This window comes from Shimia abyssi (genome assembly GCF_003014475.1).
Lineage (GTDB): Bacteria > Pseudomonadota > Alphaproteobacteria > Rhodobacterales > Rhodobacteraceae > Shimia > Shimia abyssi.
This window is the reverse complement of the sequence record NZ_PYGJ01000013.1, coordinates 1-56870: the sequence shown is the minus strand read 5'-3', so window position 1 is coordinate 56870 and position 56870 is coordinate 1. Positions and strand designations below refer to the sequence as shown.

Sequence of the window (56870 nt, the reverse complement as noted above, 5' to 3'; positions counted from 1 at the left end):
CCCTCCGCCACCACGCCGAGTTGACGAAAGAACGACGTAAGCGCCCACATGATCCACCCGGTCATCGCATTTAGGCGCAGACTGAGCGCCGTGGCCGCAGCAACGACGCCAACTGAGGCGCTGCCCTGCATCCAAAGCCAAACAGCCCAACCCACCACAGCCACAATCAGCACGCCATTCAAAAGCACCAATGTGACATCCATTATCGTGAAAATGCGCATTTCGGCCTGAAAGGTTTCACGAGCCTTTTCAATAGCATCCTTGGCGTAATCGAGTTCGCGATTGTTATGCGCAAAGAGCTTTACCGAGTGGATGTTGGTGTAGGCATCAACGACGCGGCCCGTCACCTGGGAACGCGCATCCGATGCAGCCTTGGAAGCTGGACCGACGCGTTTGACAGTCCATCCGACAAGGCAGCCGTAAAGAGCTACCCAGATAAGCAGAGGCAACAGCAAACGCGGATCTGCGTCCATCAGAAGAATGCCCGCACCAATGAAGTAAGCAAGCGAGAATGTGATGGCGTCAAACACCTGAAAAACCGCTTCTCCGGCGGCAGGTGGGGTCTGCATGATACGATTGGCGATACGTCCGGCGAAGTCATTTTCAAACCAGCCAACCGATTGACGTAAAACATGTTTATGGGCACGCCACCGGATCAACGTCCCGAAATTTGGCAGCACTGTGTTGTTCAAAAGCAAAACATCCAAAGCCTGCAATGCTGGCCGCACAAGCAATACGAAAGCAGCCACACATATGAATTCAACGCTGTGAATTGCCCAAACTGTTGTTGGGTCTGTGGACAGCAAATCGACGATGCGACCCATATAACCAATCAGGCCAACTTCGACCGTTGCGACCACGATCGACATAATGGTCGCTAAGAAAAATACCTTGCGAAAAGGACGCATATATTGAGCCATAAAGGGCCACAGACGCGTCGGAGGCGTATCCGCCTCGGGATAGTCGCAATAGGGGTCAACGAGGTTTTCGAAATATTTGAACATGGAGATACCAGAAGAAAAAGGAACAAAATGGTGTCGGCAAGCCAGCCGGCTCGCCAGCGCGGTCGGATGGGTTTAGGTGAACCAAATCCCGCGATACATTTTGCACCCTCCATGTTGTCGTGCACGGGCAGGTTGCCGCAGACAACGTAGCCTGTCAATCGGTGTGGAATGAAGATTTTGTTAAGTACTCCAAGCATTCTATGTCGGCGCCTATGCCGAATCATTGGTTAACGCCCAATTCTTAGGGATATGCCACGTCGGCAGCGCGTCGGTATTACGTCGGTATTGCGTCGGTGCTGTTTTTCCAAACCCCGACATTAAGAGTTGGAACTGAACAACAATAGATTATCAAATTGTTGATTGATCTGGCGCTGGTTCGGCGTGAGTCGGCGGCCGCCGCGCGGCCAGCGGCGCGCGCCGCCGGGCCCAACAATCCAAGCCACGGCTTGCTGTGGTTGGGATGGACGGGAGCACGCCGGGAGCGGATCAGGTCTTAAGGCTGGCCAAAAGTGCTGCGCGGTCGAGTGAGAAACTGGAAGCGATCCAAATCGCTTCAAGATCTTTGAGCGCCGCGCCGAGTGCAGGGCCCTGCAATGTGGGCATCAGATCGACGGGCTTGATCGGAAAGATGGCGCGCGCTCCGCTTTCTATGTCCTTGCGCAGATCTGGCAGCAAGGACGCTTCCAGTACTGCTGCTTGCAGAGCTGCGATAGACAGAGCGAGGTTTGAGCCATGTCGATAGCCCAGCGCGGCCGGGCTTTGCATAACACCTATTGCGTCACGCATTGTCACAAAAGAATGCGTTTGCTTCCTGGACAACCGTAGCGCTGTTGGCACGTCCTCTCCGCCAATGGCAGCTAGGCGGCGCATTGGGTCGGGTTCTAGCTCAAGAATGCCCTCGATATGTATAAGCGGTGCAAGAGCCCTGTCATCGGTCCCGGTCAATACTGCGCCCAGCGCGCCAACGCTGCGCATCGCGGCCACAGCGGGCGCAGGATCGGGTGCGCCAAGCAATCGGAGGACTTCATAGCCGATACGTTCGCGGGACAAACCGGATAGGCCGTCGATGTTATTCGCAATCGCAGACAATGCATCTGCATCCATGCCGCTTTCTGGATCACCGTAAAAAGCGTGGAACCGAAAATAGCGCAGGATGCGGAGATAGTCTTCGCGGATGCGCTGATTGGCGTCGTCGATAAAACGTACATGGCGCATTTCAAGGTCGGCCATGCCACCCAATGGGTCCAAAACCAGACCGTCTGCATCTGCATAAAGGGCATTCATCGTGAAGTCGCGGCGGCGCGCGTCGTCTTTGACGTTTTTGGAGAATGCAACAACGGCGCGGCGCCCGTCTGTTTCTACGTCTTTGCGAAATGTCGTAATTTCGTGCGGGATGCCGCCAGACACGACAGTGACTGTGCCGTGATCAATTCCAGTAGGAATGGCGTTAAGGCCAGCAGACTTGGCAAGCGAAATCACTTCGGCTGGCAGGGCATCCGTTGAAATGTCGATGTCATTCACCGGTGCACCAAGCAGTGCATTACGCACACAACCGCCGACAAAAAACGCCTGATGACCAGCGAGGGTCAACATCGCGCAGACATGCTGTGTCGCGGGTTTGGTCAACCAGTCCCCGTTAATCTTCATTGGGTGTGCACCCGTTCAGCCAGACCGCGCAAGATGCGCGCGGTGGCACCCCAAATGTAATAAGGGCCGAAGGGCACAGTGTAGTAATATCTACGGCGGCCCTGCCAACGACGGGATTGTATCGAAAAGAATGCCGGATTCGTTACGTGAGACAGCGGTACAGAAAATACCTCTTCGACCTCTCCCGGCTCGGGATTGACGTCAAATACGTCTCTGACCCGGCCCAAAACGGGCGTCATGGAAAAACTGGTGACGGTTTCATGTGTCGGGAGTGTACCGATTACGTCGACAAGTTCGGTCGGCAGGCCAATTTCCTCGCGCGCCTCGCGCAGCGCGGCGGCAATCACATCCGCATCGTCTTTGTCCTGTTTGCCACCCGGAAACGCGATTTGGCCGGGATGGTGTTTTAAGTGAGAGCTTCGCTTAGTCAGGATGACATGCGGCACGTCACCGAGCATTTGGATTGGCACCAGCACACCAGCGGGGCGCAACTTGCGCCCCTCGGGCATTACGACATCCGGGTTTAGGTCGAAATCAGAGGACGTTCCCGTTTGCCGCGTCAAGGCGCGCTCGAGTGCTAAAAATGGATCAGCCACTCGTCGCTCCGGGGGCGTCCTTGCCCACGGTGGCTGGATCAAGGTCATAGTGTGAGCCGCAGAACTGACAGTCTGCGGTGACGCGCCCTTCGTCTGTAGTCATGTGCTCGATGTCCTTGGCCGAGTAGATCGACAAGCTTTGACGAACACGCTCTTCAGAGCAAGTGCAGCCGAATTTAACCGGCTGCGCGTCATAGACGCGTGGCTGTTCTTCGTGGAACAGGCGCACCAGCAGATCTGTTGGCGCGACATTGGGGCCGATCATTTCCAGATATTCGACCGAGTCGAGCAATATGTTCACGCGGTTCCAGTTTTCGGAATCATCTTCGCTTAACACGTCCTCGGCCAACAAGATGCCGCCTTCGCCGCTACCGCCCTCGCCCGTCACGTGGGGTGAAGCTTTGGGCATGTGCTGCAACATCACGCCGCCCGCACGCCAATGCTCAGGCACCCCCGGTTCAGTGGATTTTCCAAAGCGGAGTGAGAACCGTGTCGCGAGCTGTTCGGATTGAGCGAAATATGCTTCTGCTGATGCCTGGAGCGAGCCGCCCGTGAGGCCGGAAATACCCTGATAGGGTTTTGTTCCATTGCCCTGATCAATCAACACCGCGAAATACCCTTTTCCGAGTTGTTCGAAAGGTGCGTCATCCGTCAAACGATCGGGATCAAAGCTAGCATAGGCACGAATACGCGCGGGCTCGCCCTCTTCTGTCGGGCCGTAATAATCGGTTGCGATCATGCGTACAGGGCCGTTGGTTTGCACTTGCAGCGAGAGCTTCCAGCGCAATTTGATCGTTTGCCCGATCAATGCGGTCAGCAACGCCATTTCGGCAACAAGCGCTTCGACCTGCTCGGGGTAGTCGTGCTGTTTCAGCACACCTGAGAGCGCGCCATCAAGACGGGCGACCCGCCCGCGCATATCTGAATTGTCCAACTGGAACGGCAGCACTGTGTCGTCCCAGGCGATTTGAGTTCCAAGTGTCATGGGGTTTCCTTATCGGCCTTACCTTGCCATACCGCGACAATAAATGAGCGGCAAGGCCATCAAATAGGGGGCAAACGTATGATTGCAAGGTTCGGAGAGCCACCAAGGCAGGATCAAACGTACAAATTGCGGCCCGGGGCATATGCGGTGCTGTTGCAGACAGGATTGCGCGGTGATCGTATGTTGATCACCTATCAAGCTGCGCCGGATGATGAATTTCAATTGCCAGGGGGCGGCATTGATCCGGGCGAGTCGCCGGTATCCGCCTTGCATAGAGAGGTTCTGGAAGAGACCGGCTGGACCATGGGACGCGCGCGGCGTGTTGGGGCATATCGGCGTTTCACGTTTATGCCGGAGTATGACATGTGGGCGGAAAAGCTGTGCTCTATCTATGTTGCACGCCCAGCGCATAGGGTTGGCCCACCAACCGAAAACGGACACACAGCACATTGGGTTTCAGTTGATGCGGCATTGGGGTTATTGGCCAATTCCGGGGATCGATTTTTTGCCGAACAGTTCCTGCGCTAAGCACCGCGGAATTCGAACAGTATACCGGAGATATCATCTGGGAACCCGGCGCCACCACTGAATTCATCCAGTTGCCAGACAAGCGATTGCAGAGTGCTTTCCACGTCGTGACCAACAAAATCGGCAATCAGGTTTTCAAGCCCCTCCTCGCCAAGCATTCCACTTTTGTCGTCAGGGCATTCGGTCACACCATCAGACAGCATGAACAACCGATCGCCGGGAGCCAGTGTAAACTCAAATTGGGAAAACTCGGCCCCTTCAATCAAACCGACAGGCAAGCCACCGGGGCCGTCTTGCTCTAACGTACCATCAGACCGTTGGATCACCGGGTGCGGGTGACCGGCTTGGGACATTACGACGTGACCTGTTTCGAGGTCTACATCCGCGAGGAGCATAGTGAAATAGTGCTCAGTCTCCATCTCGCCTAGGGTAATTTCGTTCAGTCGAGCGATTACCTCGCGTGGTTGCAAATGGATATGTGAACCATCGGCAAGCACCTGCATCGCGACATTTTGTTCAGGAGAGGACGAAGACAGATAACCCGCAAGGCGCGCTGTTATGAGTGCGGAGCTGATGCCGTGACCGGACACGTCGATGGAGAACAGCCCAATGCGCGTGTCGCTGATTTTGTAATGCCCGACAAGATCACCACCAACGTGACCGGAAGATTGCAATAGAAGCGAAACGGCAGCAGAACCAAAATCGCGGAACCGATCGGGAACAAGGGATTGCTGGAGCTTTTTTGCCTCAATCAGATCCATATCAAGGGAGTCATAGACTCTTTGAAGTTCATCAAGTGTATCGGAGATGACACGGTTCTTCTCAGTCAGCTCTCTTTGCATACGAAGGATGCGTTCCCCCGCGCTGATGCGCGATCGCAATTCATATGCATTGACCGGCTTGGTTAGAAAATCATCGGCACCGGCATCGTACCCTTGGGCAACATCCGCCTTTTCGCTCTTGGATGTAAGAAGGATGAAATAGCCATATTTGTCATCCGGGAGTTTTCGGAACTCGCGACAAAACTCCAAACCATCCATTTCCGGCATCACCCAATCAGACAGGATCAAGTCGGGCAATTCCGATTGGCAAATCTCCAACGCCTCCTGGCCGGAAGACGCCTCAATCACCTCATACCCATCACGTTTCAACGACACGCTTAGAATTCGGCGCTGGACGCGCGAATCGTCAACCAGCAACACGCGCTGAACCGCGCCTGTTTTTGCACCCTGTTCCGGGGTCGGAGTGGTGACCGGAGCTGGAGACGGTTGCAAGAGTAGTACCTTTTTTAACTTTCAATGAGTGTCCCATTCGTGTGTATCGCCCAGCCTGTTAACGGTGTGTCAAACGTAAAATTGAGATTATTCAAATCCAAGACATCCAGACTTTGTTAACGAAAACCCGCCAGTCTCGCGCAGAGGCGAAGGAGAATACTGTGATAAGCTGGGTTCGTGTTCAGGAGCTTAAGGACGAAATCGGGGAAGAAGATTTCGACGAGGTGGTCGAGCTGTTTCTCGAAGAGGTGGAAGAGGTCATCGATAAGCTAAAGAACGCACCCGATTTGGGCGCGCTGGAAGCGGATCTGCACTTCTTGAAGGGAAGCGCGCTGAACCTTGGGTTTCAGGCGTTTTCGACGCTGTGTCAGGCAGGAGAAGTGGCCTCTGCCAGCGGCAAGGCAGAGACGGTGGATCTGCCGAAAATATTGCAGTCATTTGCGGAGTCAAAAACTGAGTTTCAGCTAAAAACAGCGGCGCGGTAACATGATCCGCGCCGCCGGATTGTGGAAGGTTCAGTCGATTGTACGTCCCTCAATCGCAACGCCATAAAGCGTTGTCAGGAAGCTGATGCCGAGGAGGATGTAGAACCAGTTTGCAAACAGCAACAAAACGCCCCCCAAAATTGGAATGAACCCGCCAATAAGAGCACCTACGAACATTAGAACAAAGATTGCAACGACATAGATCACCATAGCACCGAGGATTGCGCCGGACAGCGGCTTGGTTGCCTCCCAAGCTTCCTTGAGTTTCATGCTGTTGCCGATGGCCGCCGATGGCAAGACAGGCGACAAGCGATAAAATGCCCAGCTTGCGCCGATGGCAACAACAGCCAGACCCGCAATCATGAGAATGGGTGCCCAGACAAGGGCAAATCCTACAATGGCTCCGATCACTCCCGCCGTAAGTGCAATTATGAGAGCGAGAAGTAGGCCATATCCGAAGTAGGCAAGGATGCGACCGCCATGAAAGGCGGGTACGACACCACTGGGGTATTCCTCTAAGAGGACAAAGCGATGCCAGGCGACGGCGACCCACAAAGTGGCAATTGCTACCAACAAGTTCAGCAGAACAGACTGTCCTGAAACCTGAGTTGCCGCTTCTGGAGATGTTTCTTGGACGAAATAGGAAGGGCCCACGACAATAAGCGCGATCAAAAGCAGTGCCGCCAACGGAGAAGACAGGCGTAGCGACTGGGGCAAGTTGCCTAAGATAAGGCCCAGTGAATGATTGAGGAGCTTGAAGCCCATAACAGATCCCTTTTTAGAAATATTCTTGAACTGAAGCGATTTTGACAGCCATTTGCAAGTCGATACCCTGTCTCCCTTGCCCTAATGGGTAAAACCCGCTATCGCGCCTGCGATACACGTATAGGGGAACAAGACATGTCCGCGCCCAAAAAAGTAGTGCTGGCCTATTCCGGGGGCCTTGATACCTCGATCATTCTAAAATGGCTTCAGACCGAGTATGGTTGCGAAGTCGTGACTTTTACGGCCGATCTGGGGCAAGGCGAAGAGCTGGAGCCAGCACGTCAAAAGGCCGAATTGCTGGGGATCAAACCCGAGAACATTTATATCGAGGACGTGCGCGAAGAGTTTGTTCGTGATTTCGTATTCCCGATGTTTCGCGCCAATGCGCAATACGAGGGGCTGTACCTCTTGGGGACGTCGATCGCGCGCCCGCTGATCTCAAAAAGACTGATCGAAATCGCAGAGGAAACCGGCGCGGATGCCGTGGCGCATGGCGCAACGGGCAAGGGTAACGACCAAGTGCGGTTTGAGCTGGCTGCATACGCGCTGAACCCTGACATCAAGGTTATTGCGCCTTGGCGTGAGTGGGATCTGACGTCGCGTACGCGCTTGATCGATTTTGCTGAACAAAACCAGATTCCGATCGCCAAGGATAAGCGCGGCGAAGCGCCATTTTCGGTTGATGCGAACCTACTGCACACCTCATCCGAAGGCAAAGTTCTGGAAGATCCGGCCGTTCAGGCACCTGATTATGTGTTCCAGCGCACGGTGCATCCAGAAGATGCGCCCGACACGCCGGAATATATTGAAATCGGTTATGAAAAGGGCGATCCCGTCAGCATCAATGGCGAGGCGATGAGCCCGGCGACGATCCTGACAGCGCTGAACGAATATGGTCGTAAGCATGGCATTGGTCGCCTTGATTTGGTGGAGGGTCGCTTTGTCGGCATGAAGTCGCGCGGGATTTACGAAACACCCGGCGGCACGATTATGCTGGAAGCGCATCGCGGGATCGAGTCGATCACAATGGACCGCGGCGCTATGCATCTGAAAGATGAACTGATGCCGAAATATGCCGAAGCCATTTACAATGGCTTTTGGTATTCGCCAGAGCGCGAAATGTTGCAGGCTGCGATTGATTTGAGCCAAGAGCATGTGACCGGCACAGTGCGTGTGAAACTGTACAAAGGTATGGTTTCGACCGTTGGTCGCTGGTCAGATCACTCGCTGTATTCAGAAGAGCACGTAACCTTTGAAGAGGACGCAGGTGCCTATGATCAAAAGGACGCGGCGGGCTTTATCCAATTGCAGGCGCTGCGGTTAAAGTTGATCGCGATGCGCAACAAACGCGTGAAGTAAGCGGAAGCAACGTCACCGTTGAGAATTTGGAGCGACCCGCCTAGCAACAGGCGGGTCGTTTTTTTTGTTTGGGGGCAGGCGCATGTTGGAAAAGATTATCGAGCGGATGCAAGTTGAGTTGGCGCGGAAGAGTTTTGACGGGTCTTTGAAGTTTGATTGCGGAGATGAGGGTGTGGTTGTGCTGGCCGATGGGACAGCGAGCGGCGTGGATCAGGAGACAGATTGCACGATCCGAATCACTACAGAGAATTTGGTGAAATTGCTGGCTGGCAAGTTGAACCCCATGACTGGCGTTATGTTGGGCAAGCTTAAGGTGTCTGGCGATATGGCCGTGGCCATGAAGCTGGGCAAGCTTTTGGGGTGACCCGCATTCGCTCATGCAACTGCCTTTGATAGGTGATCGCGCTGGCTTTTAGCGATTCGAAAAAGGGCAAGGCATCATCAAGCACGGGTTGCAGGTGATTTGGAATCTTGGGCAGGGGCCCTTCGGCCGAGGCGAAACCGGTGGATTTCCAAACAGCGCCATACCAGTGCCTTGCCCAAATGCCGTCTGATGGATGACCACCAGCGGGCCAGTGCAGCATCGCGTCATCGAAGGGCAGCCCGATTGCGGCGCAAAGGGCGTTAAGCGCGTGATGTGGATTTGCGCGGATGTCGTGGCTGTCGATCACGATGGGCTTTTGCCCCCAACTGGCGACGAGATCAAAAAGTTCAGCCTGTTGTCGGAAACCGATGTCGGCGAGCGTGGGGTTTTCCCGTTTCGCAGCATAGCTGGCGATCACACGTGCCGGGTGGCGAATTAGGAAAACATTAACAACGTCGCGCATCCAGTCTCGAGGCACACCTGCGATCATGTGCTGTGTCATATGTTTTTGGTAAAAGTGTTTATGGCCGTGGGGGTTAGGACCGACCAACATTTTGGAAACACGCTCTGGATCATTGGGTTGGCTGGCCAAAATCTCCTCTCGCATCGGATGGTTGAGGCCTGTTTGCGCGAGATAGCTGGCATAGAATGGCTCATCCAATACGGCACAATCAGGTCGGTTGGCAAAGCTATACATCAATGCCGTAGATAGATTGCGAGGGCCGCTCCACATCGCGATCTTCATTGTCTTTGTCCTGCTCGTAGTCGCATTCGTCAGGGCGAAGCTAGGCAATGGGTGAGGACGTGCCAAGCGGTAAAACGTATTCACCAAGGCGTGACAATTGATTTCTTACGATTGCGGTTTGGTGAAGAAGCAACCAGCCTTGGTTAGATACAGGAGGTCGTTCAATGTCTATGATCCAAAATCTGAAGTCTGTTGTGCTTTTTTCTCTTATTCTTGTTGGTGCTGCTGTCCAAGGGCACGACGCGCGGGCCGCTGAAAGCGAATCCCTGATTGTCGCGGGTGGCTGTTTTTGGTGTGTGGAGAGCGACTTTGAAAGCGTTGCCGGGGTTAGCGAAGCCGTGTCAGGGTACACTGGAGGCACAACAAAGAACCCCACATACAAGGATGTAACACAGGGCGGATCCGGACACTATGAGGCGGTGAAGATCACGTATAACCCGAACAAGGTCAGCCGGGATCAGTTGCTGCACATGTTTTTTCGCTCAGTCGACCCGACAGATGCTGGTGGCCAGTTTTGCGATCGTGGCGACAGCTATCGCACCGCGATCTTTTATTCGGATCCGGCGCAAAAACAATCAGCGGAAAATGCAAAACGCGAGGCGCAAGTGGCGTTAGGCACCAAAGTTGTCACGCCAATTTTGCCTGCTGCAACCTTTTATGACGCCGAAGCCTATCATCAGGATTACTACAAAGGCAGCAAACTGGTGCTCACTAGGTTTGGCCCAAAAAAACAGTCCTCGGCATACAAGCGATATCGCAAAGCATGTGGTCGAGATCAGCGGGTTGAGGAACTTTGGGGAAATGCCGCGCCGTTTGTCGGCCACTGATATCCGTTCGTTTGAAAATCCAGTCCGAACGCCTTAGATAGGGGCGTTTTCAGCTTTTCGTGAGACCCCCATATTTGCTAGAGCTTGAGGCCAGTCACCTTGGGGGTTGATCAGTTGAGTGCAGGCAAAAGCGGCGTCACGCCGATGATGGCGCAATATCTGGAGATCAAGGCGCAGTATAAAGATGCGCTGTTGTTTTATCGGATGGGTGACTTTTACGAGATGTTTTTTGATGACGCGGTAGCGGCAGCCGAAGCGTTGGATATTGCTTTGACGAAACGCGGCAAGCATGAGGGTAGTGATATCCCCATGTGTGGTGTGCCGGTTCATGCAGCGGAAGGGTATTTGCTCACCCTGATCCGCAAAGGGTTTCGCGTGGCTGTAGGTGAACAGCTGGAAAGCCCAGCGGAGGCCAAAAAGCGCGGGTACAAAGCGGTCGTGAAACGCGATGTCGTGCGGCTGGTGACACCAGGAACGCTGACCGAGGACTCGCTGTTGGACGCGCGGCGGCACAATTTTCTGGCCGCCTATAGCGTTGTTCGGAACGAAGCTGCGCTTGCGTGGGCGGATATTTCAACCGGCGCGTTGTCAGTGATGCCGTTAGCACCGGTTCGGTTGGGTGCGGAATTGGCACGACTGGCCCCATCAGAGGTATTGGTCGCGGAGGGGATTGAGACAGATGTCCAAGCGATTGCGGATGACATGGGAGTCTCTCTGACTTCTGTAACTCGCGGTAGTTTCGACTCTGTTTCTGCTGAAAAACGCGTTTCGGCGTTGTTTGGAGCATCTTCTCTTGAGTCCTATGGGACCTTTTCCAGACCCGAAATCGGCGCGTTGGGGGCGATTGTTGATTATCTAGAGATGACCCAAAAAGGTAATCTGCCACTGTTACAGCCACCTGTGCGAGAAGCATCACAAGGGGTGATGCAGATTGATGCGGCAACACGGCGGAATTTGGAGCTGACTCATAGTTTGTCAGGTGGTCGAACTGGATCGCTTTTAGCAACGATTGACCGCACTGTTACAGCGGGTGGAGCACGGCTTTTAGAACAAAGATTGTCGTCACCTTCTTTGCGATTAGAGGTCATTCGAGGTAGGTTAGACTCGGTTTCTTACATGATCGAACAGCGTTCAGACGCGGCCAACGTGCAGGATGCTTTGCGCAAAGTGCCTGATTTGGATCGCGCTTTGTCACGTCTGGCTTTGGATCGAGGTGGACCACGGGACCTGGCGGCTATTCGCAATGGTTTGGGTCAAGCGGCGGACCTGGCGGTGGCTGACTACGGCGCGGAACTTTCGAACGATCTTCAATCAGCATTGCGTGCGCTGTCAGGTCATGAAGCGTTGCTGGAGTTGCTGGATGCAGCGCTGGTTGCTGAACCGCCGTTGATGATGCGCGATGGCGGGTTTATCGCGCCGGGATATGAAGAGGAGCTGGATGAGAGCCGGCAGTTGCGCGACGAAGGTCGGGGCGTAATTGCGAGGATGCAGGCCGATTATGTAAACCAAACCGGGATATCGGCGCTCAAGATCAAGCACAATAATGTATTGGGCTATTTCATTGAGACAACGGCAAAACATGCGGACGCGATGATGTCAGCGCCATTGTCCGAAACGTTTATTCATCGTCAGACGACGGCCAATCAGGTACGGTTTACAACCGTTGAGCTGAGCGAGATGGAGACAAAGATACTGAACGCCGGAAACCGGGCGTTGGAAATCGAAAAGAGGCTCTATTCTGGCCTGAGAGACGCTATTCTTCAACAATCTGCGCGTATTACGCAAGCATCTCGGGGGCTGGCTGAGTTTGATGTAAGCTGCGCGCTGGCTCGATTGGCGGTGGATGAGAATTGGTGTCGACCAGACGTCAATGAAAGCCGCGATTTCGCTATTGAGGGCGGACGGCATCCCGTGGTTGAAGCCGCTTTGCGCAAGACTGGTGAGCCGTTTGTGTCCAATGACTGCGGGTTGTCGGGTGGTGATCAGGCAAGCATCTGGTTGCTAACCGGTCCGAATATGGCGGGCAAATCAACTTTCTTGCGGCAAAACGCTCTGATCGCGTTGCTTGCGCAAATGGGCAGCTTTGTTCCAGCAAGCGCCGCTCGTATCGGGTTGGTCAGTCAATTGTTTAGCCGGGTTGGCGCGTCTGACGATCTGGCGCGTGGTCGTTCAACTTTTATGGTTGAGATGGTCGAAACGGCAGCTATCCTGAACCAGGCGGACGATCGGGCACTGGTCATTTTGGATGAAATTGGGCGCGGAACGGCGACATATGACGGTTTGTCAATTGCTTGGGCCACTTTGGAACATTTGCATGATGTGAACAAATCACGCGCGCTGTTTGCGACGCACTACCATGAGATGACCCAATTGGCAGGTAAGATGGTTGGGGTCGACAACGCGACCGTGACGGTTCGGGAGTGGGAAGGCGAAGTGATCTTTCTGCACGAAGTAAAACGCGGGGCGGCGGATCGGTCTTATGGCGTGCAGGTGGCGCAATTGGCCGGATTACCGTCGCTTGTTGTTGACCGTGCGCGTGTTGTGCTTGAAGCGCTAGAGCAAGGTGAGCGCGAAGGGCCGACGCAAAAGGCATTGATCGATGATTTGCCGTTGTTTGCGGCCAGCCAGGCACCTGCGCCCATCGCCAAGACAAAGCTGAACAAGCTTAATCAGAGACTGGATGAGGTTCATCCAGACAGCCTTAGCCCAAGAGAAGCGCTTGAGTTGTTGTATGAGCTAAAGGCGCTGAGAGAAGGGGCATAAGCCCAGCATCACCAGCTACCCGAGGCCCCTCCGCCGGATGAGGACCCGCCGCCAAAAGACGATGAGGACAACGATGATTTTGTTTTCATTGGGATCGTACGTGTAACGCTCCATGCGTCGCTGCAATGGCGACAGGAGTAGTCTATGCGCTTTTTTCCTGTGGAGCTGGTAGTGGCGGATGTGAGGATTGTAGTATCAGATTCAAGCGTTTTGTAGCCGCAAGATCGGCAGGCACCATATCGCGAAAACAACGATTTGTATGATTCAATGGTTTTGTGATCACATTTTGGACACTCCCAAACGTCGTAATCCACGCTTTTGAGTCTTTCTTCAGTTATTTGTCCTTCTTTTAGGTGATCATCTTCCCATTCCTCGTTCAAACGGACCATTTTGGTGCCATCAACGGGTCAGTTACGCAGTTTGTTTCGTTGCCAGCGCCGGTAAAGTTTCACGGGGATGGCGAGGAATGGAGCGAGGAACAGGAATATCCATTCGCCCATATTGTTAATAACTCGTTTCACTGTGGCAATGGCTTTTTCGAAACCGCTCATTCCGTATTCACCGGGACGAGAACCGGTCAGGTCAAAGATTACCGCAGAAACCCCTTCGGCTATGCCGTCAGCGTAGTTGTCTTCGCGAAAATTGGGCAGGATATCGTTGTCGATGATGGATTTCATGGAGGCATCTTTGGATCTGCCGTAGCCTGAGCCAACCTCAATTCGGATCTTGCGATCGTAACGGGCGACGAGCATCAGCACGCCATTGTTACGCGTCGCGTCGCCAATGCCCCAGGTGTTGAAAAGCCCGGTAGAGAATGGCTCGATTTCACCATAGTGACCGTAGTCAGACATTTGATTGATGGTGACGACAGTGAATTCAATGGCCGTTTCGTTTCGCAGTTCCCGAAGCTTGGCGCGAATGTCGGATTCTTCGGATACCGAGAGTAGGTCGGCAAAGTCATTAACGAAAATTTCAGTGTAATCTGGACAGGGCTGTGCATTGAGTGATTTCGACAAGGCCAAAAACACAGCCTTCAGGTGAGTTAGGAAAATGCGCAAAAGAAAAAGCTCCCGAAAATTCGAGAGCTTTTTATCATCAGAATGTGCGTTTGTTTAGCCGGGGTTGGACGAAACGCCAACTTTGGCAGGACGCAAAAGACGATCATGAAGCATGAATCCTTCGGCGGAGACCTGAATAATCTCGCCGGATTTGGTTCCAGGCACAGGAGCTTCGAACATAGCTTCGTGCATCTTGGGGTCGAACTTGTCGCCAACTTCGGGCGAGACAACTTCGATGCCATGCTTGGAGAACGTGTTCAAAAGCTCGCGCATGGTGAGCTCAATGCCTTCGATCAGAGCGGCAGATGCCTCTTTCTGCTCGTCCGTTATCGATTCAACGGCGCGTTTCATATTGTCGAACACGGGCAACATATCGCGGGCCAGTTTGGAACCGCCGTATTGCTCGGCTTCGCGACGGGCGCGTTCGCCACGTTTGCGGGCGTTTTCGGCATCCGCAAGCGCACGCATCCAGCGATCTTTCAACTCGTCACGTTCGGCGCGCAACTCGTCAAGTTCGACAGCTTCGTCTTCGAGCTCGTCCAAGCTTTGCGCAAATTCTTCGGCCTCGGCCGTCTCGATGTCGTCCAGAAACTCGTTCTCTTTGGGTTCTGCCATCTCTTTACCTCTAACCCCGGTCTGAAATCAGTTTTCCGACCAGCTGTGCCGTGTAGTCAACGATCGGCACAATACGTCCATAGTTCAGGCGCTTGGGTCCGATGACGCCAACAGCACCTACGATCTTTCGATCAGCGTTCATATAAGGGGAAACCACCAAAGAGGAACCCGAAAGTGAAAAAAGTTTGTTCTCTGAGCCAATAAAAATGCGCACACCGTCGCCTTGTTCCGCGAGTTCCAGAAAATCAGCTATGTCGCGCTTGCGTTCAAGGTCATCAAACAGAGTTCGAATGCGGTCCAAGTCCTGCTCTTCTTCTTCGGTGCCCAAAAGATTCGCTCGGCCGCGGACAATCAGGCGCTCGTTCTGGTCGCCTTCCTCCGCCCACAACGCGAACCCGTTTTCTATCAGATCGCGCGCAAGCGTATCAATTTCCTGACGACGGTTTTTTATTTCCTCGCGGACAGCGGATCGGAGTTCGGACAAGGTGCGGCCTTCGGCAACCGCATTTAGGAAATTCGCAGCTTCTCTCAAAGAGCTGGGTGTTTGACCGGGCGGTGGCGTAAACAGGCGGTTTTCGACATGACCATCAGCGAAAACCAATACGACAAGGGCCCGGTCAACTCCGAGGCTGACAAATTCGATGTGTTTTATTGGCGCTTCGTGTTTGGGCGCGAGTACGAGAGAGGCTCCTTGGGTTACTCCGGATAGTGCCGTGCTTACGCGATCGAGCATGGTGCCAACGTCGGTGGAATTATTGCCCATGGTGGCATCAATTTTTTCCTGATCGTCGCGATCAAGATCCCCGACCTCAAGTAAGCCGTCGACAAACATGCGAAGACCTAATTGTGTGGGAATGCGACCGGCAGAAATGTGCGGGCTGTCCAGAAGACCGAGAAACTCCAAGTCTTGCATGACATTACGTACTGTGGCAGCGCTTACTTTTTCATTCAGCGTTCGTGTCAGCGTGCGAGAACCGACAGGATCGCCCGTGTCCAGGTACCCCTCGACGACACGCCGAAACACTTCGCGTGAACGATCATTGAGTTCTTCGAGGATTTTTGAGCTGTCTGTCATTCACGTACGCTTTCTTACTGCCATTAAAGGCCCCCAGCGCCAAAGGTCAATCGGGGTTGCACAGCCCCTACCCGCCCTAGTATGCCCGTTCGTAAATAGTGAAAAGGAAAAGCCCTATGCGCCCGTCCGGAAGACAGTTGAATGAAATGCGCCCCGTATCGATTGAAACGGGTGTTACGAAACATGCCGAAGGGTCCTGCATGATCCGCATTGGCGATACGCATGTTTTGTGTACAGCAACTATCGAAGACCGGGTTCCACCGTTTATTAAGGGCTCTGGTCTTGGTTGGGTCACTGCGGAATACGGTATGTTGCCTCGGTCAACTACATCGCGGATGCGCCGCGAGGCATCGGCGGGCAAACAAGGTGGACGAACAGTTGAAATTCAACGCCTAATCGGACGGTCGCTGCGAGCGGGTGTTGACAGGGTTGCGCTGGGTGAACGTCAGATCACCGTGGATTGCGACGTCATTCAAGCCGACGGCGGAACGCGGTGCGCGTCGATCACCGGCGGTTGGGTAGCGTTGAAGTTGGCTGTGAACAAGTTGATGAAAACGGGTTCTGTCATCTCTGATCCGCTTGTTTCGCCGGTCGCTGCGGTATCTTGCGGGATTTATGCGGGCCAGCCCGTGCTTGATCTGGATTATCCAGAAGATTCAGAGGCCGGCGTTGATGGTAACTTTATCATGCTGGGAAACAAACAAATGATTGAGACACAGATGAGCGCCGAAGGATCGACCTACTCGCGCGCGCAAATGAACGAACTGCTCGATTTGGCGGAAACGGGCGTTGAAGAACTGGTTGCGGCGCAATTGGCAGCAGTCGCGTGACACGCAAGTTCCAAGGGGACCGGTTGTTGGTCGCGACCCACAACAAAGGCAAGCTTGAGGAGATGGCGCATCTCCTTGAGCCCTTTGGCGTTTCGGTTGTGGGTGCGGCGGACATGGATTTGCCGGAACCTGAAGAGACCGAAGACACGTTTGTAGGAAATGCCCGGATCAAGGCGCATGCGGCGGCGAAGGCAACTGGCCTACCTGCCCTGTCGGACGACAGCGGGATAACAATTGACGCACTGAATGGCGCGCCCGGTGTCTATACCGCTGATTGGGCAGAAACCGGGAACGGCCGCGATTTTCTGATGGCAATGACCCGCGCCCACGATGAATTGATAGCGAATAAGGCGGAACGCCCTTGGGTAGCACAGTTCCGCAGCACGTTGGTATTGGCGTGGCCTGACGGTTATGACGAGGTTTTTGAGGGCATCGCACCGGGCAGTTTGACCTGGCCTATCCGGGGGAAAGACGGGTTTGGGTATGATCCGATGTTTGTTCCGGACGGACATGACATAACTTTCGCGGAAATGGATCGCTGGGAGAAGAATAAGATTAGTCATCGCGGTCTCGCCGTGAAAGCCTTTGTCGCAGGCTGTTTTGGTTGAGGATTGGCAACACGGGGGCTTTGGTCTCTATATTCATTGGCCGTTCTGCGAGGCCAAGTGTCCTTATTGCGACTTTAACAGCCACGTTGTGCGGAAAATTGACCAGTCACGGTGGCTTAGAGCCTATTTGGGCGAGCTTGACCGCGTCGCATCTGAAACGTCGGACCGTGTCCTGAACTCTGTCTTCTTTGGCGGGGGCACGCCAAGTTTAATGGATCCTGATGTCGTTGCAGCGATCCTTGTGCGCGTGCGCAAACTCTGGCGCATATCCAATGACTTTGAGGTTACGCTAGAAGCGAATCCCGGTTCTGTAGACGCAGGACGGTTTGTTGCCTATCGTGCCGGAGGCGTAAATCGTGTCTCCATGGGCATACAGGCACTGAATGATCGGGATTTGTCGCGACTTGGTCGGATTCACACGGTTGAAGAAGCACGAAAAGCATTTGAAATTGGTCGAAAGGCATTTGATAGGGTCAGCTTTGATCTGATTTATGCACGACAGGATCAAACTTTGCAGGATTGGACCGCCGAGCTAAACGAAGCGCTGTCGATGGCGATAGATCATTTGTCGCTCTACCAGTTAACCATCGAAACGGGCACTGCCTTCGGCGATCGATATGAGCGTGGAAAACTTCGCGGCCTACCTGAAGATGATCTAGCCGCTGACATGTACGAAGCAACTCAAGAAATCTGTGCGTCTGCGGGAATGGACCCTTATGAAGTGTCCAACTATGCGGAGAAAGGCTCTGAATCGCGACATAATCTCATCTATTGGCGATATGGAGACTATGCGGGGGTCGGCCCCGGTGCCCACGCGCGGTTGACAATGGACGGACAAAGATACGCTATTGAAAATTGGCGCATGCCGGAAAAATGGCTAGAACACGCGGAAGCAGGAAATGGAGAGTCCTTGAGAAACGTAGTTCCTCAAGTGGATCAAGCGACAGAGTTCCTTCTGATGGGCTTGCGACTAACAGAAGGTGTTGACCTTTCGAGGTATCGAGCGCTGTCTGAAGTTGAATTGTCCGAGGATAGGATTACGTACTTGCAGGACATTGGGACTATTTCCATTGATAGACAAAGGCTTAGAGTACTTCCAAAGGGCCGCATGGTGCTGAATTCGGTGCTCGCCGAACTGTTGGTGGACTGAGTGCGCTTTTTGTGGGCCAGTTTTGGGGTATTTTGCGTTGGATTGGCTGTAATTGGCATTGTATTACCATTACTTCCCACAGTCCCGTTTCTGCTTTTGGCTGCGTTTTGTTTTGCTCGGTCGTCTGAACGGCTTCATTATTGGTTGCTTTCGCACAAGACCTTTGGGCCATTGATCCGAGATTGGCAAGATAGTGGTGCAATTCGTCCTGCTGCAAAACGCGCAGCGACGATTTCGATTATCTTTGTGTTTGGATTGTCAACCGCTCTCGGCCTTAAAGCCACCGTGCTGATTATTCAGGCGGTGGTATTGTCACTGGTCATGCTATTTATCTGGACCAGACCTAACGATTAGATGTTAAGATTCGGCAAAGTTCGTCCAGTTCATCGAGTGTTGTATACTGGATCGTCAACTGCCCGCTTTCACCGCCAACCTTATGGTTTACAGCAACCTTCATGCCAATATTTGCGGACAAATCCCCTTCGAGAGCAACAGTGTCGGCATCTTTGTTAGGTTTTTGTGATCTAGGTTTGCTATCCGATTTTGGTACCTGAGTTTTCTTAACCAATGCTTCGGTTTGCCTGACAGAAAGACCGCTGCTGACGATCTTTTTAGCGAGTTCGGAAGCGTTTTCCGTGGTGATCAGTGCCCGAGCATGTCCAGCGGTCAGGTCTCCTGATTTCAACATACTCTGTACATCTTCTGGCAGCTGCAAAAGTCGCATCAAGTTGGCGATATGGCTGCGGCTTTTTCCGAGGGCTTCGGAAACTCTTTCTTGTGTGTGCCCAAATTTGTCCATCAATTGGCGATATCCCATCGCCTCTTCGACTGGATTAAGATCGGCTCGTTGAATGTTTTCAATAATCGCGATCTCAAGCACCTCGGTATCGTCATAATCGCGGACTACAACTGGCAATTCATGCAATTGCGCCATCTGGGATGCCCGCCAGCGGCGTTCACCAGCAACGATTTCATACCTACCGTCCTCTTTGGAGCGGACGATCAAGGGCTGAATGACGCCTTTTTCGCGAATAGAGTTTGCCAAGTCATCCAGTTGTTCTTGAGTGAAGTCGCGCCTTGGCTGATCCGGGTTGGGCACTATTGCTTCGATAGGAACCATGAGACCAGCCCGTCGAGACGCGCCGACATCCTGTGGATTCGCATCCTCAGTTACATCTGCCATCAAGGCGCTCAGGCCTCGGCCAAGTCCGCGGGGTTTCTTTTTGTCAGCCATGATTTGCCTTTCTTAAGCGGCGATTTTCATATGTTTGGTCAAAAGCTCTTTGGCGAGAGCGCGATATGCCTCTGCCCCTTTTGACGCAGTATCATATTCCAACACTGGTTGTGCATATGACGGTGCCTCTGACACGCGAACGTTTCTGGGAATCTTGGTTTCAAAAACAAGCTCGCCAAGGTTGTCGCGCGCATCTTGTTCGACTTGCTGCGACAAGTTATTGCGCGCATCAAACATTGTGAGAACGACTCCTTCGATTCTCAAACCGGAATTAGCGGTTTGACGGACTTCGCGAACTGTCAGCATGAGCTGGGACAGACCTTCGAGTGCAAAAAATTCGCTCTGCAGTGGGATCAGAACAGAATGCGCGGCGATCATAGCGTTGACTGTCAACAAATTTAGTGACGGTGGGCAATCTATGAGAATGTAATCAAACTCGTATTTGTCCATCGCGAGTTGACGTAGCGAATCATGAAGCAGAAAGCTGCGCTTCTCATTAGAAATCAATTCAATATCTGCCGAGCTTAGATCAACGGTTGCTGGGATAATGCACATTCCCTCGATTTCAGTCGGCAGAATGACGTCTTCCAGTGGCATATCTTCAAGCATCAGATCGTAAGTTGTGTATTTTCGGTCAGCCGTATTGATTCCTAGTCCAGTGGAAGCATTGCCTTGGGGATCTAGGTCTACAAGAAGTACACGACACCCCTGTTCTGCGAGCGCCGATGCGAGGTTAATTGTGGTCGTCGTTTTGCCGACTCCACCTTTCTGGTTAGCAACTGCAATGATTTTTGGGCCCATTGGGCGAATTGGATCAGACACGCCTGATATCTCCGACCTTCAATATTACTGCTTCCGGCTCGGTCACACTTTGCACCACTTCGACGTTGAATGACCACGTTTTACGCGCTTCATCTGCTTCTTTTTTCCAGTTAACTCCCTTTGGAAACAATCCAACACCATTTTCGCCTAAATGACGTTCACCAAATTCGAGCAATGTGGTCAGTTCTGACAGTGCCCTAGCCGAGATAACATCTGCGCCTTCCGGTTCAGTTTGCTCGATGCGTTTGTTCTTCACTTTAGCAGATATGCCTGTCTCTCTGATGACGGTACGAAGGAATGCACACTTGCGTTGGTCACTCTCAATCAACGTTGTTGTTTGTCCTGTACGCATTTCCGCCGCCAATATTGCGACCACGAGACCTGGAAAGCCACCGCCGCTACCAATATCAACCCAATGTGTGCAATCACTTCTCGAAAGATTGAAAATTTGAGCTGAGTCAAGGATGTGTCTGGACCACAAGTTTGCCAGAGTTGTTTTAGATACCAGGTTTATTCTGGAATTCCACTTTTCCAGTAAGTTGGCCAGGATATGTAGTCGATCAGTTGTTTCACGTGAAACATTCAGAGCGTTGAGTACAAGTTCAGATTCGCTTTTCATGCAGTTTTCTTGCGCCCATTACTGCGCAATCTCGCCAAAATTAGTGTAATTGCAGCGGGAGTCATACCATCCAACCGCCCTGCCTGCCCCAAATTATCTGGCTTTGCCGTTGCCAATTTGTGCTTCAATTCGTTGGACAGCCCGTCAATGGACCGATAGTCGAAATCAGATGGGATTTTTAGCAATTCATCTTTCTTTAGCGCCTCTACATCCCTCTTCTGGCGCTCGATGTAGTTCGCATATAACGCATCACGAGAGAGTTGTTCTCGAGTTTCGAGATCGACGCTTTCATACTCCTTGCACAATGGCAGAAGATCGACGAATTCTACGTTAGGAAACGCAAGAACTTCAAAAGACGTACGCTTAGTGCCGTCTTGATTGACGGCAATTCCAGATTCTTTCAACTGCTTCGGTGAAAATGCAGTCTCGGTTAACAATGAATGAGCGTTTTCCAAGCGCTCTTGTTTCTCCAGAAAGTGTTTTCTTCGGTGTACCCCGACTAAGCCCAGTTCAATACCCATGGGAGTAAGCCGCTGATCAGCATTGTCTGCGCGTAGAGATAGCCGGAATTCCGCTCTTGACGTAAACATCCGATATGGTTCCGTCACTCCGCGAGTAATCAGGTCATCAACCATGACGCCTATGTAGCTGTCCGTACGGCTGAAATACTGAGGTTCCCGCCCTCTCGACAAAAGCGCGGCGTTCAATCCGGCGACCAGCCCTTGGGCGGCTGCCTCTTCATAGCCTGTAGTACCGTTGATTTGACCCGCTAGGTATAACCCCGGAACTGTCTTAACAGCGAGCGATGCGTCCAACGCGCGCGGGTCGACATAATCATACTCGATCGCATAGCCGGGTTGAATTATTTTGACTTTTTCAAGACCGTAGATCGAATGAAGGTATTCATCCTGAACATCGACCGGTAGCGACGTTGATATACCATTCGGATAAACAGTAGGATCATCAAGCCCTTCTGGTTCAAGGAAAATTTGATGAGAAGTCTTGTCAGCAAACCGAACAATCTTGTCTTCAATCGAAGGACAGTATCGAGGCCCTACACCGTCTATGTGGCCTCCATACATAGCCGATCTGGAGAGATTTTCTCGGATGATGTCGTGCGTTTTCTCATTTGTATGCGTAATCCCGCAAGAAATTTGTCGTGTTGCAGGCGCCTTGTTCATGAAGGAAAACATCGTTGGGGTTTCATCACCTGGTTGTGATTCCAACGCATCCCATTCGATTGTTCGACCATCTAAACGGGGTGGCGTACCAGTTTTCAAACGACCCAATCGTACATCAAAACTATCAATCCGCTCTGCAAGCTTGACCGACGGATTATCACCCAAACGACCACCGGGTCGCGCAACATCGCCAATATGAATTATGCCGCGTAAGAAAGTGCCTGTTGTGAGCACGACGGATTGTGAGGATACCTCATTTCCGTCGGCAAGGATAACGCCACGTACGGCGTCACCTTCAATGCGGAAATCAATTGCCTCGCCTTCGATGATCGAGAGGTTAGGTGTCCGCTCAATCTCAGACAACATGGTTTCACGATAGATTTTGCGGTCTGCTTGAGCTCTGGGACCTTGGACCGCCGGACCTTTGCGTCGGTTCAACAGACGGAACTGAATTCCGGCCTTGTCGGCAACACGCCCCATTAAACCGTCAAGTGCGTCAATTTCGCGTACCAGATGTCCCTTTCCCAAACCACCGATAGCGGGGTTACACGACATCACGCCGATGCCAGATTTTTTTAGTGTTATCAATGCAGTGTTTGCACCTACACGCGCCGCGGCGTGCGCAGCATCTGTACCGGCGTGACCGCCACCAACAACAATGACGTCAAAATGTTTCACGTGAAACACTCCTCATTTCCCGATACAAAAACTCGAAAATATCTCGTCCAACAGATTCTCAACATCTACGCGACCGACGAGAGAATCCAAAGCCCGAATCGCACTTCGCAACTCTTCAGCGACCAAATCATAGTGATCTACCCCCATATCTAACAACTTCTGAGCCGAGACGAGATTTTCCACAGAACGGTTCATAGCAATCCGATGTCGCTCACGAGTTGCAATGCCGGACTGCGCACCCCGAGACGACAACAGCGCTGAAACGTGGGAAATGAGTTGATCAACGCCCTGCCCGGTTTTTCCTGATACGGCACCTTCCTGATCAACCAACGTGTCCGCTTTTGATCGAAGAACAACATCGCCTGCCAGAGGTTCGATTTCAGGTTTTTTACCATCCTCGATCAGGAAAATCCTGAGATCAGCAGATTCGGCGCGCTGCAATGCACGTTCGATGCCAATACCTTCGACGTGATCATCCGTATCACGCAACCCGGCTGTATCAAGTAACGTTACAGGCAAACCATTGAGATCCATCCGTACCTCAATCACGTCGCGAGTGGTGCCTGCAAATTCAGACGTAATTGCGGCTTCGCGCCCAGCCAAAGCATTGAGAAGTGTAGATTTTCCAACATTTGGTGCACCAAGAATAGCTACCTCGAACCCTATACGAATACGTTCCGCAGTAGAAACTCCGGCTATTTGACGCGCGAGGTCAGTACGCACGTCTGACAGTAAATCAAGGACTTCTGGTGTCACATCTACAGGGACATCTTCATCGGCGAAATCAATTGTTGCCTCTAACAATGCTGCCGCTCTGATGAGTTTCGTTCGCCATGTTTCCGCGAGATTTCCCAGATCGCCAGAAAGCACACGTAACGCCTGACGGCGTTGAGCTTCGGTTTCAGATTCTATGAGATCCGAAAGTCCTTCGACTTGGGCGAGATCGAGACGACCATTTTCAAGTGCACGTCGGGTGAATTCTCCAGCCTCTGCGAGACGTAACCCGTCCATGTCGGCCAGTTCTCGCAGAACCGCATTCACAACAGCGACGGAACCGTGAAGATGCAATTCGACAACTTCTTCGCCGGTAAAACTATTTTTTTCCGGGAAATACATTACCAGCGCTTGGTCCAGGCGGATGCCCTTGCGATCAATCAAGAGTCGCAGAGATGCAATTCGTGGTTCGGGCAAACCACCAAAGAGCGCTCTACCCGCCTCGGCAGCCAGCGAACCAGACACACGAACGACAGCGACCCCCGCTTTACCGGGGGCCGTGGCCAACGCAAAAATTGTGTCAGGCACGTATGCCATCGCCAACCCTTTAGGTGTTCATCGAGTCAAAGAACTCGGAGTTTGTCTTTGTCTGCTTAAGCTTGGACAGCAAGAACTCGACCGCGTCCGTGGTACCCATTGGGTTGAGAATGCGGCGTAGGACAAAAGTTTTAGCCAGGTCATTTTTGTCGACCAACAGATCTTCTTTTCGCGTACCAGACTTAAGGATATCAATGGCAGGGAACACGCGTTTATCTGCAACCTTCCGGTCGAGTACGATTTCAGAGTTACCCGTGCCCTTGAATTCTTCAAAGATCACTTCGTCCATGCGGCTGCCGGTATCGATCAGTGCTGTTGAGATGATCGTGAGCGATCCACCCTCTTCGATATTACGGGCTGCACCAAAGAAACGCTTTGGACGTTGCAAGGCGTTTGCATCCACACCGCCGGTCAAAACCTTACCCGAAGATGGGACAACTGTGTTGAAAGCTCTACCAAGTCTTGTGATCGAATCGAGCAAGATAACAACATCTCGTTTATGCTCAACTAAGCGCTTGGCCTTTTCGATGACCATTTCGGACACGGCGACGTGGCGCGTTGCGGGCTCGTCAAAGGTTGAGGAGATTACCTCACCTTTGACCGAACGCTGCATGTCAGTGACTTCCTCTGGGCGTTCATCGATCAGAAGAACTATGAGATAGCATTCGGGGTGGTTGGCCTCGATGCTGTGCGCAATGTTTTGTAGCAGAACGGTTTTACCAGTGCGTGGAGGAGCCACGATCAATGAACGCTGACCCTTACCAATCGGGGAGACCAAATCGATGATACGGGCAGAACGATCACGGATCGTCGGGTCTTCGATCTCCATCTTGAGGCGTTCATCTGGGTAAAGTGGCGTGAGGTTGTCAAACGCGATCTTGTGCTTGGCCTTTTCCGGTGCCTCAAAGTTGATCAGCGTCACCGTGGTCAGCGCAAAGTAACGTTCGTTGTCTTCAGGTGCCTTGATGACGCCATCAATCGTATCACCGGTGCGCAGCGAGTGTTTACGGATCATTTCGGGCGAAACGTAGATATCATCAGGGCCGGGAAGATAGTTGGCCTCTGGCGAGCGGAGAAAGCCGAAACCGTCCTGGAGCACTTCCAGAACACCGTCGCCCGAGATTTCCCAGTCATCATCTGCGCGTTCACGCAGAATCTGGAACATCATATCGCCTTTGCGCATCGTGGACGCGTTTTCGATTTCTAGCTCTTCGGCCATCGAGAGCAGATCTTTAGGGCTTTTGGCCTTGAGCTCGGCGAGCGCGAGTTTTTCTTGTGTCATGGACATTTCCTGTGGCTACCCGTGAAAAGGCAGCGCGCGTACTTTCGTGTATATGAAGGCACATAGCCCGGCCGGGCCTGTTGGGTGGTTATGTAGGGGTTTGAGTCACCCGAGTCAATTCTCTCAGAATTTTATGACAACAGAGGCCACAATGACAATCACCAAAATTGTAGGAACTTCGTTCATCAAGCGATAATGACGCCCTGTCAAAGTATTTTCACCGCGACCAAACTGTTTGCGCTTTTGCATAAGCCAGTGATCAAAAATCGTCATGGAAATCACTCCAGCGGCCTTTGTATAGGGCCAGAGAGCGCTCCAATCTACAACTCCAGGGGTGATGATTAAAATTAGGCCAGCAACCCATGTTGCGACGCTGGCCGGGGCCATGATGTAGCGCTGTAGTTTGAACTCCATAATGCGCAAAGTTTCGTCGAGCTGATCGCCATTATTGGCCCGTTCTGCATGATAAACGAAAAGACGTGGCAGATAGAACAACCCGGCCATCCAAGACATCACTGAAATGATGTGGAATGTCAAAACGTACGGGTAAATGTCAGTGAGAACGTATCCCATCGCTCTGATCTCTCGCTTTGGTTCATCTCCTCTTAAATAATAAAATATATATAGAAAAGGATGATGATTTCGTTGTGCAGCGAAAAACGGTGGATACTTTTGTTTTCCAAACACTTATCCACCTTGGGATAGTTTGATTCACTAAGCTGGGAAATCTGATCAGGTTCAAAAAAACATCAAGTTTTTAAGGAATATTTTCAAAGTCGGGATAGGTAGCATTGTGGATAACTCTGTGGGAACAAATGTATGATGATGAGTCGTCCCGCGCGAAAAGTTATCCTCATCCACTGTGCGGAAAAATCGTAACAAACCGTGAAAGTGGGCTAGTTTCCAGTGGTCAGTAATGAAGCCTTAACTTTCCCGAAAGAATGCTTAAGAAACTCCTAGGCTTTTCCACGGGGTTATCCACATGGGTTCAAAATTGGTTCTTGCCTCCGGTTCGTCAAGTCGGGCGCAAATGTTGCATAATGCGAGTGTTGATTTTGAGGCGATTAAGCCACGGGTCGACGAAGAGGCGGTCTTGCGTGCGTTACAGCTAGAGGGCGCCTCGCCGCGCGACATTGCCGATGCGTTGGCGGAATCTAAGGTGCGCAAGGTGAGTGCCAAGATGCCAGGCGCAGTTGTTCTGGGGTGCGATCAGGTTCTGGACTTCAAAGGCGAGATTCTCACGAAGCCCAAAACTGTCGATGACGCACGTTCGCAGTTGCAAAAATTGCGCAGTGAGCGGCATATGCTGTTATCTGCGGCGGTAATTTATAAGGACGGCGAACCACTGTGGCGGTTTATCGGTACTGCACGATTGTTCATGCGGTCATTCAGTGATGAGTTCCTGGACGCCTATTTGGAACGGAACTGGGATGAGATTCAGCATTGTGTTGGTGCTTATATGCTGGAAGCAGAGGGTGTTAGGTTGTTCGAAAAGGTCGATGGAGACTACTTTACCGTTCTCGGAATGCCTTTGGTTGAAATACTGTCTTATCTGACATTGCAGGGAGAGCTGCCAAAATGACGTTGCCATCCATTCCTTTGGCCGGCGTAATCGGAAACCCGATTGCGCATTCCAAGTCGCCGCGGCTACATGGATTCTGGCTAAATAAATATGGGCTGACAGGCCACTATATACCTTTGGAAGTTGCGACGGATGATCTGGAAGCAGTGCTTAGGGCGATGCCAAAAATGGGATTTGTTGGAACAAACGTAACCCTGCCCCACAAAGAGCGAGTGATGCAATTTGTGGATTCTGTTACGGATCGGGCAACGCTGATCGGTGCGGTAAATACTATCATTTTCCGGAATGATGGAACAATTTTAGGTGACAATACAGACGGTTACGGTTTCATCGAGAATCTTAGGCAAGGCGCGCCCGCTTGGAATGCCAGCGCAGGCGCTGCCGTCGTGCTGGGCGCGGGCGGCGCGGCGCGCGCCGTTGTGGCCTCGTTGTTGGATGCAGGTGTGCCTGAGATATTGTTGACCAATCGCACCAGGGCCCGCGCTGAGAAATTGCGGGAAGATTTTGGCGCGCGCGTAAAAGTGGTGGAATGGGTTCAAGCGGGCAATGTTCTGGATCAGGCGGCGACTTTGGTAAACACGACGTCGTTAGGAATGACTGGAAAGCCGGATTTGCGGGTGCCACTTGACGGCCTGCGAAAGGAAACCGTTGTGACGGATCTCGTCTATACACCAATGCAGACACAGCTTTTGGCGGTGGCGGCTGAAAAAGGATGTGCCACCGTGGACGGGCTGGGTATGTTGTTACATCAGGCGGTTCCGGGGTTTGAACGTTGGTTTGGTCGACGACCGACAGTGGATGAAGAGGCCCGTCGGGCCGTTTTGTGACAGTGTTCAGATTAGGGCTGACCGGTTCGATTGGCATGGGTAAGTCAACCACTGCCAAGATGTTTGCTGATGCGGGCTGCGCTTTGTGGGACGCGGACGCAGCTGTTCATCGTTTGTATGCCGAGGGGGGCGCTGCTGTGGAACCGATCCGCAAGGTTTTGCCAACAGCAATTGTGGATGGTGCTGTGTCGCGCGACGTGCTGAAGCAGTTGATCGCGCAAAACAAAGATGTCCTTAGAGTCTTGGAAGACATTGTTCATCCACTGGTGGCGGAGGACAGGGCTGACTTTGCCGAAAGAGTAGAAGCTAAAATTCTGGTTTTTGACATCCCCTTGTTGTTCGAAAGCAATGGCCACAAAGAGGTAGACGCAGTTGTTTGTGTCTCTGTTTCACCAGATCTCCAGAAGAAACGTGTTCTGGCGCGTGGTACGATGAGCGAGGCGCAATTTGAGAGAATACGCGCGAGACAGATGCCGAATGATCAGAAATGTGCTAGGTCTGACTACGTAGTATCAACAGATACATTGGACCATGCGCGCGCGCAGGTGGACGCGATAATTGCAGAGATTAAGGAGCGAATTGCTGATGCGTGAAATCGTATTGGATACAGAAACCACCGGATTTGATCCTCAGAGCGGCGACCGTATTGTCGAAATTGGTGCGGTGGAGCTTTATAATCACTTGCCGACTGGGAGAACGTTCCACGAGTACATGAATCCACAGCGATCCATGCCAAAAGAGGCATTTCAGGTGCATGGAATTGGGCCGGATTTGCTTGAGCCGCCGCAGGATCCTGAACCTGGAGCCGTGACACTACGGGACAAACCGCTGTTCGACGCGATTGGGCAGAAGTTCTTGGACTTTGTCGGTGACGCAAAACTGGTTATCCATAATGCAGCGTTTGATATGAAATTCCTGAATGCCGAGCTTCGCTGGATGAATTTGCCGCAGCTGCCTTGGGAGCAGGCGCTGGATACGTTGGCGATGGCGCGGCAAAAATTTCCCGGCTCACCCGCGACACTTGATGCGCTGTGTCGACGTTTTGGGATCAATAACTCGAACCGAACGCTACACGGTGCGCTATTGGACTCGGAAATTCTGGCCGAAGTATACTTGGAGCTTATCGGCGGGCGACAACCAGATTTAGTGCTGGCTGCAAACTCTGGAAAATCGGGATCGTCTCAAGCTATGGAGGATTGGCGACCTAGCAAACGCCCGACTCCACTGCCTTCTCGATTGACTCAGGAAGAAGCTAAAGCACATCGTCAGTTTGTTGAAGAAATGGGAGAAGACGCCCTGTGGACGAAGCTGGGATAGGCGCCACCAAAGAGTGGCGCCAGAAGCCAGATTAATTTGTAACAGCAGGTTGCTGTTCAGCTGCACGCCGCGCAATTTCCGAACGATAGAGCGCCATAAAATCGATGTTGTCCAAATTCAGCGGTGGGAAGCCACCGTCGCGGGTAATGTCGCTGACAATGCGACGTAGGAATGGGAACAACATCCGCGGACATTCGATTAGAAGGAATGGATGCATTTGATCGTCCGGCACGCCTTCAATGTGGAACACGCCAGCATACTCAAGTTCAAAGATGAACATTTCCGAGTCATCTTCTTTGTTTTTGGAAACGATGTTGAGTTTTATGGCAACTTCGTACTGATGCTCGGTTGAGCGCTTTTTGGCGTCGAGGTTAACTTGAACCTGAACGTCAGGTTGTCCGTTTCCCGCGGCACCCTTTTGAGCCAGAATATTCTCGAACGACATGTCGCGAATAAACTGAGCCAGAACGTTCATTTTCACCTGCGGCGCCTGTGCTTGTGTTTCGGCGGCGCCGTTTTCATTTTCCGCCATTATTTTACTCCCAAAAATTGACTTTGCCTGCTTTAGCAGGTCGATGGTGGGGTCTCAATGCTTTGTCCAGCCGGAGGGAGGGTGTGTTGGTTTTTTTGAAGGGTCAACCTCGGTGAACTCGCCATCTATCACGTCGGCCTGTGAGGATTTAGGACGCTGTGCAGTGTAGGTTTGATGTGTGCTTGTGGATCCCATGGAAAAAGATTTCACATGAATTCGCTTGCGCAAGTATCCGAAGACAGCCACGCGAACAGGTGGCATCAGAAGCGCAAAACCAACGGCGTCGGTGAAGAATCCAGGAGTGAGCAGCAAGGCACCGGCAATCAGAATCATAGCGCCATGCGCAAGTGGTTCCGTGGGATCATCAAGTTCAGAAAAGGATCTTTGCAGATTGCCAATCGCCATGGCACCTTGAGTTCGAACGAGCCAAGTACCCAGAATAGCCGTGATCAAGACGATCAAAAGAGTTGGCCAAAGCCCAATTGTGCCACCCACTTGAATAAAAAGCGCGATTTCGATCAACGGAATGGCGACAAATGCCAACAATAGCCACATGTTTACGTTACTCCATTAGACTTTCGGGCACGGTGGACTTGACCCGGCTGGTGACTTACATAAGTGCCTTAGACATGTCTTTCCATGCCCAAGCTGAGGTCCCGATGAATTCACCCCTTTTACAGCTGCTGGTTCTGGCCGGTATCGCCGTTTTCCTGATCCTGAGGCTAAAAAATGTTTTGGGTACTCGAGACGGATATGAACCGCCGCGTGAAGCGGGTCCGCAACCTGCCGAGCGAAGGGGGCCTGAACTTGAAGTAATAGAAGGTGGTCCGGATCGCGATATTCTGGATCATGCGGAAGAAGGCAGCGTCACGGCAAGCGCATTGGCGTCAATGAAAACTGCTGATCCGAGCTTTGGCGTGAGCGATTTTCTGGAAGGCGCTCGTGGCGCTTATGAGATGATACTGATGGGATTCGAGAAGGGCGACCTTGCGTCTATCAAACCGTTCCTTGCGGACGAAGTGTATGAGACATTCGCGGAAGTGGTTGAGGCGCGAGATAAGCAGGGTTTGACCATCGAGAGCGAATTTGTTGGTGTGCGAGAAATGGCGCTTCACGAGGCGATTTTTGACGACGAAACACGTGAGGGTGAAATCTCTGTGCGGTTTATTGGCGAACTGACCTATGTTGTGCGCGACAAAGCCGGTGACGTTGTAGAAGGCAGCGAAAGCCAGATCAAGCGGCAGAAGGATATTTGGACCTTTGCGCGCGCGATGGGATCTGATGATCCCAACTGGCAGCTTGTTGCCACGGGCGAATGATCCGAGTGTTTCGGACGGCAATGGCGGCTTTCATCTTGATGGCCGGCAGTGCAGCCATGTCTGAAACAACTTTGAAAATTTTGTCTTTCGAGGAACTTGACGGGTGGGCGGAAGATGATCACGAGGCTGCCCGACAAGTTTTTCTAAATACGTGCATCGATTTTGATGAACCTGATTGGCAGGTTTTGTGCGGTGCCGCGACCGGGATTAAGGACGCGCGAAACTTTTTTGAATTGCTGTTTCGACCAGTATTGATCGAAGATGGCGCACCGGGGTTGTTTACGGGTTACTTCGAGCCAGAGCTTGATGGTGCACGTCGACCAGGTGGGCCGTATCGATATCCGGTTTACAAAATGCCGCCAGAGGCACGAAATGTGACCAGGTGGCTGACACGGCGTGAGATTGAAACATCAGGTGTGATGAGTGGGCGTGGTCTGGAAATCGCCTGGATTGATGATCCTGTTGAATTGTTTTTTTTGCAGATTCAGGGGTCTGGGCGCATTCGGTTGCAGGATGGATCACATATTCGCGTCGGGTATGGCGGCGCAAATGGGCACCCGTATCGCTCTATTGGGGTTGAGCTAGTGCGACGTGGGATATACAGCGCGCACCAAGTTAGCGCACAGGTCATCAAGAATTGGGTGCGAAGAAACCCAACAGATGGACCAGAGCTTTTGCGGCACAACGACAGTTTCGTTTTCTTTCGTACGGTTAATCGCGTGTCGCCCGAAAAGGGGCCACTAGGCGCCATGAACAGATCTATTACGACGATGCGTTCGGTGGCAGTGGATCCGAAATTCACGCCTTTAGGTGCTCCGGTCTGGCTTGAAAAGGACGGTGAAATTCCGCTGCGGCGTTTGATGATCGCTCAAGATACTGGATCGGCCATAAAGGGCGCACAACGGGCCGATGTCTTCTTCGGCACCGGAGAAGAAGCTGGTCGCGCTGCCGGTAGGCTAAAGGATGAGGGCCGTATGATCGTTTTGTTTCCGATCCAGCGAGCCTATGCGATGTTGCCGGAGCCGGTTCTGTGAGCAAGCGTCGATTGACCCGTGATGAGATCGATCTATGGCGCAAAGTGACGGACTCCGCGCAGCGGTTACATCCGGAAAAAAAGATCCACGATCTACCACTTCCCAAACCCAAACCAGTTAAACAACCACGCGCGACAATTCCTGAGTTTAAGCTGGGGGGAAAGTCGGCCACACGCCTGCCCGCGCATGATTTATTGGCCAGCGTGTCCGAGAGGGTGGCTAAGCAGCCCTTGCAGATGGATAAGAAGAAGTTTGCGAAGTTGAAGCGCGGAAAACTAGTGCCTGAAGGAAAAATTGACCTTCATGGCATGACCATGGATCAGGCCCACCCTGCGCTGACCAGGTTTTTGATGCGTGCCCATGGAGAGGGCAATCGGTTGGTTCTGGTGATCACGGGTAAGGGGAAGTCCAAGCCTTATGAGGGGCCAATTCCAACCCGGCGTGGGGTCCTGAAGCATCAGGTACCACAATGGCTATCGTTGCCGCCTCTGAGATCGGTGGTGTTACAAGTTTCCGAGTCGCATTTGAAACACGGCGGCGGCGGGGCCTATTATGTATATTTGCGACGCTAACGCGCCGGTAGATTGCCGCGCTGGGCAGAGATCCCAACAAGCATGAGAGCGGTGGTCAGGAGAAAATAACCTGATACTCCAAGAAACTGCGGCAACAAACCAATTCCCATATCGATCAAGCCGCCAGTTATCGCGGGGCCGATGGCGGATCCGAGCACCATAACAGCAGTGGCGGCAGATTTGATCGCACCGATATGTCGGGTGCCGTAAAATTCCGCCCAGAACGCCGCGACAAGCGTCGTGGATGCGCCAGATGTGATTCCTTGGAAAACCAAGGCGATGAGTGTGCCTGCCAGGCTGTCCGTTATGGCAAAAAGCGAGAATGAAACCACCATTGGCAGCTGTGACCATGGCAACAGGCGCGCTGTTCCAATTTTGTCGAGTGCCCAGCCAGATAGAAGCATGGCACCAATGCCGGTAAAGGTGAAAACCGGGAAAAGCGCGACAAGTTGGCTGTGATCCCAGCCTTTGATTTCGGCGAAATGCACCTGTTGAAAGAAGAAAGCAGTGTTGAAGGCCGACGGACCCAAGAGTGCAGGCACCATAAACCAGAATAAGCTGTGTCTTAGAGCCTCGTGCCGGGTCCAGTGGCGACCGGACATGCCCAAAGCCTCGGTCGCATTGGCCATGGATTGCGGTGTGCGTTCTTTGGCAAGCAAGAACCAAAGGGTTGGAATACCGGCAAGGGCTATTGTTGCACTTATCCACCATAATTGGTGCCAGTTCTCCGCCGTCATTATGGAGACGACGATGATGGGCAGGAAGGCTTCTCCGATGGAAAATCCAAGTGACGCAATCGCGAGCGCCCTGCCCCGTGTTGCTACAAACCAGCGCGCCATGGCCACGACGGCGATGTGGGTCAACATGCCCTGGCCTGTGAAGCGAAGCGCAAAGATCAAAAATGGCAGCGCCCAAGCAGAGTGAGTCTCGGCCATCCACACACATGCGGCGGCCAATAGCGCAAGCACCACGGCTCCCAACGCACGAACGCGGAAATGGTCTGTCATAACACCCGCCCAGACCATGACAATTGCTGAAGCCGTCGTACCAATTGAGTATATACCACCCCATTCACCGTGGGTGAGGTTGAACTCGGTCCGGATGTGACCAGCGAAGAGGGAGATGAAGAATGTTTGCCCGAAACAGGATAAGAATGTCAGCAATACACCGGGTAAGAGCCAGCGAAAGTTTTGCTTCAGAAAGGTCAGCGTGGCATTCATTGGCTGACCTTTCTGCGGATCGAGTTCTTACAGGACGTAGCGGCTGACATCGACGGATTTGGACAATTCGCCGAGGTTTTTGTCCACAAAAGCAGCGTCTATGGTGATTTGCTCGCCTGAGCGATCAGGTGCGGAAAAGCTCAACTCTTCAAATACACGCTCCATGACGGTGTATAGTCGCCGTGCGCCGATGTTTTCGACTGATTGATTCACGTCTGCTGCAATTTTTGCCAACGCTTTGATCCCGTCTGGAGTGAAACCGACAATAACGTCTTCGGTACCCATCAGTGCGGTGTATTGCAGCGTTAGCGCGTTGTCCGTTTCGGTTAGGATACGTACAAAGTCTTCTTCGGTCAGCGCCCGCAGTTCGACACGTATTGGCAAGCGGCCCTGTAATTCAGGCAAGAGATCAGAAGGTTTGGCAATGTGAAACGCGCCCGACGCGATAAAGAGAATGTGGTCGGTTTTGACGGGTCCGTGTTTTGTTGAAACGGTGGTGCCTTCTATCAGCGGGAGCAGGTCGCGCTGTACGCCTTCGCGTGACACGTCACCGCCACGAGCCTCTTGTCGGGCGCAGACCTTGTCAATCTCATCAAGGAACACGATGCCGTTTTGTTCAACGGCCTCTAATGCGGCGCGGTTGACGGTTTCATCATCCAACAGCTTGTCAGCCTCTTCCGAGATAAGCACTTCGTAGCTCTCGGCGACGGTCAATTTGCGCTTGGTGGTACGCCCCCCAAGAGCTTTGCCGAAGATATCGCCAAGGTTCATCATGCCCATCTGGCCACTGGGTTGTCCTGGGATGTCGAACATGCCGCCCATTGGATTGGAGGTGTCGGCGATTTCCAGTTCGATGATCGTGTCATCTAGTTCGCCGGATTTGAGTTTCTTTCGAAACATTTCACGGGTCGCGTCGCGCGCATCTTCGCCGGCAATCGCCTCGATAACACGTTCTTCGGCTGCTGCGTGGGCGTTGGCTTTGACCTCGTCACGCATATTTTCGCGGGTTTGCAAAATGGCCGCATCGACCAGATCGCGGATGATCTGCTCTACGTCCCGGCCAACATAACCCACTTCGGTGAACTTGGTGGCTTCCACCTTAAGAAAGGGTGCCTTGGCCAACTTTGCCAGTCGGCGGCTGATCTCGGTTTTACCAACACCGGTGGGGCCGATCATCAGGATGTTTTTGGGATACACCTCGTCGCGCAGATCATCGGAAAGCTGTTTGCGACGCCAGCGGTTACGCAGTGCGACGGCGACGGCGCGCTTGGCGTCATTCTGGCCGATGATGAAACGGTCGAGTTCGGAAACGATTTCGCGGGGTGTCAGATCAGTCACGACAGGGCCTTTGTGTAAATTTCGTCATGCATCATGCCGTCGAACCATTCAGGATAGCGACGAACGGGTACGGCGGCAGCGTCGATTGCGGCAATTTCGGCGCTAGACAGTGTGATCTTGGCCGCCTTGAGGCTGGATTCAAGGTGTGAAACTTTGCTTGCGCCAATGATGACAGTGTGGTTGCGGTTTTTGTTCAGGATCCAAGCTTGCGCGACTTCCGCCGGAGTGGCGTTATGCGCAGTGGCTGCGGAATCGAGTGCGGTAAGTGCCGTTTGTGCCTGTTCATTGGCGATGTTTAGGAAATTGCTTTCGCTGAGACGGCCGCCAGAGGCGTTGATATCGTTAAGATTGTACTTTCCGGTAAGCAGTCCACCCGCCAAAGGTGACCACGCCATAAGGCCTACACCCATCGTATCGCCCATTCGCAGCACATCGACCTCGATGTCGCGCGAAACGGCATTGTAGAGGTATTGGCCTGCAACAAACTGGTCCAACCCGTTGTCACGTTGGAATTGGATCGCTTGGGCGACCTGCCAAGCGGGCCAGTTAGAGCATCCGATATAACGCACTTTGCCGCTGTCGATCAGTAATTGAAGAGTTTTCAGCGTTTCTTCGAGAGGTGTCGTAAAATCTGTCTTGTGCAGAACGAGGAGGTCGATCCATTCGGTACCCAGTCGGTGCAGGCACCCTTCGACAGAACGGATTAGATGAGACTTGGATAGTCCCGCATCGTTGAAACGATCGGACTGACGAAAGCCAGCCTTGGTGCAAATCACAGCTTGGTCGCGCTTGCCCACAAGTGACTTGCCAAGAATATCTTCGGCTTCGCCGTTTGAGTATCCGTCAGCCGTGTCAAAGAAGTTCACACCTCGATCCAGCGCCATATCGACCATGCGTTGCGCATCGTCCAGCCCAGTTTTAGCGACACCTGGAATCCAGTCGGACCCGTGAGTGAATGTCATCGTGCCAAGAGCCAAACGTGAAACAATCAGGCCTGATTGACCCAGGCGTGTGCATGCCATTTCATTCATTGCGATATCTTTTCAACCGTCAGGTTTCCGTTTGTGTAGACACAGATATCAGATGCAATGGCCATAGCCTTGCGGGCGACCTCTTCCGCGGAAAGATCTGTGTCCATAAGAGCCCGGCCAGCGGCCAGAGCAAAATTTCCACCCGACCCAATTGCGGTGACGTCATGTTCGGGCTCAAGCACGTCCCCTGCCCCGGTGATCACAAAGATATCTGCACCATCTGAAACGATCAGCATCGCCTCAAGCTTTTGCAGGTATTTGTCGGTGCGCCAGTCCTTGGCGAGTTCGACGCTGGCCCGGGCCAGTTGACCGGGGGTCGCTTCGAGCTTAGTTTCCAGTCGCTCCAGAAGCGTGAATGCATCTGCCGTGGAGCCTGCGAATCCTGCGACGATCTCGTGGCCGCCTGGCTTGATACGGCGTACTTTGCGGGCGGTCCCTTTGATCACGGTTTGACCAAGTGAAACTTGGCCATCGCCTGCGATTACAACTTCGTCACCTTTTTTGACACCAATAATTGTGGTGCCGTGCCAACCGGGGAACTGGTCATCTGCCATCTGGCTCTCCTGAATGCTTGAAGCCCTATATGAGCCTGTGGACGCGCGGGCACAAGGGTGGGACTTGTTCTGGCTTAGGCTTGCCCGTAGCGTCCGTCTTATGACAGGCGAAAAACACATTCGGTTCTATCTGCCCGGCGAGCTGCGAGACAGCGCAGCGGAGGGGCGGCACAACTTCATGAATAAAGTTGTCAGCGTTCTCAAGGCTGCTGATTTCACGATGGAGTTCTTGGATGCGACATTGGTTGAGCCAGTCGGCTCCGAATTCTCACTTTTTCACATGCAAGAACCGTTTCGCCAGAACTCTGTAACGGTGCGTCGGGCTTACTATTATCCGTTCTGGCAGATTGAGCGAACGAACGAGCGCTGGCATTGGGATGTTGCCCGGGCGGATTTTGATCCGGAAGTTGTGAACGCAGACAAGGCGCGCAAGTTTTACCAACAATGGCAAAAACGACTGTATGAGACGCCATTGAAGGATGTGAGCAATGACGGGTTTGTCTATGTGCCATTGCAAGGCCGCTTGACGCAGCATCGGTCGTTTCAAACGTGCAGCCCGGTAGAGATGTTGCAAAAGACGATTGCCTTGGTCGAGGGCCGGCGGGTCATCGCCGCTTTGCATCCCAACGAGATTTATTCGCAATCAGATTATGACACGCTGGAAGAAATAGAGCGTCGTTACGAGGCGCTAGAGCTGCGGATGGGCGAGATGGAACAGCTTTTGCCGCGTTGTGAATACGTTGTTACCCAGAATTCTAGTGTTGCATTTGCCGGGTTCTTCTTTGGCAAGCCATGTGTGACGTTTGCCAAGATCGACTTTCACCACATTGCGGCAGACGTGGAACGAATGGGGATTGAAGGGGCGTTTGAGGCTGTTCAGGGGTCATTGCCGGAGTTTGAAAAATACGTCTGGTGGTTCCTGCAACAGATGTCGATCAACGCTGGACGGCCCGAAGCCGAAGAGAAAATTCGTGCCCGACTGAGCACGATGGGTTGGCCAGTTTGATGAAAAAAGGCGCCTCGATTGAGACGCCTTTCTGAATTATCAGTTGTGCAATTGGATCAGATGGAATCTTCGATCCAGCTTTGCAGAGCTGCTTTGGGTGCAGCGCCAGCGCGGTTTGAGATAACCTGGCCGTCCTTGAAAATGAACAGCGCAGGAATGCCGCGAACACCCATAGAAGCGGCGGCGTTTGGATTGGAGTCCACGTCGACCTTGGCGATTTTGATTTTGCCATCCATTTCGGCAGACAGCTCTTCGAGCGCTGGGCCGATTTGTTTACATGGGCCGCACCATTCGGCCCAGAAATCCACGACGACGGGTACGTCGGAATTCTTTACTTCTTCGTCAAAGGTGGCATCGGTGACAGCGACAGTTGCCATGAGGGATCTCCTGAGTGGAATTTGGTTGAGTGAACCTAGGGAGCCTCGCCCTCAGCGTCAAGGTGCCCGCTGTTTGCCAGAGCATTTGTCACAACTTCGTGTGGCAACGGCATGAGGATGGCGGTTTGGGTCCAAAGGATGGCTGTTTCGATGCGATGATCCGGAAAGATTTGGGCCAGCCCATGCGCATAGGCTCCCATTTGCCGCAAAATCCCGTTGGGTATTTGGTTGGCTGAGTTGGGCACAATGATATTAGACTTGAAATCCACTGCGGTTACATGAGTTGGCGCTATGATCAGGCGATCTATGACACCGTGCAGCCGATGGGCGCCAAAATCGGCAGCCAAGGGAACCTCGGCAAGCGTGTCAGGCGCAAAGAGATGCGCCAGACTTTTGTCAAGTAAGACCGATGTGCATTCTTCAAGAAGTTGATCGATGATCGCAGGCGTCAATATAACATCGTTGATTAGGTTGTGTGCCGCCTCACGCCAGTTGCCTTCAGGTATGGCTGGTAGATGTTCGAGCAACAGATGGATGGCAGTCCCGCGGGCTTTGGCAAAATCTTCGTCCTGTCCCGCTTCGCCCGCGAGAGCCTTTGCCCCGCCAAGATCTGAGGGGCTGATTGCAGAGATGGGCAAATCCGGGGCCGGTGCTGGTTCTGCAAAAAAGTCGGGGAGTATAACGTCGGTTTCGGTAACGGCATCAGTTTGGCTTTCTACTTCACCGGTCCAGTCGCCAAGCGAATATCGCAAGCCATCGCCAAACGCGTAGCGTGTTGGTTCAGCGCCGATGTGGACCATGCCATCCCGGACAATGTCATACCAACTCTGGCCATCTTTTCCGAGATCCCCTGCAGCAGCTACGATCAACCACTTTTCTGCGCGGGTCATTGCGACATAAAGCAAGCGCAAGCGTTCGGCGCGCTGAGCTTCGGCCATTTCTTCACGCGCTGCAAGCAAAGCCTTGGGGGCCGAATCGGCGGACATGTTCCAGATTGCCTGATCCCCAATCGGCACTATGGCTGCGTCAGTTTTGACCAAGCGTTTAGCAGTATCGGGCATGATCACAACAGGTGCTTCAAGCCCCTTTGATCCATGCACAGTCATAACTCGGATACGATCGCCGGCGGCATCCATTTGGCGTTTTATCTCGAGGTCGTCTGTCTCCATCCAAAGCAAGAAACCGGTGAGGCTTGGTACGGCACCAGATTCGTAAGCGAGCGCTTGAGAAAGTAGCGCGTTTATTCCGTCCTCGGCTTCTGCTCCCAAGCGAGCAAGAAGATTGCGGCGACCGTTATGGCGCGTCAAAATACGTTCAATCAGATCGTAGGGGCGCAGGAAATCGGTTTGACCAAGTAGGTCGTCGATGATGCTGAGTGTTTCGGGAAATGCATTCCGCTGTGTGCGCAGGGCTTCCCACAGGAACAAAGAGGTGCGGCGATGGGCGAGTTCAAAAACCTCTTGCTCTGTCCAACCAAAGAGCGGTGAGCGCAAGATGGTGGCAAGTGATAGATCGTCCTCTGGTGTGCTAAGAAAAGACAAAAATGCGGCAAGGTCGCGCACTGCCATTTCCGCGCCAACCTTAAGTCGGTCGGCGCCAGCAATTGGCAAGTTGCGGGACTTGCAAGCGCGTATGATCTCGTGGAACAGATCCGACCTTCTCTGCACGAGGATTAAGAAATCACCAGCGCGAGCCGGGCGTTGAAAAAAAGTACCGTTTTCTCCCTTTTTCGCCGGAATAGTTTCTTTCTTATCGATAAGATGCTTGATCTCGTCGGCGATACGCTCTGCCAGAATCACGTTGTGATGCACCTCGCTGAGGCGGTCGACTGGGTCAAACCATTCATCCTTCTCGGGCTTCTCCTGTGGTTCAACCACTGGCCACAAATCGACACGGCCCGGCATATCCGCATGAAAGGCGCGGTGCAGGTTTTCACGTGGAAATCCGGCGCTTTGCTTTCCCATGAAGCAGGTGTCCACAAGTCCCAGAATGGCGGAGGAAGAGCGGAAAGAGTATTCCAGATTGAGGCTTTTCAGACTGTGTCCCAGAGGTGCCATGCGCTCCGCAAATTCGTCCTTCATGCGGTCAAATTCTGCTGGATCCGCCCCCTGAAAGCTGTAGATCGACTGCTTTTTGTCGCCAACGACAAAGATAGTCCGCTCGACGTCAGATCGTGCTCCGCTGCCGCTTGTGAATTCTTGGGCGAGACGCTCTATCACCTGCCACTGGGCTGGGCTGGTATCTTGTGCTTCGTCCACCAGAATATGATCGATGCCCCCATCAAGGCGGTAGAGTACCCATTCTGCGACTTCTGGCTCGTTTAGCAATGCGCGGGCGCGCAAAATCAGATCATCAAAGTCGAGCCAGCTGCGCAGGAGTTTTTGTTCCTCGTAATGGTGCAAAAAGCAATGCGCAAAGGAGTGAAGCACCGTGGTTCTATTCAACGCAGCAAGAGCGAGCCGATTTTCGCGATTATCCTCAATGCGCAGCATAAAGGCTTCGACATGTGGCATGAGAGCGGCGTGGTTGGCTTGTACTTTTTTAGTAGGAAACGCACCTATTTTGGCGGAGAAAGGGGACTTAGCGGATTTCCCAGTAAGGAAAACACTTTCCAAAATTGGGATAGATGCGACCGTTAGTGAGCTAATTGCAGACAGCTTATCAGCGGCTTTGTTATCGTTTGCGCCGCCCGTGCTCAGCGCCGCGATCAGATCACTTAATGTATCGTTTTCGCTTCCAAGAAAGACGTTGGCGAGGAGTTTTTCCTCGGTCAGGTCGGAATCTACGCCCAATGCTTTGGCCAGTTTCTGGCGATCTGGTCGGGTGCGAAACCGATCTGCATTACGCACTATCACACTGGTAAGATCCTCGAGAGAGTCTCCAGAAAAATAGTGTGCGATCGCCTGTAATTCAGCGGCATCGGACCCTTCGGCCATTTGATCGGTAATGCTCTCGCGAAGAAGAGCACCGGCGCGATCTTCCATTTCGGTAAAGAGCGGTGAGACGCCTGCCTCGAGCGGAAACCGGCGCAAAAGAGCAGCGCAGAATGAGTGAATGGTCTGAATTTTGAGCCCGCCTGGCGTTTCGATTGCGCGGGCAAAAAGTGTGCGAGCCTGCTTGAGGTCGGGTGCGGCAGGACCGTCAAACACTCCAAGCTCGCCGAGCTCTTGGTGTAGTGCAGCATCGTCCTTCATGGCCCAATCACCAAGACGTTTGAAAAGGCGGTTTTGCATCTCGCTTGCAGCTGCCTTCGTGTAAGTCAGGCAGAGAATATGCTGCGGCAGTACGCCATTGAGCAGAAGGCGCGCTACACGATCGGTAAGGACGCGGGTTTTGCCTGAGCCAGCATTAGCTGAAAGCCAAGTGCTGTCGGTTGGGCTTGCAGCCTGAACTTGTCGTTCTGTGGCGTCGTTGCTCAGCATTAACTGAGGTCCTCGCTGTTGGGAGTATCGCTGGCGTTCCATTCTCCGAACCGTGCGAGTTGATCGTAGTCACCTGTATCTGTGTCCGAGTGCATTGCGCGGCGTGATGTAAATCCTTTGCCTTCGACCTTATAGCACGTAATGAGGGTCACAAATTCGTCCCAAACCTGAGACGGTGTAACAGCATCGAGCGGAGCGGCGACATCTTTGGGAGAATTGCCAAGGCCGATAAAGATGGCATCGGCCACGTTTGACGGATCAAGATCAGCAAACCCACCCTGCTCTGCCATAGCGGCTTCCAGCAATAGTTGCTTGTCAAAATACAACTGCTCATCGCGGCTTGGAGGCGCCCCGGTTTTGTAGTCATAAAGGATTAAGTCGCCATTGGCGCCTTGGTCGATGCGATCGGCTTTGGCGGTTAATGTGAAATCTAGTTCACCTATCCGCGACTTTGCCTTACGTTCAAACGCAGTGGGCACGGCGCGTTTCATGCGTTTGTGTTCAGACGCGACAATGTATTCAGCGACCCGATCGAGACGTGCGGCCCAAAGCGCTCTGGCGGTGGGCCACGGAACGTTTTTAGCCAATACAGTCTCTGCTATGCTTATCAGCCGTTCGCGTGTGATAGCATCATTGCCATCTGCGCAACGTATGAATTCTTCGAGTATATCATGTATAATTATTCCCCGCAAAAGCGCATCAGGAGTACGCATGAGTGGGTTTAAGGGCCTCAGGCGCAGAACATGTTTGGCGTAAATGGCGTAAGGATCGCGGATCAGTCGTTTGATTTCCGTAACCGAAAGGTGGTTGGGACGTGAGGCCTCCGGAGGTGTCGGTGAGGGTCGCAAGGCTGGCGGCATAGGTTCGAAGGTCTCTAGTTGCGCCGCAATCGCGAGCCATTTGTCTCCTCGTCTTTTCATGTCCTCAAGTGCGCGATGTCCTCCTTGCTCGGAAAGCCCGCTAAGCAAGTTGCTAAGTCTGTTAACCCAGCGCGAGGGGACAGTCTCGGCCTCATCTGTGCGGATTGCGCGTGTTAACCAAACTTCGGGCGCGCCGATTGCTTGCTGGAAATCATGAGCGGAAAGGCCAATGCGGCGTTCTGGCAAAAGCAATCCTGCGTCAAAGCGCATTTTGCGGTTTAACCAAGGATCCGGGCTTGGAGCTTCCGGCCAACTTCCTTCGTTGAGACCGCCTAGGATGACCAAGTCTGCGCCCTGCACGCGCGCCTCGAGTGTACCCCAGATCAGGATGTTGGGATGCCCACTGTCGCGGTCGCGAACTTCGGCTCGGGCGAGAATGGCGCCAAAAAGATCTGAGTAGTCATTGGCAGAAACAGCCCCGGCGATGCCAGCGTTTTCGGTGATGTCATCAACCACTTTGCGCGCTTCGCGACCAGCCTTTTTCTGCCAAAGCTCCCCGGCTCCGTCGCTTGACCCCTGAGCAATGAGTTCGGCCAGTCGAATATGCGCCGCCAAACGGTCTACAAGTGGTTGGTCACCAGGTTGTTCATAGCCGCAAAAGGCTGAGGTTAACCATGCGACCCAGTTTTCAGGAGGCTCTTTTTGTGCGGCGCTCCAAATTGCGAAATCTTGCGGGTCGGGGAATGTGATGCCCTTTCTGCGAATCCAAAGCTCCAGTTCACGGGTATTTCTGAGATGCGGACCACGGTTTTCGCCGCTGTGAGTTAGCGGATGTTTGAGAAGAGTGAGAAGTGTTTCGGATGTTAGTTTATTCTGGAAAAGTGAAACAACATGTCGCAAAAACCGACCGGGTGGAGATAGTTGCAAAGGTGTACCGGCGCTATCGTCGGGCTCAATATCCCAGCGATCCAATGCAGTAGATACTTGGCGCGTCAGCATTCGGTCCGGTGTAATGAGCGCGGCTGTTAGTCCTTCTTGTGCCGCTTGGCGTAATCGCGCCGCAATTGCGAGCGCCTCTAAGCGCATTGAAGGGGCTTCGATTAACGAAATGGATTGGGTTGCGGTATCGAGGCAAGTGAGTCTTGGGCCGTCTGTTCGCCATTGATCAGTGACAGGCGCTGGGCGCAGCGCAAGTGAAACAAGGCGATTGCGGGCCGGATTGATCGGTTTAGAATTGCGCCACCGGATGACGGCTTGGTGATCAAGGTTCAGCAAGTCGAGCAATTTTCGAAACCGATATTGCGGATGATCTTCGCTGTTCATGCCGTCAGAGAGAGAATCCCATGTGGAACTTGGCGTATCAAAATCGTAGCCGGGTAGTATCAAGGCGCCCTGAGGAAGTTTAGCAATGGCCTGCATAAGAAGCATGGTTGTCCCGCGCGAACCAGTGGACCCGGCAAGGATCACTGGGTGCTGCGGCGGTGCCGTTTCCCAGTCAGCGGCAAGACGCTCGACGATCATGCGTTGGCGCAATTGAGCATCTGGAGCTTGATCAGTACCCTCGACGAAATGGCGCACTATGCTCAGGAAAGTTTTGGCGCGCGCCCAGTGGCCAGATTGATCCGAAATGTCTAGAGCATCGATGGAATCGAATGAAACACCCTCGCCTTGCATCTCTTCCATCAGTCCGGCGAGACTATCAGCGAGATCGTATATAGAAGCGCGCGATGCGAGGTCTGGTTGTTGTTTAACGAGATGCGAAATCAGTTGGATCAACTCGAGGCGCCGGCGCAACGGTGAGACCGAAGGTGTGTATTCGGCTGCGACTTGTGCACCGACATCGCTAAGTAGTTGGATGCGGGGAAAAAGGGTTGCGGTTCCAGTGTCAAAAAGTGATTTGATTCGACGGGCCATGCGCGAGGTGTTCACGATTAACTGGACTTGTGCTATATCTTGTGGCGGATAGTTAAGCAGTTTTTCACGTAGGCCTGAAACAACTTCTTGGGGGAAATCTGTTCCAAGCGGAACAGCAAATACGCGTGGATTTGATATTGGCTCAAACATGAGTGTCCCTAAGGAGATTTTCTGCGAGAGCTATACCTTCAGCTGAGCCAACGTCGCACCATTTTCCGGGGTAGATGACACCATAAAGCGTTCCGTTGGCGATCATATTATCCCAGAGCCTGTTAAGCGAGAAACTGGCCTCTTGTATTCCAAACAAGCCATCTGTTTTGAGGATCTGCACACCGCCATAGACTACGCCGGGTCCACGTGAAACCTTGCCTTGCGACGATAAGCGAAAGTCTCCTTGCCCGGAATGCCCAATAGCATTCTCCGTCGGAATGCAGACGGTGAGAGCGTCCATCGTTGAGGGGGCCCAATGCGAGAGCGCTAGCATAAATGGGTTCGGCCCTTGCCAGATTGCGTCAGTGTTTGTGGTAAAAACCGGACCCTTTCCAAGCAGTGGTAACGCGTGTTTTAGACCCCCGCCCGTTTCAAGAATATCCGGTGACTCGTGCGACAGGGCAACTTCGCTACCGCGAAAATGATTGACGAGCGCATCAGGCAGGTAGTGGACATTGGCGACGATGTGATCAGAATTTATCTCGCGAACGAGACAAAGCGTGTGGTCGATCAATGGAACACCTGCGACCCTGATCAGGGGTTTAGGGGTATCTTTGGTTAAATTTCCCATGCGCCTACCGAAACCGGCTGCAAACATCATAACGGATTTGGGTATTTTGCGCATTGCTCTCGCAGATTCCTTAGATTTTCCGTTGAAGGTTCAGGCAAGTTTTTAAGCAGGGTTTCGCGCAAGCCAGTTAGGGACTGGTGCTGAAGGCACCGATCCAAATAATTCCAGACGCGTGGTATGAAATCAATATATTCTGGCCGTCCCGCTTGGAGAGACAGGCGGGCGAATATCCCTAAGATCCGCAGGCTACGCTGTGCCCCAAGAGCATAGTAAGCAGCCTCAAACTCAGCTTCGTTTTCAGAAACGTGAGACTGAAACTTGGTGAGCATAGCTTTTTCTACGGCAATGGGAACATCCCTTCGGGCATCCTGAAGCAGTGAAACTAGATCGTATGCTGGGTGGCACAACACGGCATCTTGAAAATCCAATAACCCCACGCGAGCGATGCCTGTACGATCCGGCAACCAAATCATGTTTTGAGCATGGTAATCGCGGAGCGATAAAACAGGAGTTACGTTTGTAGTGATCTGTAGTGCCCGTTGAAAAGAAGACACTATTGCGTCTTTGTTGTCATCCAGCCTACCCAATATTCCAAAGGCGAACCATTCAAATGCCGGTAAAATCATCTCCGAAAGGAGTGCTGGGGTAAGATGTTCAAGCCCATTCGGTGCTGCATTTCGACCAATTTGCAACAGGATATCTGTAGCACTTTCGTAGAGCATTACCTCATTTTTAGGTTGCGATTGGATGATTTCCGTCAAGAGATTGTCGCCAAAATCCTCAAGCAGAATGAGACCTTTCTTTTGATCTGCGTTCAGAACGATCGGAGCTGAAAGGCCGATTTCTCGGAGATGTGAGGCAATTCTGACAAACGCTTTGTTTGATGCGTTGCTCTCAGGGGGGGCATCCATCAATATCGCACTTTCGTCGAGGGCGTTTGTCAGTCGTTCGTAACGACGATTGGAAGCGTCGCCCGCCAAAGGGACCCTGCGCGCATTTCCCCAACTGGAATCGTTCAAAAAGCCCTTTATCTGCTCCTCGCGTGCGCTCATGTCTTCAAGTTGTTCAATAATTGGTTCCACCGGCTGTTGTGCCACGACGCATTGAGTTTTCGGCACCCTTCTACGGGTTGTATAGAAAAATCCAGGCTAAGGGCATTGTCGGGTTCTAGTTCTGCCAGCCGGTCCGGCCATTCCACGAGGCAGATTGCGTTTTGAAAGGCATCTGTGAGACCAAGTTCAATAACCTCATCGGGTGCTACGATGCGGTAAAGATCGGCGTGCCAGATTTCACAAGTACCGGCATCATAAACTTGTACTATTGTGAAAGTGGGGGACGGCACCTCTTCTGTCTCAGTGAGTAGAGTGGTAATCAAAGCCCTTGCGAAGTGAGTTTTGCCAGCGCCAATTCCACCAGATAATAATAGAACATCACCTGCTCTCAGTTGCGGCGCGAGCCATTGAGCGAGATGAGTGGTGGCATCTGCAGAGTTAAGTTCTATTGAGTGAAAGTTCTTTGGCATGGCCGCATGTTTACAGTGCTCCGCAAGGTCCGCAAGAGGTGTTCCTTAGGCTGGTGTCGGTAGTTTAGACTCAGTTGGTAAATCAAATTTCCTAACAATCCTTAAAGCCACAAATGTTGCGCCGCGATTTGCGGGTTTCACCTTTACCTCCAGCAAGTTTCCCGATGGCAATTGAATTGTGTCTGTCCATTTGGAACGATCATTGGCGTCGATAACAGTTCGGCGCAGCCGATCCCAGACTGAGTTTGGTCCGGATTTTTGACGCCACACTTGCATCGCGTCCTTCAATGTGTATTCAGCAAAGCTCAAATCTGGGTCCGTTTGCCACATTCTTTGGTACGCAATGTTTGATAATACTAGTTCGCCAGAAGATGAAAGTACTGCGACCGCACTATCAAGTGCGTCGATGACGGATTGCCCGAGTTCGAGCTCGGCTCGAAACCTACGGGTTAAGGAAATTTCAGCGCTGATATCTTCGAATAAAAAGGCCACGGCCCCGTCTGGGTGTGGGCGACCGGTTACTCGATATGTCAACCCTGATGGTAAAGTCCACGTCTCGGCATAACGTCCATCGACTGCAGCAACGACAAGATCAGAGATCTATGCGCGCCAGCTGGCGTAATTTTTTGGCTCCGGCATGACTTGCTTGTCACGCATATGATCGAAAAATGCGAAAAGGTTTGGCCGACCAGACAGAAAATCTGCAGGCAGAGAGGTGAGATCGATCAGTGCGGGATTGAAGAGGGCAAGTTGTCTGTTGCGGTCAAAAATTGCCAGACCAATGGAGAGGTGCGCGAAAGTCTTTGTGAGGGTTTGCACAAAGTTTCTCTGAGCGATTTCGGCATCGACGATCGCGCTCGCATCGGTTGCATAGTGCATAGTGCGGTTTTGTGAGTGAACATTAACTACGTCGAACCAAAACACTTTTGATGCATTTTTGTCTGAAACCCCAACCCGAGCAGGTTCATTGGTATTTGCGGTAGATTGTGCATCTAGAATGGGTTTGTCTATCTCTTCGTCTTGAGACCTGAATTGAGCCGCAAGTAGTTCATAAGCGGCATTGCTCCATGTGACGCGTCCAGTTTCGTCGGTCTGCCAAATGGGGTTTGGGGCGTCAAACCCGGCTTGCCATTTTAAATCGTGAACAAGCGGCGCTTCTCCACGTTTAAATTTCAGCGATACCTTGGCTGACCCATCGCTTTGCGAAATGGTAACTACTGCGAGGTCAGATGGATCCCGGGCTGGCAGGACAACCGTTTCCGAGTTTTCGTCAACACCTTGTAATTTGGGGAATCCGGGAAAGCGCGCACCCAACAGATTGTGGAGATCACTCCAGACAAAGTCAGCGATGTTGAGTGGACTGGCACATTCTCTGGCCCGCACATTTGCGTCAATGAGTTTGCCATTCTTAAACAAGAAGATGGCAGCAGAAATATTGTCGCCGATATTTTGTGCTCTGGATGCGTTCGGGCGCGACCTGATAATCAGAAGACCGGCCAATACCGTCACCGCGCTGAACAGCGAGGAGGTCAAAATGATAACCATCGGAAATTCAGACATTCCAACCTCTGCTGCAAAAAATTCAGATAGAACACTGTCAAAGCTAAGTTAATATCTGGTTAACTAAATCAGGCCATTGCTTGCGATCAGCTTGAATTGACCGGATTTTTTCCCATTTTGATGGCAAACTCTCCGGTGTCTGCATCAATCAGTTTCCGTTGCCAAACAGCGTGGACGACTGCCCCGGTTGCCGATGGCCCCATATTTGAACTCGATGCGGAACCAGAGCCATTGGCAAAACTCAAGTCAGCCCCGGAGCGTTCCAACAAGGTTTTGGCGATGAACAATCCAAGCCCCATGCCTTCGTATCCGGGGCGTTGTTTGCGGTCTCTGTCGGATTTGCGGCGCCTAACGAATGGATCGCCGATACGACCAATCACATGTGAAGGGTAGCCGAGCCCGTCATCCATGATGCGAACCGAGATCCAATCTTCCCCCCATTCGGATTCAATCCAAACTGTAGTTGATGCAAAATCAACTGCGTTTTGGATCAGATTTCGCAATCCGTGAATAATCTCTGGTTGCCTTAGGATGGTCGGAGCATTTCCAATATCCTGGTGCTGAAAAATGATTTGTTTGTCGCGGCTCATATGCGGTTCGGCGGCTTCTTCCAATACAGCCGAAAGCGGTGCTCTTCGTAGGTGAAGATCGTCTTTGCCTGCGCGCCCCATGGAGTGCAAAATGTCACGGCAGCGTGCTGCCTGTTCGCGGATCAACGCGGCGTCTTCGTATAGTTCTGGGCGATCATCCAGCTCTTCCATCAATTCCGCACTCGCCAACTTGATCGTCGCCAAAGGCGTTCCAAGCTCGTGTGCGGCAGCTGCGACGACACCCCCCAGATCGGTGAGTTTTTGCTCGCGAGCAAGGGCCATTTGTGTTGCCGCTAGCGCCTCGGACATAGAGGCCATTTCGGATACCACGCGGCGGGAATAAACAGCGCTAAAGGCGATTGCGATTACGATTGCGGCCCAATTTCCGAACAAAAACACGTCGGGAATACGTAGGACAAAGAACTCTCGGGTCCGAAGTGGAAAGTGAAACTCGAGCATGATCGATACCAAAACGATAGCTAGCGACGCAATAAAGGTGGTGGATCGCACCGACAAAACCGACGCCGAAATTGTGACAGGGCCGACAACGAGAATGGAGAACGGATTGTTCAGGCCACCGGTTAGGAACAAAAGAACGCACAGCTGTAAAAGATCAAAAAGTATCATGAAGGCGTTTTCGGATTCCGACAGCAGCTTATTCTCTGGGAAGAGGAAAATGGCGATCAAGTTGCCAATGACCGAAACGCCGATCGTTAGGTAGCAAAGCCCATATTCAAGTTCCAGATTGAACGCGAACTGGGCAATGACAAGCGCGGTGATCTGGCCAAATATGGCGATCCATCGAACCAGAATTATTGTGCGCAAGCGAATCCAGTTGCTACGCTGTTCTTCGAGCCTGAGCTGCGATGAAATGTCCGTCATCTGCGTGCCTTTCCGCTTGTCACTGGGCCATCAATTGTTAGGTCTGTGACGAATATCTTTCAACATGCCACCGGAAAGGGACCTAGATGGCCCGTACAGCCGCAATCATTGCCGTGTTCACAACCATAGTCGCACTTGCCGGTATTTGGTTTATTTCCCGAGATCGTGGTTCGCAAGATCAGTTCGCGCAATGCCGACAAGGCCAAGTCGCGGGTGGTGCTGCGGCTATTGGAGGACCGTTCGAGCTGATAAGTGAGACCGGAGAAACTGTAACTGACAAGGACATTCTGGTTGAGCCGACCTTGATCTATTTTGGGTATACGTACTGTCCGGACGTGTGCCCAATGGATGTTGCACGCAATGCGGAAGCTGTTGAAATATTAGAGGGAAATGGCCAATCTGTGCAGCCTGTCATGATCTCGATTGATCCGGAAAGAGACACGCCAGAAGTGCTGGCCGAGTTTACCGACTATTTGCACCCGCGGATGGTGGGGCTGACCGGATCTGCTGCGCAGGTTAAAGCGGCCAGCCAAGCATATCGTACGTATTACAAAAAACAGGAAGCCGAAGATGGAGATGACGAATTTTATCTCGTCGACCACTCTACGTTTACTTATCTGACACTGCCCGAAATAGGGTTTGTAGAATACTTTAAGAGAGACGTGACACCAGAGGATATGGCGGTCCGAGTCGGATGCTTTCTGGAAAACATGTAAATTCTGTACATTGTTTGACCCTGAGACGGTGGCAAGCTAAAACTTGGAAAATCAATTTGAGGGATAGAGTATATGCCAGATTCAGATCAAACCGAGATCGGACCAGACAAATCTCTGCTTTTGGTTGATGATGACGAACCCTTTTTGCGACGTCTGGCTAAGGCCATGGAAAAGCGTGGATTTGAGGTTGAAACGGCGTCTTCGGTTGCGGCTGGGCGTGCTATCGCAACAGCGCGTCCACCTGCATATGCGGTTGTTGATCTGCGGTTGGAAGATGGCAACGGTTTGGACGTTGTTGAAGTGCTGCGTGAGAAGCGCGAAAGCGCACGTGTCGTTGTTTTAACGGGGTATGGGGCGATTGCGACAGCGGTTGCAGCGGTCAAGATCGGTGCGACAGATTACCTGTCGAAACCTGCTGATGCGACGGACATTACCAACGCGCTTTTGAGTGGTGAAGGTGAGCTGCCTCCGCCGCCGGAAAATCCGATGAGTGCGGACCGTGTTCGGTGGGAGCATATTCAGCGGGTATATGAGCTTTGTGACCGGAATGTCAGCGAAACGGCGCGGCGTTTGAACATGCATCGGCGTACTTTGCAGCGGATTTTGGCTAAGCGCTCGCCGCGCTGAGCAAATGGTTAACACGGGCCAATTTCCGGCAATTTGGCGTGTCGGTTTCACGTCGGTATAACGTCGGTATTTGGTCGGTACGGATTTTGAGGTACAGCTGTTAATCTTTGCCGCCACAATAGCGGCCGTTTAGTGCGTCAAATCGTACCGCTTACTGATACGGTCAACGATCTGGCCGCCGTCCAACGTTTCACCTCGAACATGGTTGTAAGTCTCGAAGCTGCGGCTTTGGTAGTAGGCAAGGCCACCTGAATTGTCAGCGCGGATGGTGGCGTTTATCCAGTCATAGCCAAGTACGCGTGCAGCCACTTTGGTTGTTTCAAACAACAAAGAGCCGGTGCCAAGGCCAGTGCGCCCCGTGCGGACGAATGTTGCAATGTCGCAGGCTTCGGGTGGCAAATTAGGATTGGGTTCGATCCATTGAAACCCGAGGAGCGTACCTGATTGATCCTCGGCTACTGTCCAGACAGAGCGATCCCGGTATGCGGTGAGCCATTGCCGCATCTCGGCGCGTGACACGGGTGACGTGATGGCGGTGGTGCCGCCAATTGTGATAATTTCGTTGAGTAATTCCGCCATTGCGCCAGCATCAAATATTCCGGCGGGGCGGATTATCGGGATCATAACAGGTCCAGCAATTCTGCGTGGCGTGTAGTATAATCGGCGCGCACAGCCAATGGGGGGCGCAGATCGATTGTGAGGCCATCAATGTGACCTTCGTCAGGTTTGCCGAACAATTTGTTGGCCTCGGTCACCGTAAAACCTGCTATCTGTACGGCCTCCATCCACGCACTTACCCGGTCTGCGCGTTTGATCTGGGCCTTTATACGTTTCGGCGTTTCGGCTGGCAGGCCAAAGCGAATGTGAATAGCCGACGTTAGCCGTTTGTCGAGTTCGCCGTAGTCTGGGCCAACGGCAGTCTTTACCGGCGAAATCATGTCGCCGATAACATATTCGGGCGCATCATGCAGTAATGCCGTTAGTCGCCATTTTGGTTCGGCCACAGGATACATGCGAGTGAAAAGGCGCTCCACCAACAACGAGTGCTCGGCCACGGAGTAAGCATAGTCTCCCTGTGTTTGGCCATTCCAGCGCGCAACAAAGGCAAGGCCATGAGCAATGTCTTCGATTTCGATGTCGACCGGAGTGGGATCAAGCAGGTCGAGCCTGCGACCAGAGAGCATACGTTGCCAAGCACGTGCCAAGTTAAAATTCCTTATCGTGGTTCGTTACGTCTTGGTTAGCCGATTGCTATAGTTTGGCGCAATGTTCAGAGGATTGCTTTGTATGGATCTGGGTATCGGGCCAAGAGGCGCCGAATGCGCGGTCCTGCGATGAGTTGATCAACTTCGTACTCAATCCGGGTTTTAAGAGGGTATCGAACCCAACCGGTTTCGGGTTTCTGAAATTGTCCGTTCAGATTGTGGCGTTGAACAAAGCCTCGAAACTCTTCGATGATGGTCTGGGGGTACCAGCTTGGCTTTTCCGCGGCGTGCCAAGGTTTGATAATTCCAGTGTAGTGTAGGATCGCGGGGTCAACCTGTCTGGTTATACGTCGAAATGAGTTTGGCCATTGCCAGTTCCAAACTGGGCTGAGTTCAGCGATTTTCCCTAAGAAAGTGAGATTCAGCAAGGATTGATCGTGAAACAGATAGTCGGGATTGCGGTTTTTCTCATCGATCAAATGCTGGAGCACATTCTGGGAAATCCACTTTTTTGTGTCGATTAAAAGCACACCGGAGTTGAAATATTTGGTGCAGTCAATTCCACGCTCCTCGAAGTCCAAAACGGGTTTTTCGAGAGATAGCCACTGCGTTTTGTCGAGAACAGCACCCAAAACAAACGGTCCCAAGTTTATGTCAAACAACTGCGAAAGATCGGCGTTTGCAGGGTCTGTATCGGTGTCAAGATAGACAAGCCTTTGATACTTTGTCGAAAGGTGGTCGGGGAGACAAAGGCGAAGATAAGCCTCAACGGGCAACCACCCAAGCGACAGCTTTTCCTGTTCAAGCGTTTTGCGCAAATCAAGAACTTGGTTCTTGATCCCCAAGTCGGTAAGAGCCGAAGGAATTTTCAATGGCTCCAACGAGCAAATCAGGATGTCGAAATCACGGTTGGGAGACATTGCGGCAGCGCGTGAAGCGGAAAACAGAGCAAAGGGCAGGTCCTTTTCATCAACACAGTAGGCAAGCGCTTTGTGATTATTGATGCCGGTTTTTGAAGCGGCGATAGGATGTACTGTCACGGTTTCAATCCGATTTGGGCCTGAAGTTTGAATGAAGTTCATAACGATAGGTGCTGGAAGGGGAAAGAAGTTCTGCTTGATGTTTGATGCGGAAATTTGTGCCCAGAAATTGCCACATTTCCGTGGCATCCTTATTTTTATGGCGGATCGCGTGCTGCCGACGTGAACGTGATGGGTCGTGTTTTGTAAACAGGGCCGGCGATACCGACATCTGTAACGAGGGGGGCACGATTTTGTTTCCTCCCCCGTGCCCCTCTCTTACGGAAAACAAACGTAGGAGATCGTTATGTTCAAGAGACTTGTCGCACCCGCCCTGTTGTTTGGCATGGCCGCAACTGCACCCCCCGCATATGCCGCAAACTGTGCAGCGAGGGACATTGTTGTAGAGCGTCTGGAATCCAAATATTCGGAGCATCTATTAGCCGGAGGGCTACAGCAGACGCGAAATGCATCTACCGTGGTCGAAGTTTGGACTTCGGAATTGAACGGCACATTTACCGTTATCGTAACTACGCCGCAGGGGATTTCCTGTGTTGTGGCGGCCGGGACGGACTGGTTCAGGGCGCATAGAGTTGCCGAGGTTCCCGGAACACCCAGTTAAAGTTCGTTCTGGAGCTTTTTCACCGCCATTGTAGAAGCGCCCGCTCAGTGTTATCTGGACGCAAAGATAATGCGTAAGGAGCTGGGCGCGATGGCGACCGATTATATCGTAAAAGACGTCTCACTGGCCGAATTCGGTCGCAAAGAGTTGGATATTGCTGAAACCGAAATGCCCGGCCTGATGTCGTTGCGTTCTGAGTATGGCGAAAGCCAGCCGCTGAAAGGTGCGCGTATCGTTGGGTCGCTGCACATGACTATTCAAACGGCTGTTCTGATTGAAACGCTTGTGGCCCTTGGGGCTGATGTGCGCTGGGCATCGTGCAACATTTTCTCGACGCAGGACCATGCGGCGGCGGCGATTGCGGCGGCTGATATTCCGGTTTTTGCGATCAAAGGCCAGACACTGGAAGAGCATTGGGATTACCTGGACAAGTCGTTCATGTTTGCGGATGGCCCGAACATGATCCTTGATGATGGCGGTGACGCCACGCTGTATATCCTGTTGGGCGCGCGCGCCGACGCGGGTGAAGACATTATTCCGGTTCCGGGATCGGAAGAAGAAGAAGTGATCAAGAAGCAAATTGCCAAGCGGATGGCTGCCAGCCCTGGTTGGTTCACGAAGATGCGCGATCAGATTCAAGGTGTTTCCGAGGAAACCACCACAGGTGTAAACCGTCTGTATCAGCTGGTGAAAGAAGGCCACCTGCCGTTCCCGGCGATCAACGTGAACGACAGTGTGACCAAGTCGAAATTCGACAACAAATACGGCTGTAAAGAGAGCCTTGTGGACGGTATTCGCCGCGCCACAGACACGATGATGGCCGGCAAAGTTGCTGTTGTGTGTGGTTATGGCGATGTGGGTAAAGGATCGGCGGCGTCGTTGCGCGGCGCGGGTGCGCGGGTGAAAGTGACAGAAGTTGACCCGATCTGTGCATTGCAGGCAGCGATGGATGGTTTCGAAGTAACCCTGTTGGAAGATGAAGTCGCGAATGCGGATATCTTTATCACCACAACCGGCAACAAGGACGTGATCCGCATCGAGCATATGCGTGAAATGAAGGACATGGCGATTGTCGGGAATATTGGCCATTTTGATAACGAGATTCAGGTTGCGAGCCTGAAGAACCACAAGTGGACTAACATCAAAGAGCAGGTGGATATGATCGAGATGCCGAATGGCAATCGCTTGATCCTGCTGTCCGAGGGTCGTTTGCTGAACCTTGGTAACGCGACGGGCCACCCATCCTTCGTGATGTCGGCTTCGTTCACCAATCAGGTGCTGGCTCAGATCGAGCTGTTCACCAAGGGTGATGAATATAAAAACGACGTCTACATTCTGCCAAAACATCTGGACGAGAAAGTAGCGCGCCTGCATTTGGATCGGATCGGTGTGAAGCTGACCAAAATGGATGATGATCAGGCGTCCTATATCGGGGTTAACCCTGATGGTCCGTTTAAGCCGGAACACTACCGTTACTAATTTCTGGGCTAAGCGCAGATAGGAACCAAGCAACACCCCCGCAGTATGCTGTGGGGGTGTTTTCATTCACGGGTCGTTGTTGAGTTGCGACGATTTTGTCACGAATGTCGGTGTGAATGCTCCAAAACACTCAATTGCTTGATCTGAAAAAGTCATTTTGGTCTTCTGGCGGATCAGGAGTAAAGACGTGCTCTTGCAAGCCCTTTTTAGCCGAGATGCCGGATCGCATCAGCAGTGACTTCATGCGCTGGTAGAATGGAACGTGCCAATGAGATACAAAATAGTGTCGGCCTTAGTGATGGCTCTGGGGCTTCAAGCTTGTGACGAAGCATCGCAACATTCGGGAACTATTAGTCGTGCGAGCACGGCGAATTTTGATATTGGCGACCTTCCCAATCCAAAGAGATGGGATCGGGATGCAATGTGGCGCTATTTTTTCACGGGCACGCCGTCTGAAGTAAACAAAAGAATGCATGCCAAAGGGTATCCGACACGTTACACACAGAATTTGGTCACCAGCACGGAAGAAGCATGTGACACGATCGCGCCCCCTCGTCCGGGTGCCTCTAGCAGCACAAACGAAAAGTATTATCGGGAGAAGCTCGCTGATCTGCCGCGGTTCTCAGAGTGCTTTATCAAAACCGGGCCAACTTTGGTTGAACATCGCATAGCAGAGCTGGCATATCTCAACGAGATCCTGTCAGAGATGGATAGCGCTACTCCGCCGCAATGGATGCCAGCCGGAAGACCCTCCAAGAGCGAACGCGAGAGCACTCGCAAGGCCCTTACGATCGATTCTGAACTCAAAACCTTTGAGCGCGCGGTCAAGGCGTTGCCGAAAAAAGCGGAGAGTTATCGACGCTTTATTGCTGCTTATGGGGGGCTTGCAAAAGAAAGCAGAGAGAGTTGGGCAACTGCATGGAACCAAGCGGTAAATGAGTTTGCACAAGACAACCCATATATTCGACCAGGGCCCGGACAAAGCGGATCAAACCTGACGCTAACAACAGATATGATCTCGAATACTTCACCGGGGGTGCGCGCGGCACTGGTAAACCTTGATGTGAACGGCGGAGCAATACTCGTCCACGGTAGCGTCGGCGTTGTGCCGTCGCGGGCGGCGTAAAAGTCGTCCACTTTGGCCCTTTCGATATTCG

General features: G+C 52.5%; 58 protein-coding genes (1 of these 58 running past the window's edge). 23 read left to right on the top strand and 35 right to left on the bottom strand.

All coding sequences use genetic code 11. The annotated features are described in order from the left end of the window. The 4 genes from CLV88_RS16930 to hslO all read right to left on the bottom strand — a co-directional run. Positions 1–1004, bottom strand: partial view of an ABC transporter ATP-binding protein gene (locus CLV88_RS16930; RefSeq protein WP_106609596.1) — the 5' portion only. 838 nt of this gene lie to the left of the window's left edge; 1004 of the gene's 1842 nt are visible here — the first part of the coding sequence; it begins with the start codon at positions 1002–1004; the stop codon falls past the left edge of the window. A 486-nt stretch (positions 1005–1490) separates the two neighbouring features. Beyond that, the gene (locus tag CLV88_RS16925) at positions 1491–2651 is read right to left on the bottom strand and encodes a CCA tRNA nucleotidyltransferase (RefSeq protein ID WP_106609595.1); all 1161 of its coding nucleotides are present in this window, start codon (positions 2649–2651) and stop codon (positions 1491–1493) included. Next, entirely contained in the window at positions 2648–3247 is a 600-nt protein-coding gene (locus CLV88_RS16920) for a CoA pyrophosphatase (RefSeq protein ID WP_279338359.1), read from the bottom strand. The genes CLV88_RS16925 and CLV88_RS16920 overlap by 4 nt, the downstream gene beginning before the upstream one ends. Continuing rightward, on the bottom strand, positions 3240–4232 hold the full coding sequence (hslO, locus tag CLV88_RS16915; RefSeq protein WP_106609593.1) for an Hsp33 family molecular chaperone HslO: 993 nt from the start codon (positions 4230–4232) through the stop codon (positions 3240–3242). Before hslO ends, CLV88_RS16920 begins: the two co-directional genes overlap by 8 nt. 78 nt (positions 4233–4310) lie before the next feature. On the opposite strand from hslO, the gene CLV88_RS16910 reads away from it, so the two are divergent. After that, the gene (locus CLV88_RS16910) at positions 4311–4760 is read left to right on the top strand and encodes an NUDIX hydrolase (RefSeq protein ID WP_106609592.1); all 450 of its coding nucleotides are present in this window, start codon (positions 4311–4313) and stop codon (positions 4758–4760) included. On the opposite strand, the gene CLV88_RS16905 is transcribed toward CLV88_RS16910, so the two are convergent. Beyond that, positions 4757–6034 carry a PP2C family protein-serine/threonine phosphatase gene (locus tag CLV88_RS16905; protein WP_243403700.1) on the bottom strand — a complete coding sequence of 426 codons (1278 nt, stop codon included), beginning with the start codon at positions 6032–6034 and terminating at the stop codon, positions 4757–4759. The genes CLV88_RS16910 and CLV88_RS16905 overlap by 4 nt on opposite strands. Before the next feature lie 161 nt (positions 6035–6195). On the opposite strand from CLV88_RS16905, the gene CLV88_RS16900 reads away from it, so the two are divergent. After that, positions 6196–6519: an Hpt domain-containing protein gene (locus CLV88_RS16900; protein ID WP_106609591.1), complete on the top strand. Its 324-nt coding sequence runs from the start codon at positions 6196–6198 to the stop codon at positions 6517–6519. Between the two features lie 30 nt (positions 6520–6549). On the opposite strand, the gene CLV88_RS16895 is transcribed toward CLV88_RS16900, so the two are convergent. After that, on the bottom strand, positions 6550–7284 hold the full coding sequence (locus CLV88_RS16895; RefSeq protein WP_106609590.1) for a hypothetical protein: 735 nt from the start codon (positions 7282–7284) through the stop codon (positions 6550–6552). 135 nt (positions 7285–7419) lie between these two features. Here CLV88_RS16895 and CLV88_RS16890 point away from each other — a divergent pair, with 135 nt between their 5' ends. Continuing rightward, positions 7420–8643: an argininosuccinate synthase gene (locus CLV88_RS16890; RefSeq protein ID WP_106609589.1), complete on the top strand. Its 1224-nt coding sequence runs from the start codon at positions 7420–7422 to the stop codon at positions 8641–8643. An 82-nt stretch (positions 8644–8725) separates the two neighbouring features. Continuing rightward, on the top strand, positions 8726–9007 hold the full coding sequence (locus CLV88_RS16885) for an SCP2 sterol-binding domain-containing protein (protein ID WP_106609588.1): 282 nt from the start codon (positions 8726–8728) through the stop codon (positions 9005–9007). Here CLV88_RS16885 and CLV88_RS16880 read toward each other — a convergent pair. Next, positions 8952–9752: a sulfotransferase-like domain-containing protein gene (locus tag CLV88_RS16880; RefSeq protein ID WP_243403699.1), complete on the bottom strand. Its 801-nt coding sequence runs from the start codon at positions 9750–9752 to the stop codon at positions 8952–8954. The two genes, CLV88_RS16885 and CLV88_RS16880, sit on opposite strands and share 56 nt — an antisense overlap. A gap of 164 nt (positions 9753–9916) precedes the next feature. On the opposite strand from CLV88_RS16880, the gene msrA reads away from it, so the two are divergent. Both msrA and mutS read left to right on the top strand, forming a co-directional pair. Beyond that, entirely contained in the window at positions 9917–10579 is a 663-nt protein-coding gene (gene msrA, locus CLV88_RS16875) for a peptide-methionine (S)-S-oxide reductase MsrA (RefSeq protein ID WP_106609587.1), read from the top strand. A gap of 144 nt (positions 10580–10723) precedes the next feature. After that, positions 10724–13342, top strand: a complete 2619-nt coding sequence (gene mutS, locus CLV88_RS16870) for a DNA mismatch repair protein MutS (protein WP_106609657.1) — start codon at positions 10724–10726, stop codon at positions 13340–13342. 407 nt (positions 13343–13749) lie between these two features. On the opposite strand, the gene CLV88_RS16865 is transcribed toward mutS, so the two are convergent. The 3 genes from CLV88_RS16865 to hrcA are packed head-to-tail and all read right to left on the bottom strand — an operon-like array spanning position 13750 to position 16090. Continuing rightward, a complete protein-coding gene (locus CLV88_RS16865) occupies positions 13750–14400 on the bottom strand; it encodes a TPM domain-containing protein (RefSeq protein WP_106609586.1) in 651 nt (216 codons plus the stop codon). A 54-nt stretch (positions 14401–14454) separates the two neighbouring features. Next, positions 14455–15015 (bottom strand): nucleotide exchange factor GrpE, encoded by a 561-nt coding sequence (locus tag CLV88_RS16860; protein WP_106609585.1) that lies wholly within the window; start codon positions 15013–15015, stop codon positions 14455–14457. Between the two features lie 10 nt (positions 15016–15025). Beyond that, on the bottom strand, positions 15026–16090 hold the full coding sequence (gene hrcA / locus CLV88_RS16855) for a heat-inducible transcriptional repressor HrcA (protein ID WP_106609584.1): 1065 nt from the start codon (positions 16088–16090) through the stop codon (positions 15026–15028). A 116-nt stretch (positions 16091–16206) separates the two neighbouring features. Here hrcA and rph point away from each other — a divergent pair, with 116 nt between their 5' ends. Genes rph through CLV88_RS16835 form a run of 4 tightly spaced genes read left to right on the top strand, consistent with a single transcriptional unit; the run spans position 16207 to position 19032 of the window. Next, positions 16207–16920 carry a ribonuclease PH gene (gene rph / locus CLV88_RS16850; RefSeq protein WP_106609583.1) on the top strand — a complete coding sequence of 238 codons (714 nt, stop codon included), beginning with the start codon at positions 16207–16209 and terminating at the stop codon, positions 16918–16920. Beyond that, positions 16917–17528 (top strand): RdgB/HAM1 family non-canonical purine NTP pyrophosphatase, encoded by a 612-nt coding sequence (gene rdgB, locus CLV88_RS16845; protein ID WP_106609582.1) that lies wholly within the window; start codon positions 16917–16919, stop codon positions 17526–17528. The genes rph and rdgB overlap by 4 nt, the downstream gene beginning before the upstream one ends. Then, complete coding sequence (hemW, locus tag CLV88_RS16840; RefSeq protein ID WP_106609656.1) at positions 17521–18678, top strand: radical SAM family heme chaperone HemW; 1158 nt, start codon at positions 17521–17523, stop codon at positions 18676–18678. The genes rdgB and hemW overlap by 8 nt, the downstream gene beginning before the upstream one ends. Further along, positions 18679–19032 carry a YbaN family protein gene (locus tag CLV88_RS16835; protein ID WP_106609581.1) on the top strand — a complete coding sequence of 118 codons (354 nt, stop codon included), beginning with the start codon at positions 18679–18681 and terminating at the stop codon, positions 19030–19032. Here CLV88_RS16835 and CLV88_RS16830 read toward each other — a convergent pair. The 7 genes from CLV88_RS16830 to CLV88_RS16800 all read right to left on the bottom strand — a co-directional run bounded on the left by CLV88_RS16830 (position 19022) and on the right by CLV88_RS16800 (position 26378). Further along, a complete protein-coding gene (locus tag CLV88_RS16830) occupies positions 19022–19912 on the bottom strand; it encodes a ParB/RepB/Spo0J family partition protein (protein WP_207797089.1) in 891 nt (296 codons plus the stop codon). The genes CLV88_RS16835 and CLV88_RS16830 overlap by 11 nt on opposite strands. A gap of 12 nt (positions 19913–19924) precedes the next feature. Then, entirely contained in the window at positions 19925–20734 is an 810-nt protein-coding gene (locus CLV88_RS16825) for a ParA family protein (RefSeq protein WP_106609579.1), read from the bottom strand. After that, positions 20727–21353, bottom strand: a complete 627-nt coding sequence (gene rsmG / locus CLV88_RS16820) for a 16S rRNA (guanine(527)-N(7))-methyltransferase RsmG (RefSeq protein WP_106609578.1) — start codon at positions 21351–21353, stop codon at positions 20727–20729. The genes CLV88_RS16825 and rsmG overlap by 8 nt, the downstream gene beginning before the upstream one ends. Further along, positions 21350–23221, bottom strand: a complete 1872-nt coding sequence (gene mnmG / locus CLV88_RS16815; RefSeq protein WP_207797088.1) for a tRNA uridine-5-carboxymethylaminomethyl(34) synthesis enzyme MnmG — start codon at positions 23219–23221, stop codon at positions 21350–21352. The genes rsmG and mnmG overlap by 4 nt, the downstream gene beginning before the upstream one ends. Positions 23222–23224: 3 nt before the next feature. Next, positions 23225–24523, bottom strand: a complete 1299-nt coding sequence (gene mnmE, locus CLV88_RS16810; RefSeq protein ID WP_106609577.1) for a tRNA uridine-5-carboxymethylaminomethyl(34) synthesis GTPase MnmE — start codon at positions 24521–24523, stop codon at positions 23225–23227. 10 nt (positions 24524–24533) lie between these two features. Next, entirely contained in the window at positions 24534–25805 is a 1272-nt protein-coding gene (gene rho / locus CLV88_RS16805; RefSeq protein WP_106609576.1) for a transcription termination factor Rho, read from the bottom strand. Between the two features lie 123 nt (positions 25806–25928). Next, positions 25929–26378 carry a CopD family protein gene (locus CLV88_RS16800; RefSeq protein ID WP_106609575.1) on the bottom strand — a complete coding sequence of 150 codons (450 nt, stop codon included), beginning with the start codon at positions 26376–26378 and terminating at the stop codon, positions 25929–25931. A 409-nt stretch (positions 26379–26787) separates the two neighbouring features. Here CLV88_RS16800 and CLV88_RS16795 point away from each other — a divergent pair, with 409 nt between their 5' ends. From CLV88_RS16795 to dnaQ, 4 genes are read left to right on the top strand one after another with little or no spacing between them, the layout of a single operon-like run. After that, a complete protein-coding gene (locus CLV88_RS16795; RefSeq protein WP_106609574.1) occupies positions 26788–27387 on the top strand; it encodes a Maf family protein in 600 nt (199 codons plus the stop codon). After that, on the top strand, positions 27384–28214 hold the full coding sequence (locus CLV88_RS16790; RefSeq protein ID WP_106609573.1) for a shikimate dehydrogenase: 831 nt from the start codon (positions 27384–27386) through the stop codon (positions 28212–28214). The genes CLV88_RS16795 and CLV88_RS16790 overlap by 4 nt, the downstream gene beginning before the upstream one ends. 2 nt (positions 28215–28216) lie before the next feature. Beyond that, entirely contained in the window at positions 28217–28807 is a 591-nt protein-coding gene (gene coaE, locus CLV88_RS16785) for a dephospho-CoA kinase (protein ID WP_106609654.1), read from the top strand. After that, positions 28800–29531: a DNA polymerase III subunit epsilon gene (gene dnaQ / locus CLV88_RS16780; RefSeq protein WP_106609572.1), complete on the top strand. Its 732-nt coding sequence runs from the start codon at positions 28800–28802 to the stop codon at positions 29529–29531. Before coaE ends, dnaQ begins: the two co-directional genes overlap by 8 nt. Before the next feature lie 31 nt (positions 29532–29562). Here dnaQ and secB read toward each other — a convergent pair whose 3' ends face one another. Then, positions 29563–30063, bottom strand: coding sequence for a protein-export chaperone SecB (gene secB / locus CLV88_RS16775; protein ID WP_106609571.1), 501 nt, complete (start codon positions 30061–30063; stop codon positions 29563–29565). 54 nt (positions 30064–30117) lie between these two features. Further along, positions 30118–30618 (bottom strand): FxsA family protein, encoded by a 501-nt coding sequence (locus tag CLV88_RS16770; protein ID WP_106609570.1) that lies wholly within the window; start codon positions 30616–30618, stop codon positions 30118–30120. A 104-nt stretch (positions 30619–30722) separates the two neighbouring features. Between CLV88_RS16770 and CLV88_RS16765 the strand changes: the two genes are divergently transcribed. Genes CLV88_RS16765 through CLV88_RS16755 form a run of 3 tightly spaced genes read left to right on the top strand, consistent with a single transcriptional unit; the run spans position 30723 to position 32988 of the window. Then, entirely contained in the window at positions 30723–31382 is a 660-nt protein-coding gene (locus CLV88_RS16765; protein WP_106609569.1) for a Tim44/TimA family putative adaptor protein, read from the top strand. Continuing rightward, positions 31379–32416: a murein transglycosylase A gene (gene mltA, locus CLV88_RS16760; RefSeq protein ID WP_106609568.1), complete on the top strand. Its 1038-nt coding sequence runs from the start codon at positions 31379–31381 to the stop codon at positions 32414–32416. Before CLV88_RS16765 ends, mltA begins: the two co-directional genes overlap by 4 nt. Continuing rightward, on the top strand, positions 32413–32988 hold the full coding sequence (locus CLV88_RS16755; protein WP_106609567.1) for a Smr/MutS family protein: 576 nt from the start codon (positions 32413–32415) through the stop codon (positions 32986–32988). The genes mltA and CLV88_RS16755 overlap by 4 nt, the downstream gene beginning before the upstream one ends. On the opposite strand, the gene CLV88_RS16750 is transcribed toward CLV88_RS16755, so the two are convergent. The 4 genes from CLV88_RS16750 to hslV are packed head-to-tail and all read right to left on the bottom strand — an operon-like array spanning position 32985 to position 37131. Beyond that, a complete protein-coding gene (locus CLV88_RS16750) occupies positions 32985–34208 on the bottom strand; it encodes an MFS transporter (RefSeq protein ID WP_106609566.1) in 1224 nt (407 codons plus the stop codon). The genes CLV88_RS16755 and CLV88_RS16750 overlap by 4 nt on opposite strands. Positions 34209–34235: 27 nt before the next feature. After that, positions 34236–35546 (bottom strand): ATP-dependent protease ATPase subunit HslU, encoded by a 1311-nt coding sequence (gene hslU / locus CLV88_RS16745; protein ID WP_106609565.1) that lies wholly within the window; start codon positions 35544–35546, stop codon positions 34236–34238. Beyond that, positions 35543–36577, bottom strand: coding sequence for an aldo/keto reductase (locus tag CLV88_RS16740; protein WP_106609564.1), 1035 nt, complete (start codon positions 36575–36577; stop codon positions 35543–35545). Before CLV88_RS16740 ends, hslU begins: the two co-directional genes overlap by 4 nt. Then, positions 36574–37131 (bottom strand): ATP-dependent protease subunit HslV, encoded by a 558-nt coding sequence (gene hslV, locus CLV88_RS16735; RefSeq protein ID WP_106609563.1) that lies wholly within the window; start codon positions 37129–37131, stop codon positions 36574–36576. The genes CLV88_RS16740 and hslV overlap by 4 nt, the downstream gene beginning before the upstream one ends. Before the next feature lie 13 nt (positions 37132–37144). Here hslV and CLV88_RS16730 point away from each other — a divergent pair, with 13 nt between their 5' ends. Beyond that, positions 37145–38137, top strand: coding sequence for a hypothetical protein (locus CLV88_RS16730; protein WP_106609562.1), 993 nt, complete (start codon positions 37145–37147; stop codon positions 38135–38137). A gap of 56 nt (positions 38138–38193) precedes the next feature. Here CLV88_RS16730 and trxA read toward each other — a convergent pair whose 3' ends face one another. The 9 genes from trxA to regB all read right to left on the bottom strand — a co-directional run bounded on the left by trxA (position 38194) and on the right by regB (position 50045). Beyond that, the gene (gene trxA, locus CLV88_RS16725) at positions 38194–38514 is read right to left on the bottom strand and encodes a thioredoxin (RefSeq protein WP_106609561.1); all 321 of its coding nucleotides are present in this window, start codon (positions 38512–38514) and stop codon (positions 38194–38196) included. Between the two features lie 35 nt (positions 38515–38549). Then, on the bottom strand, positions 38550–41936 hold the full coding sequence (gene addA / locus CLV88_RS16720; protein ID WP_106609560.1) for a double-strand break repair helicase AddA: 3387 nt from the start codon (positions 41934–41936) through the stop codon (positions 38550–38552). Then, positions 41936–44860, bottom strand: coding sequence for a double-strand break repair protein AddB (gene addB, locus CLV88_RS16715; RefSeq protein WP_106609559.1), 2925 nt, complete (start codon positions 44858–44860; stop codon positions 41936–41938). The genes addA and addB overlap by 1 nt, the downstream gene beginning before the upstream one ends. Further along, positions 44853–45545: a nucleotidyltransferase family protein gene (locus CLV88_RS16710; protein ID WP_106609558.1), complete on the bottom strand. Its 693-nt coding sequence runs from the start codon at positions 45543–45545 to the stop codon at positions 44853–44855. Before CLV88_RS16710 ends, addB begins: the two co-directional genes overlap by 8 nt. Continuing rightward, the gene (locus CLV88_RS16705) at positions 45518–46573 is read right to left on the bottom strand and encodes an aminoglycoside phosphotransferase family protein (RefSeq protein ID WP_243403698.1); all 1056 of its coding nucleotides are present in this window, start codon (positions 46571–46573) and stop codon (positions 45518–45520) included. Before CLV88_RS16705 ends, CLV88_RS16710 begins: the two co-directional genes overlap by 28 nt. After that, entirely contained in the window at positions 46540–47013 is a 474-nt protein-coding gene (gene tsaE / locus CLV88_RS16700) for a tRNA (adenosine(37)-N6)-threonylcarbamoyltransferase complex ATPase subunit type 1 TsaE (RefSeq protein WP_106609556.1), read from the bottom strand. The genes CLV88_RS16705 and tsaE overlap by 34 nt, the downstream gene beginning before the upstream one ends. Positions 47014–47058: 45 nt before the next feature. Then, positions 47059–47505, bottom strand: coding sequence for a hypothetical protein (locus CLV88_RS22855; protein ID WP_133169984.1), 447 nt, complete (start codon positions 47503–47505; stop codon positions 47059–47061). A 108-nt stretch (positions 47506–47613) separates the two neighbouring features. Next, positions 47614–48573: a hypothetical protein gene (locus CLV88_RS16690; RefSeq protein WP_106609554.1), complete on the bottom strand. Its 960-nt coding sequence runs from the start codon at positions 48571–48573 to the stop codon at positions 47614–47616. An 86-nt stretch (positions 48574–48659) separates the two neighbouring features. Beyond that, entirely contained in the window at positions 48660–50045 is a 1386-nt protein-coding gene (regB, locus tag CLV88_RS16685) for a sensor histidine kinase RegB (protein WP_106609553.1), read from the bottom strand. Positions 50046–50131: 86 nt separating this feature from the next. On the opposite strand from regB, the gene CLV88_RS16680 reads away from it, so the two are divergent. Then, complete coding sequence (locus CLV88_RS16680; protein ID WP_106609552.1) at positions 50132–50761, top strand: SCO family protein; 630 nt, start codon at positions 50132–50134, stop codon at positions 50759–50761. 72 nt (positions 50762–50833) lie between these two features. After that, on the top strand, positions 50834–51388 hold the full coding sequence (locus CLV88_RS16675) for an ActR/PrrA/RegA family redox response regulator transcription factor (protein WP_106609551.1): 555 nt from the start codon (positions 50834–50836) through the stop codon (positions 51386–51388). A gap of 129 nt (positions 51389–51517) precedes the next feature. Here the strand turns inward: CLV88_RS16675 and CLV88_RS16670 are convergent, their stop codons facing one another. The 3 genes from CLV88_RS16670 to CLV88_RS16660 all read right to left on the bottom strand — a co-directional run bounded on the left by CLV88_RS16670 (position 51518) and on the right by CLV88_RS16660 (position 53633). After that, complete coding sequence (locus CLV88_RS16670) at positions 51518–52012, bottom strand: GNAT family N-acetyltransferase (protein ID WP_106609550.1); 495 nt, start codon at positions 52010–52012, stop codon at positions 51518–51520. Beyond that, positions 52009–52572 carry an HD domain-containing protein gene (locus CLV88_RS16665; protein WP_106609549.1) on the bottom strand — a complete coding sequence of 188 codons (564 nt, stop codon included), beginning with the start codon at positions 52570–52572 and terminating at the stop codon, positions 52009–52011. The genes CLV88_RS16670 and CLV88_RS16665 overlap by 4 nt, the downstream gene beginning before the upstream one ends. 86 nt (positions 52573–52658) lie before the next feature. Beyond that, the gene (locus CLV88_RS16660) at positions 52659–53633 is read right to left on the bottom strand and encodes a glycosyltransferase family 8 protein (protein ID WP_165798920.1); all 975 of its coding nucleotides are present in this window, start codon (positions 53631–53633) and stop codon (positions 52659–52661) included. A gap of 286 nt (positions 53634–53919) precedes the next feature. On the opposite strand from CLV88_RS16660, the gene CLV88_RS16655 reads away from it, so the two are divergent. The 3 genes from CLV88_RS16655 to CLV88_RS16645 all read left to right on the top strand — a co-directional run bounded on the left by CLV88_RS16655 (position 53920) and on the right by CLV88_RS16645 (position 56839). After that, a complete protein-coding gene (locus tag CLV88_RS16655; RefSeq protein ID WP_106609547.1) occupies positions 53920–54234 on the top strand; it encodes a hypothetical protein in 315 nt (104 codons plus the stop codon). 90 nt (positions 54235–54324) lie between these two features. Next, positions 54325–55713, top strand: a complete 1389-nt coding sequence (ahcY, locus tag CLV88_RS16650) for an adenosylhomocysteinase (RefSeq protein ID WP_106609653.1) — start codon at positions 54325–54327, stop codon at positions 55711–55713. 298 nt (positions 55714–56011) lie between these two features. Further along, the gene (locus CLV88_RS16645; RefSeq protein ID WP_106609546.1) at positions 56012–56839 is read left to right on the top strand and encodes a hypothetical protein; all 828 of its coding nucleotides are present in this window, start codon (positions 56012–56014) and stop codon (positions 56837–56839) included. Positions 56840–56870: the final 31 nt, after the last annotated feature.

What these genes read in the sequence shown, in the direction of transcription:
- CLV88_RS16830 (WP_207797089.1), bottom strand. Translation starts at nt 19,912, where the DNA reads ATGGCTGACAAAAAGAAACCCCGCGGACTTGGCCGAGGCCTGAGCGCC.
- CLV88_RS16770 (WP_106609570.1), bottom strand. Translation starts at nt 30,618, where the DNA reads ATGTGGCTATTGTTGGCATTTGTCGCCATTCCGTTGATCGAAATCGCG.
- regB (WP_106609553.1), bottom strand. Translation starts at nt 50,045, where the DNA reads ATGACGGACATTTCATCGCAGCTCAGGCTCGAAGAACAGCGTAGCAAC.
- CLV88_RS16765 (WP_106609569.1), top strand. Translation starts at nt 30,723, where the DNA reads ATGAATTCACCCCTTTTACAGCTGCTGGTTCTGGCCGGTATCGCCGTT.
- CLV88_RS16800 (WP_106609575.1), bottom strand. Translation starts at nt 26,378, where the DNA reads ATGGGATACGTTCTCACTGACATTTACCCGTACGTTTTGACATTCCAC.
- CLV88_RS16790 (WP_106609573.1), top strand. Translation starts at nt 27,384, where the DNA reads ATGACGTTGCCATCCATTCCTTTGGCCGGCGTAATCGGAAACCCGATT.
- CLV88_RS16740 (WP_106609564.1), bottom strand. Translation starts at nt 36,577, where the DNA reads ATGAATGAAATGGCATGCACACGCCTGGGTCAATCAGGCCTGATTGTT.
- CLV88_RS16890 (WP_106609589.1), top strand. Translation starts at nt 7,420, where the DNA reads ATGTCCGCGCCCAAAAAAGTAGTGCTGGCCTATTCCGGGGGCCTTGAT.
- CLV88_RS16665 (WP_106609549.1), bottom strand. Translation starts at nt 52,572, where the DNA reads ATGCTCTCTGGTCGCAGGCTCGACCTGCTTGATCCCACTCCGGTCGAC.
- CLV88_RS16710 (WP_106609558.1), bottom strand. Translation starts at nt 45,545, where the DNA reads ATGCGCAAAATACCCAAATCCGTTATGATGTTTGCAGCCGGTTTCGGT.
- CLV88_RS16880 (WP_243403699.1), bottom strand. Translation starts at nt 9,752, where the DNA reads ATGAAGATCGCGATGTGGAGCGGCCCTCGCAATCTATCTACGGCATTG.
- CLV88_RS16680 (WP_106609552.1), top strand. Translation starts at nt 50,132, where the DNA reads ATGGCCCGTACAGCCGCAATCATTGCCGTGTTCACAACCATAGTCGCA.
- hslV (WP_106609563.1), bottom strand. Translation starts at nt 37,131, where the DNA reads ATGGCAGATGACCAGTTCCCCGGTTGGCACGGCACCACAATTATTGGT.
- mltA (WP_106609568.1), top strand. Translation starts at nt 31,379, where the DNA reads ATGATCCGAGTGTTTCGGACGGCAATGGCGGCTTTCATCTTGATGGCC.
- CLV88_RS16860 (WP_106609585.1), bottom strand. Translation starts at nt 15,015, where the DNA reads ATGGCAGAACCCAAAGAGAACGAGTTTCTGGACGACATCGAGACGGCC.
- dnaQ (WP_106609572.1), top strand. Translation starts at nt 28,800, where the DNA reads ATGCGTGAAATCGTATTGGATACAGAAACCACCGGATTTGATCCTCAG.
- ahcY (WP_106609653.1), top strand. Translation starts at nt 54,325, where the DNA reads ATGGCGACCGATTATATCGTAAAAGACGTCTCACTGGCCGAATTCGGT.
- CLV88_RS16925 (WP_106609595.1), bottom strand. Translation starts at nt 2,651, where the DNA reads ATGAAGATTAACGGGGACTGGTTGACCAAACCCGCGACACAGCATGTC.
- CLV88_RS16895 (WP_106609590.1), bottom strand. Translation starts at nt 7,284, where the DNA reads ATGGGCTTCAAGCTCCTCAATCATTCACTGGGCCTTATCTTAGGCAAC.
- CLV88_RS16655 (WP_106609547.1), top strand. Translation starts at nt 53,920, where the DNA reads ATGTTCAAGAGACTTGTCGCACCCGCCCTGTTGTTTGGCATGGCCGCA.
- CLV88_RS16675 (WP_106609551.1), top strand. Translation starts at nt 50,834, where the DNA reads ATGCCAGATTCAGATCAAACCGAGATCGGACCAGACAAATCTCTGCTT.
- CLV88_RS16795 (WP_106609574.1), top strand. Translation starts at nt 26,788, where the DNA reads ATGGGTTCAAAATTGGTTCTTGCCTCCGGTTCGTCAAGTCGGGCGCAA.
- CLV88_RS16910 (WP_106609592.1), top strand. Translation starts at nt 4,311, where the DNA reads ATGATTGCAAGGTTCGGAGAGCCACCAAGGCAGGATCAAACGTACAAA.
- mutS (WP_106609657.1), top strand. Translation starts at nt 10,724, where the DNA reads ATGATGGCGCAATATCTGGAGATCAAGGCGCAGTATAAAGATGCGCTG.
- CLV88_RS16750 (WP_106609566.1), bottom strand. Translation starts at nt 34,208, where the DNA reads ATGAATGCCACGCTGACCTTTCTGAAGCAAAACTTTCGCTGGCTCTTA.
- trxA (WP_106609561.1), bottom strand. Translation starts at nt 38,514, where the DNA reads ATGGCAACTGTCGCTGTCACCGATGCCACCTTTGACGAAGAAGTAAAG.
- CLV88_RS16645 (WP_106609546.1), top strand. Translation starts at nt 56,012, where the DNA reads ATGGCTCTGGGGCTTCAAGCTTGTGACGAAGCATCGCAACATTCGGGA.
- mnmE (WP_106609577.1), bottom strand. Translation starts at nt 24,523, where the DNA reads ATGGCATACGTGCCTGACACAATTTTTGCGTTGGCCACGGCCCCCGGT.
- CLV88_RS16690 (WP_106609554.1), bottom strand. Translation starts at nt 48,573, where the DNA reads ATGTCTGAATTTCCGATGGTTATCATTTTGACCTCCTCGCTGTTCAGC.
- rsmG (WP_106609578.1), bottom strand. Translation starts at nt 21,353, where the DNA reads ATGAAAAGCGAATCTGAACTTGTACTCAACGCTCTGAATGTTTCACGT.
- secB (WP_106609571.1), bottom strand. Translation starts at nt 30,063, where the DNA reads ATGGCGGAAAATGAAAACGGCGCCGCCGAAACACAAGCACAGGCGCCG.
- addA (WP_106609560.1), bottom strand. Translation starts at nt 41,936, where the DNA reads ATGCTGAGCAACGACGCCACAGAACGACAAGTTCAGGCTGCAAGCCCA.
- CLV88_RS16885 (WP_106609588.1), top strand. Translation starts at nt 8,726, where the DNA reads ATGTTGGAAAAGATTATCGAGCGGATGCAAGTTGAGTTGGCGCGGAAG.
- msrA (WP_106609587.1), top strand. Translation starts at nt 9,917, where the DNA reads ATGTCTATGATCCAAAATCTGAAGTCTGTTGTGCTTTTTTCTCTTATT.
- addB (WP_106609559.1), bottom strand. Translation starts at nt 44,860, where the DNA reads ATGTTTGAGCCAATATCAAATCCACGCGTATTTGCTGTTCCGCTTGGA.
- hrcA (WP_106609584.1), bottom strand. Translation starts at nt 16,090, where the DNA reads ATGACAGACAGCTCAAAAATCCTCGAAGAACTCAATGATCGTTCACGC.
- rho (WP_106609576.1), bottom strand. Translation starts at nt 25,805, where the DNA reads ATGACACAAGAAAAACTCGCGCTCGCCGAGCTCAAGGCCAAAAGCCCT.
- hslO (WP_106609593.1), bottom strand. Translation starts at nt 4,232, where the DNA reads ATGACACTTGGAACTCAAATCGCCTGGGACGACACAGTGCTGCCGTTC.
- rph (WP_106609583.1), top strand. Translation starts at nt 16,207, where the DNA reads ATGCGCCCGTCCGGAAGACAGTTGAATGAAATGCGCCCCGTATCGATT.
- tsaE (WP_106609556.1), bottom strand. Translation starts at nt 47,013, where the DNA reads ATGCCAAAGAACTTTCACTCAATAGAACTTAACTCTGCAGATGCCACC.
- CLV88_RS16730 (WP_106609562.1), top strand. Translation starts at nt 37,145, where the DNA reads ATGCTTGAAGCCCTATATGAGCCTGTGGACGCGCGGGCACAAGGGTGG.
- CLV88_RS16670 (WP_106609550.1), bottom strand. Translation starts at nt 52,012, where the DNA reads ATGATCCCGATAATCCGCCCCGCCGGAATATTTGATGCTGGCGCAATG.